The sequence below is a fragment of the Photobacterium sp. WH24 genome (genome assembly GCF_019204055.1).
In the GTDB taxonomy this organism is placed as follows: Bacteria; Pseudomonadota; Gammaproteobacteria; order Enterobacterales; family Vibrionaceae; genus Photobacterium; species Photobacterium arenosum.
Map to the genome: position 1 here is coordinate 1 of NZ_JAGSOZ010000012.1, position 57,671 is coordinate 57,671.

Genomic DNA, 57,671 nt, shown 5'->3' on the forward strand with positions numbered 1-57,671 from the left:
GGAACCCAAACCCCTTCGGGGTGATTTTTAATTTTGGCGGGTGAAGTGCTGACGTGCTGCGCTTGTCTACTCAATCTGAACCCAAAAAGGTATTTTTGAGTCCAGATTCGAGTTGGATTTAAATATGAAGTAAAAATCATAATTGCTCTTGAAAATGCTGATATTGCCTCCATTTCATATGAGTGAGAGAAGTCTTTAATAGTTAAAGGCTTATATAACAAGGGAAGCAAAATGACTTTGATTGTTGGACCAGGTGAAAAAGTAGGTCGAGATGGTGGATCATTCCAAGAATGTAGCACTACAGGAGTTACAACATATGGTAGATATTGCACTATAAGAGATAACGAGCAAGCTCCGCCAACGAGTACTACTGGAAGAAAGTGGAAACAAATATACAGAACTCCAGATAATACTGAATAAGAATATGAGCCACTCTGAGAGTGGCTTTTTAGTGCGCATTATCCGACATTATGTTACGGGCTCTCATGGCAAAACGATTCTCGCACGACGTCATCACGGCCGAGGGCCGGATTTCACATCTACTCGCCCACTTTTTGCTGCTTCGAGGTCGCCAGTGCTAGCGCAATGATACTGACGACAGACCTCTCAACATAATGACGTGCCACATAATGCGTACTTAATATGATAAACCAAATCTAAAATGTCTCTTTCCTGCAAAGTTAAAGTGAGCTGGTTCAAATCGACGGCTCCCACCGACAAATGCTGCCTCTTGATGTTTATCGACGATACCACCTGGACGACTGGTGAAGAAACTGAGTCGACTTTCGATTATATGGCCGCTACGTGTGATAAGCCATCTGCCTTTTACAGCGGCCGCCATGCGTTTTTTCATGTTGGTAAGTGCGATGCCCACACTGAGCGTTTGACCCAATTTGGCCGGGTGCTGAAGGATCTTAATATCGAGCTGATCTGCACCAGCAGTTCGCAACAAAGGCCGCATTGAGTGTGCGAATAAAAATGTTACAGGATCACTAAATAAAGGGAATGTGTCTCAAAGTATCAATACTATTAAGAAGCCAGCTAGCTCTCCCGACGTCATCGTCATTTCAACTGCTGCTTTGCCAAGCTGGCACATTATACCAAGGACATACACTGGCCGGTGCGTGAACCTTCCGACGAACTGGATGATATTTTACCTGGTAGGAACTGCGCAGAGACTCGTTCTGCAGATAGCCTTATCTCTTTCATATTTATAATGATTTGAAATACAGCTAGAGCACAGAATGACAACGTCATCAATGGTTAATATCGACATTTAACCTGAGTAGCTTGTCAAATTTGTTCTCTAAACTGTATATTATTTTGTGTTGTTTCTTGGTAATTGATAGCAAAAAAACAAGTTATAGTGCATTAAGGTTATGTTCTTGAACTCTTTACTGGTATGTCAGTACATTCTTATCTAAGATCAATGAGAGCAAAAACACATAATAATTAATTGGATGCCAGAACATGAAAAGTATTCTTATCATTGAAGACAACAGAGTGATGGCACAAATTTTAGCTCAGCTGTTAAGAAACAGCATACAGCCCCAAACATTGCTTCATGCCAGTTCCGTTAGCCAGGCTGAGGCCATATTCATGAAATCTCAACTCTTAGGCCATACATTGGATTGTGTCTTTTTAGACTTAAACCTCAACCACCCTTTGGATGGCCTTTCGTTGCTGGGCCAAATAAAGCAGGATCACCCAGACTTGCCTGTTATTGTTGTGACGGCAGAAAATGAAATGGAAACGGTGAAAAAAGTTATCTCACATAAGCCTGATGGCTATATTGTAAAACCCCTTTCGATGCAAAAGCTCAATCAATGCTTGGCTAAGATATCAAATCTTCAGTTAGATATTGAAAAGTAACTAAGGTCTGAATTATATTTTTTTACACTTAAACAAGTTATGGTGCATTAGAGAAGCAATAATAGCCTGCTCTTGGCAGGCCTGAATCTAGGCTTGTCTCCGGCCTGATTTCTTGTTGTTAGAAGAAAACGGAAACACGTTGTGGATCTTTTGCTTCACTTTTGCTGGAACATCTTTCGAGAAAACCAGCTTTGTCGTAAACCTATTCTTATAAACCTTGATTTGCCCAGTAAATGGCTCCCGATGGGCAATATCTTTACACCCATGTAAGAATCCACTGGGGACATTCCCTTTCGTCTGTTTCAACTCACCTTGCTCAAATTTTAACATCATTACTGGGCGATCCTTAAAAACCAGGATCAACACAGCAACTGCCAGCAAAAGAACATATTCCATCGTCTTATTCCTCAAACAAACAGCGCATGATATTAGGTATAGCGAATCAGTCGAGTTGAAGCAATTTACTTAAGTCTTGTTTTATGTCCTGTACCTTTTTATTGGCTTCCAGGGACTTGGTGCTTTCACTCAACAAATACTCGATAGTGTCAGATAAGGTACAGTCCAACTCTTTCGACTTATCGGCCAGCTTCTCCCAGACACGATAATCCAGATCAATAGATTTTTTGCGTGTATGGACCTGCTCAGCATTGAAGTGGCGTTTTCGCTTCGCACGTATCGCCTGCTTCATTTTATTTTCAAGATCGGGAGACATGTGATGACCAATCCAATCCAGCACTTTGGTTGGTTCGTGCTCTATCTCAAGTAATGATGCCACGGCGGCCTCGGCCTCACTGGTATCAATATGACGCGTAACGGCTTCCCCTTCCTTGTACTTCTTTACCAGGTAGCCCCACTTCCAGCCAGCCTCAAGGTTTTCTAATTGCTGATATTTCATAATCGACGCTTATTTGGGTATGTAAAGTCTACAATTAATAGAGAGTGACAGTGTAACTAGATCGATAGTGAAGCACAATAGCACATTGATTTAGAAGCATGTCTCCCTCTTTGAAGGAACGCCTTTTGGCTGATTCTCATCCGAATCGCAGGATAATCCATGCCTGTTCTATTATGCGGACAACGATTCCTTTATACTGCTGTCTTTTTCACAGTAACGGAAATTATATCAAGCCTATGCAAGAAGAATCCTGGCGTACCATGCTCCCAGATTACACTCAGTATGAGTCAATTCTGGACCAGTATGCACAACTCCCCCCTGCACCGACAGGCATTTTACAAGATCGCCTGAGCGATGCCGTACGCCGATTCACAGCAGTTGATATCCAGCCCAGATTATTAAGAATTACTGCACCTGATAACAAGGTTTACCGCGACTATATCATTGATCTGCTGATGCATTGGGATTCAGCAGGTAAAAGCCCGTCAGATGAGTCTCCTATTGTAATAGCCGGTGACAATGTCACAGACATCAACCTGTTTGGAGCCGTGTATCCACCTTTAGAAGATGGCAAATTAACGAAACCTCAGGTTAAGCATGGTCTGCTTCACCAAGCCAACAACGGTTATTTAGTATTGTCTGTCGCCAGTATTCTTGCCAACCCAAGCTTATGGCCAAGGCTCAAAGCGGTACTGATGAATGGCGAACTGGAGTGGCAACCCGTTACTCAGAAGAAATTTTACCCATTGCCACCTGCTGAAGCACTGAATGTAAAATTAGTCGTGGTTGGTGACAGATTCTTAATGGCAGAACTGGAAAATGCTGAGCCCGACATCGCTTCTGGCTTTAGCATGTATGGTGAGTTTGAGCAGGATATGCGCCTTACTCAAGAGAGTCTGCCAAAATATTTAGCCTATCTGAAGTCTCTGATTGAAAAAGCTGGGGTACCAGACATGGCGGACAACGACGCATTGAAACTCTTGATGCGTACCGGTGCTCGCCATGAAGAAGATCAAAACCGTTTACCTCTTTGCCCTATCTGGCATCTAAGCCTGCTATGTGAGGCAGCAATAGAATCCCAGAGCAAACCGATTACAGCCGAACACTTGCAGCAGTCACTGAAAGCCAGAGAATACCGCAGTTCATATTTGCCAGAGAGAGCCATCGAGGATATCCATCACGGCCAGGTTATTATTAACTGCCATGGCAAAGAAATCGGTCAGGTTAATGGTTTAACTGTTGTCGAAATGCCTGGCCACCCTGTCGCTTACGGCGAGCCAGCCCGAATTTCCTGCGTGGTTCACTTTGGTGATGGCGACATTTCAGATGTTGAACGCAAGGCTGAACTGGCAGGTAATATTCATGCTAAAGGCATGATGATCATGCAGGCCTTTGTCAGTACCGCCCTTGACCTTGACCAGCCGCTGCCGTACTCGGCATCTATCGTTTTTGAACAGTCATACAGCGAAGTGGATGGCGACAGCGCGTCTTTAGCAGAACTATGTGCTTTGGTGTCAGCCCTTTCTCAGCAGCCCATCAATCAGCAAATCGCCGTTACAGGGGCTGTCGATCAATTTGGCCGTGTACAAGCAGTCGGTGGTATAAACGAAAAAATCGAGGGATTCTACAAGGTTTGCGCCTATCGGGGCCTAACCGGCCACCAAGGTGTCATCTTGCCGAAAACAAACCTGAGTAACCTGTGTCTTTGTGACGAAGTCCTGAATGCAATTAAAGACGGTAAATTTCATATCTGGGCCGTAAATAGCGTGGATGATGCGCTACCTTTACTGACAGGTAAATCTTTCCGTCGAGACGAAAGTAATCAAGAAAGCGATGAAGATACACTCTTAGACGTCATCGCTATACGTATAGCGCACTTCCATAGCGGTCATAATGACGAAGGCTCAGGTTGGTTTACCAAAATGAAAAACTGGTTGGTCCACCACTGATCCGAGTTGTTAGGCGTACAGGTGTAAGCTAAATTGCCCCAATAATTTCAAAGAGAAAATAGCATCCAATGAAGAAATGCAATTCTTACAACCGTGACGATCTCCTCGCTTCCAGCCAAGGCCAATTATTTGGTCCTGGCCGTCCTCAATTACCAGCACCTAACATGCTGATGATGGATCGTATTGCTGAAATCACTGATGAAGGTGGTGAGTTTAATAAAGGCTTCATCATTGCTGAGCTGGATATCAAACCTGATCTTTGGTTTTTTGACTGCCACTTCCCTGGCGATCCCGTCATGCCTGGCTGCCTGGGTCTGGATGCAATGTGGCAACTTGTTGGCTTCTTCCTTGGCTGGATTGGCGGTGAAGGTAAAGGCCGTGCTCTGGGCGTGGGTGAAGTGAAATTCACGGGTCAAATCCTGCCTACAGCTAAAAAAGTCACCTATGAGATCCAAATGAAGCGTGTTATCAACCGTAAGCTGATTATGGGTGTTGCTGACGGCCGAGTGTTGGTTGACGGCAAGGAAATCTATGTTGCTAAAGATCTGAAAGTTGGCTTGTTTCAAGACACGTCGAATTTCTAATTCAAGTTTAGCGCTATAGCAATATCAAAAAGGTCGCACACGCGGCCTTTTTTGCGTGTTTGCAGCAGATAAAGTAAAGCCCCTCTCCAAAGGGGCTCTGTATGGTTAGGGATATGAGGGTGAAGGTTTTATTTTGCGCGGCCAGATTGCAATTCTTCTCTCGCGTCTCGCCAGCCACCTAGCCAGTTCATACGGGCGTCCACAGTTTGATATGGACATGCGTCACTGGAACGACCATTAATGCCAGCTTGATAGCCTCGAGATTGGGCGCGTTCCATACGATCCCGCTTTTGTCTCTTCATAGTTCGATCCTCATCCTTATTCATATTAATCATTACCGTTACATAATGATGGAGTTTTTGTGACTCCACCTTAAGGATTGGATATTTAACTGAAGAGATCAACCTTCATAAAAAATCAGGCTCACAACTTGTGAGCCTGATTAAAAATCGAACAATTTTGACAAATTACTTTCGGCGACGTAAGCCCAGCAGCACCATAAGTGACAGTGTCACTATACCAATGGAGCCCCCTTTGCGGCTTACACTACTTTCATCATCGCCTCTTGGCTGCACTTGAGCATCAACGCGAGGAATCAGCTTAACAGCAACTAAACGCTCATCCCCATCACACTCCGCATTCTTGCTGAGCGACTTATACCCCGCATCACACTTCAGTGCTGTCGCAGAAATAACACCCGCATCATTAATGCCTGTAGCCTGAGCGATACGGAACTGGTTTGCGGATCCACTAATGTTGTCATCATTGGTCAGGTCATCCAGCATCCAGGTTGACTTCGCTGGCAGTGCATCAGTGACAGCGTCACTACCTGCCAGATAGGTGAAAGCACGCTGACGACGTTGCCGGCCGTTAACCTGGTTGACCGTTTCTGCATCAACCCAACCGACAATCTGATCACTATTGTTGATCGCACTTGGGTAACCATTGGCACCGGCAAAGAAAATACTGCTTACGGATGAGTCCAGCCATTTGAATGAATTCGACGTCGCGTCATACAAATACATCATCTCAGCATAAGAGCGCTCTGTCGACTTGGCTCGCTTAGCAACCCCAATCACTGTATTTTGGTCATTGATATCCGTCGCTATGGTATAGCGGTAAATACGGTCATTACCCTGTTCAATATTCAGGTTCGGAATGTAAGAAATCGTCCAGCTCTCAGCGGTTGGAGTGCCAGTCACACCCTCTTTCAGCTTAAAGATAGCTGCGCGCACCGCATAATAATCGTTGTCCACTGAGTCGGTGGTGTATCCCACCATCACTGGCTTACCGTCAACCAGAGAAACCGCCCGGGCTGATGCCTGGAAAGAACGGTTGTTGTCATCTGGGTCTAACGCTGGTCGATCCGATGCACGGGCTGCAACTAACTGAGCTTCTGAAGTGGCTGAACCATCAACATTCCAGAATGCCGCCTCATTGGCGAAGACAGTAAACTGACAGGCCCATGAATTAAATATCGTGCCTGGCGTCGCGCCATTGGTGACACAGTTATTCAGGTCGCCACGGTTGATCGGCACGTCATCAGGCAGCTTGATATTGTCATTAAGGTTTGAAGGGGCAAACGCCGCGCTACCAACCACCAGCAGATTACCAGCAGGATACTCAACAGCATCCCAGGCTAATGTCTGACCCATGTTTTTAACCAGGTCATTGCCGGCTACCGGCAGTAATGAAACCTTACTGGCGCCAAGATTCACAAAGCCGCGCTTGTTGAACTGGCGGGCATAATGGTTGTTATTGGCAAAATAAGCCGAGCTGGTCACACCCAACGCATAGCCACCCAACGTTGAGGTACCGACAGCACTGACCGCACCATTGGCGGAAACATGATCGCCGCCATCCACCAGCGTACCGAGTGACGGTGTCACGCTTGAATCATAACCTGCCACATCATTGGCAAACGTAGTGGCACGCTCAAAAGCGTCTGCACCGTTATCTAGGATTGGCAACGTGTTAGCATAATAATTGTTCTGCCAGGCAAACTGCTCTCTGCGCAGGCCGCCATAACCTGAACCATCTTCCGGGTTGTCCGAATTATAGCCAACACCAAAAAACCGCGTTTCAGCCCAGGTATCACAGGTATTGAATCCATATGCAGAGCTGCAGTGTCTTTCCAGTGACCACTCATCATTGATCTGCTGGAAATTATCCAGCTGATATGGAATCTCATCGCGGATATCAATACCGTCACTGCCAAAGCGGCTTTCACCGAAAACTTTATAACTGGTTGATGAACAGCTGGTTTCAAAGCAGTTTTCAGTGCCTGTTGACGGACTGATCCCCTGCCCATAAAACTGCACCTGGCTGGCCAAATCACTGTTATTTTTATCGTAATACTGCAGTGCTGATACACCACTGGCATCACCGCTCACTTCAACAACGTCGTAAACCGCCGCTTGTGCCTGCGTGACGCTGGCAACAACAATTGCCAGCGCTGAAAACTTGAACATCTTCTGTCGCATTAGGATTCCTTCTGCATTGCTTCTAGTTCTTCCCAACGTTCAAAGGCGACTTCCAGTGCCTGCTCTGCCTCTGCCAGGCGTGACAGGGTCACTTGAGTGTCATCAGTTGAGCTTTGGAAAAATGCAGGATCATTGATTTTTTCCTGCAACTGGGCAATCTCATTTTCCAAATCTTCCAAACGAGACGGCAATTCTTCAAGTTCTTTCAGAAGTTTATAAGACAACTTCTTACCCAGCTTATCCCGGCTCCCTTGCTGCCGCTGTTGGCTTTCATCTTTTTTATTCTCGGCGGCTTGCTCTTCTGCCTGTGCTTTTGCACGTTGCGCAGCAGAGTTTGCTCGCTGGGCTTGTGCATCATGGTAGCCACCCACGTATTCATTGACGACACCCTGACCTTCAAAAATCCAGCTTGTGGTCACAGTATTATCAACAAACTGACGATCGTGGCTCACTAAGAGCAAAGTGCCCTGATAATTGGCAAGAATATCTTCCAAAAGTTCCAGAGTTTCGATATCCAAATCGTTTGTTGGTTCATCAAGAACCAATAAATTATTGGGTTTCAGGAATAACTTGGCCAACAACAAGCGGTTCTTCTCACCGCCAGACAGCGCCTTCACCGGCGTGCGCGCTCTTTTGGGGTGGAACAAAAAGTCCTGCAGATAACCTAACGCATGGCGGCTGCGGCCGTTGACCGTGACTTCCTGTTTACCTTCTGCCAGGTTATCCAGCACGGTTTTTTCGGGATCAAGTATTTCGCGGTACTGATCAAAGTAAGCCACTTCCAGCTTGGTACCACAGTGAAAATGCCCTTCCGTCGCCTGTAGCTGGCCCAGCATGAGCTTGAGCAAAGTACTCTTACCGCAGCCGTTTGGCCCAATCAGGGCGATACGGTCACCGCGCATGACGTTAAAGCTGAAATCATTAATGATAGGCTTGTCGTCGTAACGGTAGCTGATATTCTCAGCTTCAAAGACAACCTTGCCTGAACGACGGGCATCCTGGAGCTGCATATCCGCTTTACCCATCACTTCCCGGCGCTCGCTGCGCTCGGCACGAAGCTGCTTCAGCGCTCTTACTCGCCCTTCATTACGGGTACGTCTCGCTTTAATGCCCTGACGTATCCAGGTTTCTTCCTGCGCAAGTTTTTTATCAAACTCAGCGTTCTGCTCGCTTTCGATCCGCAATAACTCTTCCTTCGCGTCGAGATACTTATCGTAATCGCCAGGGAATGAGTTCAGCTTGCCTCGATCCAAATCGACAATACGTGTCGACATTGAACGAATAAAAGCCCGGTCGTGAGAAATGAAGATGATAGAGCCACGGAAATCTTTTAAGAAACCTTCCAGCCATTCAATCGTAGCGACATCCAGGTGGTTGGTTGGTTCATCGAGCAAGAGAATATCAGGCTCACTCACCAGAGCACGTGCCAGTGCGGCTTTACGCTGCCAGCCGCCAGACAGATCCGCCAGTAAAGTGCCGGCATCTAACTCGAGGTGTTCTAATACAGAGCTGATTTTGTTATCAAACTGCCAGGCATTAGCATGATCCAGTTTTTCCTGTATCTTAGCTAATTGTGCAAAGTGTATTTCACTTGCATCCGTGGTGATTTTATCGAGTAAGTGGTGATATTCGCGAAGCAAACCACCCACTTCTGATAAACCTTCTGCAACAAAATCAAAGACAGTGCCTTCGGCATTGCGAGGTGGATCTTGTTCCAGCCGTGAAACCTTTAATTCACTCATACGCTGAATACTGCCATCATCCAGCAGTACCTCACCGGCGATGACTTTCATTAACGTGGATTTGCCTGCACCATTACGGCCAACCAAACAAACACGTTCATTAGGTTGCAGCAGAAATTCGGCATGATCCAATAATGGATGATCACCATAAGCAAGCTGCGCGTTACTGATTTTAATTAATGCCATGACTCTTTAACCAAAGTGCCAGCTCAGCGGCATCGAAAGGCCAGCCAAGCTCAGAAACAGATTCATTGTCGTAAAAAGATACGACCGGTATTGTGACGCCGTAACGGGAAAACAGGTTGTCGTCAAAAGCAATATCAACGACATCTACCTGCTCTGAAACTCCAGCCTCCGTAAGCAGTGCATACGCCTGCTCACAGAGGTGGCATCCCTCCGTACTGTAGAGGATGATAGACAAGTAACAATCCTTAGTTTATCGACTTCAGCGACTCAAACATCGCCTTCCTTATGGGTAATAATCCAGCAGTTATGAATTTGCTTATTACGGGCAAAATCCATCGGCAGTGTTTCAGTAGATATGTTCTTCGCCACCAGCCCCAAATCTGCTAATGCCGCTTCATCCATCTTGAAGTGGCGTTTATTGTTTGAAAACACAATCTCTCCCCCCTTGCGCAGCATTCGCTTCAGGTTCTCCATCAGCATGATGTGGTCACGCTGCACATCAAAACTCTGTTTCATGCGCTTAGAGTTAGAGAAAGTTGGCGGATCAATGAAGATCAAATCAAAGGTGTCATCCACTTCCTGCAGCCATTGCAGGCAGTCCGCCTGAACATACTCATGCTGACGGCCGACCTGACCATTCAAGGCCATATTTTCCTGTGCCCAACGCAGATAGGTATTTGACATATCAACCGTTGTGGTGGATTTAGCGCCACCACAAGCAGCATGCACCGTTGCCGAGCCTGTGTAAGCAAACAGATTGAGGAAATCTTTGCCTTTTGACATCTCGCCAAGACGACGTCGGGTAATTTTATGATCCAGAAACAGCCCGGTGTCGAGATAATCAAACAGGTTAACCTGCAGCTTTACACCGTATTCGTTGACCGTCATATAACGCGATGCATTAGACAACTTCTGATACTGGCTTTTACCTTTCTGGCGCTCTCGCACCTTCAACACCACTTTATCGCTGTCAACCCCGGTCACCTGAATCGTGGCACGCATAATATCCATCAATCGACGGCGGGCTGTTTCCTCAGGTACTGATTTAGGTGCTGCGTACTCCTGAATCACCACATAGTCGGCATACTTGTCGATCGCGGCATTGTAGTCAGGCAAATCGGCATCGTAGACCCGATAGCAATCCAACTCTTCTTTCTTTGCCCATTTATCTAATTTCGACAGGTTTTTCTTCAGGCGATTCGCAAAATCCGGTGCAACCAGCGTTTCTTCAAGTTGTCCTTCTTTAGCACCCTCTACCTGCTTAACACCACCAGCAGTGATCTGATATGTCTTGAGCACACAATCTAATGCGCCGTTACGCAGCTTAAACTGCTTATCGGCCCGCATACGCATACAGCTCAGCAATTCATTCGACGATGAGAAGATCGACGCCACTGAACCGGCAAAGGCCAGCTTGAGACGATTTCCTAATTCGGTGTAAAGCGCAATCAGCTCAGGTGTGGTACCCAAGCGCTCACCATAAGGGGGGTTACACAAAATCACACCGGTCTCGAATTCGTTAGGACGAACCAATTGGGTGGCATCACCGTATTCGAAATCAATCAGCTCACTCACACCGGCGCGGCCTGCGTTGTCTCTGGCCACACTCAGAATACGCCTGTCCATTTCGCGGCCAAAGAAAGGTGTTGTGACGTTAGCCACACCCCGACGGGCTTTCACAGAGGCTTCGGCATGAATCTCTTGCCAGGCATCCTGGTCAAAATCATTTAAGACTTCAAAACCCCAACGCTTACGCTTTAATCCCGGCGCAATTTCCGCTGCAATCATGGCAGCTTCAATCAATAATGTGCCTGAGCCACACATTGGATCTAACAACGGCTTCTCTGGCGTCCAGCCACTTTTCATCACCAAAGCCGCAGCATGCGTCTCACGCAATGGTGCTTTACCCGCTTCAGTACGATACCCGCGCTGGTGAAGGCCACTCCCCGCCATATCCAAACCCACAATGGCTTTATCGTTCGACAAACGCACGTGGATGCGTAAATCAGGTCGTTCACGGTCAATTGTCGGACGAGGCTGATTTCCCTTGGTAAACCGGTCAACAATGGCATCCTTAACTTTCATCGCGCCATACTGGCTGTTACGGATTTCACGGTTAGTACCGTTGAAGTCGACCACAATACGGGTACGGGAACTGAAATACTGCTCCCAGCTGATCGCTGTCGCGCCGAGATACAGATCCAGATCATTCCTGACGTTGAATTCGCTTAATACCTGGACGATACGTGATGCAACACGAGTCCATAAACAGCAACGATAAGCCGTATTCTGATCAGCGGAAAAGCGAACGCCGGCATGCACAACTTTTACTTGTGCAGCACCTAATTGAGTCAGTTCATCGGCCAGAATATTTTCCAGACCACGGGAAGTAATAGCGAGATATTGATTCATGGGTTTCTTTTCAAACAAATGTTGCCCGCGATTATACCTGAATTCACAGATATGCGCCTGTATCAGCTATGCCGGCCAGTCATTTTTTCTGCACTGTTCGAGTATAAATCAACCTAACCATCGCAGTTTGCCACTTCACAGACGGTTTATCTTTGCAATCCGCCACACGCCAAGATAGCAAAACAGATAAACGCATACTTTTCAGAGCATCTCACCCAGGCAGATAGTTTCCCACAGGAAACGAACCTAGCCTAACTCCTTGAATACAATTCATAATACGGATTTAGCAAGCACTTACCTCTACGCCCGAAAATCGTTTCCTCACGGAAACAGTAAAATAAAACCCATTAAAATCAACGACTTAACTATAATCAGTAATCAGGGTGACAGCGTGATTACTGAAGATACAGCGGCCAAACACAAGCAATGTTTGTAAGCATTCGCTATCTCCACACCTATGTATATACAATAATCTCTCGCTGCACTGTTCGCTCCAGATGCAACTCTTTCCTGTTGGGAAACTTAATATGATGCGCTTGTTCGGGTTTGTAATGGACTTTCACAAATGAGGAAAACAGGGAAATATCCACCCAGATAAACGATAATTTACCGGAAAATAGTGGTGTTTTTTTGTCCAAAAAAAAGACAAGTAACTATAAAAAAGTCCCTATTTTTACTGATTTTTTGCATCAAGATGACGTTATGTCGCTCAATACCCGTATAGATATTCATCAGATGCTGCACTGATGACTATTATCCCCACGGCAGCGGATGTATCTGGAGCCGCTAAAAAGACAAAAAGGCGATAGCTGATAGCTGATAGCTGATAGCAAAGCATGACGCCCTCTGTTGAGAACAGGGGCTGAGAAAACACCCTGATTTAGCCAAAGGCCTGTTCAAGGTGCAAGAAGCGGCATGAGATAAAATACGTGTGTTTAGATAAGAAGAGAGTGTGGGAATTGGCGCAGAGAATCGAGCCGTGACACAGACAGCTAAATCCGGTCACGTAAAGCAGCTGATTAACCAGGCACTATATGACAAGTGGCTGATAGCTTATTGGGGATATATAGAAATGTGCTTTTAAAGCCTATTGCTGTAAATCGTTGTTAAATATACTTTTCCAGGCCAACGATTAGCCTACCAGCGCCAGGCCAAGCTCTGTGTCTAAATGGACGGCCTGCATTCTGTCGTTCATTACTTTGATAATGCCGCAGAATTCCATTTCTTTCCCTGACGTCAGAACATGAGATTCCACATCCGCCAGCATGCACAGGCTCGCACAGCCGCTGTTTTCAATAACCAGGTAACGGGCAGAGCCGAAATCGGTATCCAGCCCGATGATCTCGCCGTTATGAGGCGTATACCCCCCCTCTTGCTGAGAAAAAAACCAGCTTTTAGGCATCATGGGTTTATGAAAACGACTGGCAGCGACAGCATTTAAGGCCAGCTCGACCTTACGCGGAGCAGACAAATCCAGCGCAGAAATATTTTCGAGGTATGTTTGATAGGTACTTGCATCGTCAACCGTGAACTCACATCGGTTAAAGGCGCAAGCAATAAGATGTTTACTCGGAATTGAAACGCGGAAAACCATCTCTTCGCCCAGGTCGAGCATTAAAGAGTCATTCTTCTGGTCGTAATACCACGTCCATGAATTATTTGGTTTTAACACGATAGGCTCCAATGTCAGTGTCTTAACTGTGATCAAAGCAAGCAAATTAAGTACGTAAAAGGAATTGTACTAAGTAAGTGGTAAAATAAAAGGGGAAAAAATTTGTAAGATCATAGTGTTAAGCTATGTAATTTTGACAAAATACCGCTTTTTACCGATGTTGGAACAAAAAAACGCCCACATAAAGTGGGCGTTGTTTGTATGACGGCAGATTTACAAACGCTAACGTTTAGTGACAGCGTCACTCATTATCGTAAATCACAATTGAGTACGATATCTTTAACCAGCTTAGGACCATGATAGATAAAGCCTGAATATACCTGGACCAAACTGGCACCGGCTAGCAGCTTCTCTCTTGCAGCAATGGCTGAATCAATGCCACCTACCCCAATAATAGGGATTTGCCCTTTTAGCTCATGATTAAGCATGCGGATGACTTCCGTGCTTCTGTGCTGCAGCGGACGCCCACTCAAGCCGCCAGCCTCATCACAATGCGGCATTCCCTGTACCAGGGTACGATCCAGGGTCGTATTCGTCCCTATCACACCGTCTATCTCATTTCGGATCAATGAATCGGCAATCTGGATCAGCTCGTGATCTTCGAGATCAGGCGCGATCTTCAGCGTAAGCGGCACGTATCGGCCAAACTTCTCAGCCAGCGATGTTTGTCTGCTCTTCAATTGCGTCAGCAAATCATCCAATGCCTCACCGTATTGAAGATTACGCAGTCCAGGCGTATTCGGTGATGAGATATTCACAACGATATAGCCAGCATGCTCGTAGACTTTATCCATACAAATCAGATAGTCGTCTACCCCTTTCTCCAACGGTGTATCTTTGTTTTTACCGATGTTGATACCGATAATTCCGTCAAACGTGGCTTTCTTTACATTTTCTACCAGTTGGTCAACGCCTTTATTGTTGAAACCGAACCGGTTGATAATACCTTCTGCAGGTTTTACCCGAAAAAGTCTGGGTTTGTCATTTCCCGGCTGAGGTTTAGGCGTCACAGTACCGACTTCAACAAATCCGAAGCCCATTGCGCCAAAGGCATCAATACATTCGCCATTTTTATCCAGGCCAGCGGCCAGACCAACAGGGTTTTTAAACTTGAGTCCCATGACTTCAACAGGACGATCAGGGAGGTTTTGGCGGTAAAAAATATCGAGAGGTGTACCGGTGAAGCGAGAAAAGTTCTTGATAGCCAAATCATGCGCTTTTTCAGGATCAAGCTGAAACATGGCCGAACGCGCGAGGCGGTAAATCATTATACCTCCTTAAAAAAAAGCCCCGTATAAACGGGGCTAGATTATTCACTGATTTGGTTTGCAATTCAAATTTAATAGCACCAATTCACGCATTGCAACGGAGAATTTTGCAAATTCATGGGCTGTACCCACCTTGAATTCAGCAAGTACGCTTTCCCAGCGTTGAATGGCGGAGTGATGATGCTCAATCCACATCTCAATCAGCGTTTCAGGTTTTTCACTGCCCTTGCCTGCTCCGATAACTGCAGATGTGAGCTGACGTTGCTGCCAATCCAGATCTTCACGGAAAGAAGCACGAGCCAGTGCCTGCCAATGGTTTTCAACCGGCTGATTATGAACCTGTTGCAGGAACCAGTGCAGTGATAACTGTGCGCCAAGTACAAAGTAGACACGAGCAATAAAGCCAACATCTTTGTTCAGCTCTTTCGCACTCTGCGCAATATCCATGGCAGAGTACAAGCTGCTCAGGCGGGCAATATTGTGCGCAAGCTGTGCCGGGACGCCTTCGTTGATCATGCTGTTCGCCTGATCATCATGCTCCTGCACCTCTTCAGCCACCAGGTATTGCTCCAGGTTATCACGCAGGTTGTTCAGCGTTGGCTGATAGAATGCAATTTGCTCTTCAATGCCCATCTTACGATCGCGGTTACGCAAGAACCAGCGAGTGATGCGACGCAGCATACGACGGCAACGATACATCATTTCGTACTGGATATGCGCAGGCACTTTATTGTCCAGCTCGCGGATTTGCTCGAAGAACTGCTCAAAGCCAAACACATCACGGCCAACAGAGTAAGCAGACGAAATTTCCGCCACTGCCGAACCCGTCTCTTCCTGCAAACGGGTAACAAAGTTACAACCCATCTCGTTAGACATCTGGTTAGCCAGCGATGTGGCAATCAACTCTCCTTTCAGAGGGTGATTTTCCATCTGAGTACGATACTTTTCCTGCAGTGCTTTCGGGAAGTATGCCGGCAGCAGGCGGTTATGATAAGGATCTTCAGTGATCTCTTCAGTAACCAGCTCTTCTTTCAGTACCATCTTGCCGTAAGCAACCAATACAGCCAGCTCCGGACGCGTCAGACCAATGCCGTCTTTCTCGCGCTCTGCCAGTGTATCGTCATCTGGAAGATACTCCAAACCACGGTCCAGCTTGCCTTCTTTTTCCAGATGATGAATGAAGCGGATCTGCTCTTTCAGCAGCTGTACGCTTTGATGCTGAGTCACAGAAATAGACTCACTTTGGGTGTACGCATCGTCCAGTACGATATCGCCTACTTCATCTTCCATCTGCTCAAGCAGAAGGTTGCGTTGCTTGTATGTCAGATCACCCGCCGCAACCAGACCATTGAGCAGGATCTTAATGTTAACTTCGTTATCAGAGCAATCTACACCGCCCACGTTGTCAATGAAGTCTGTGTTAACCCGTCCGCCATTGATCGCAAACTCAACACGACCCAGCTGAGTCATACCCAGGTTACCACCTTCACCAACGATCTTGGCGCGCAACTCACCGCCATTAACACGCAGGCCATCGTTAGCACGGTCGCCAACATCGGCATGTGTTTCACTGGCAGCCTTGACATAAGTACCGATACCGCCGTTCCACAACAGATCCACTTCCATTGTCAGGATCAGTTTGATCACTTCATTTGGCGTCAGGCTTTGTTTACGCGTACCTAAGAGTTTCTGAATTTGTGGTGACAGCTTAATAGACTTGCTGCGACGCGAGAATATACCGCCCCCTTCAGAGATCAGGCTGGCATCGTAATCTTCCCAGCTTGAACGAGGAAGATTGAACAGACGGTTACGCTCTTCCCAGCTTGAGGCTGAATCCGGGTTTGGATCCAGGAAGATGTGCATGTGGTTAAAGGCTGCAACCAAGCGCGTATGTTTAGACAGCAACATACCATTACCGAATACGTCGCCAGCCATGTCACCAACACCAGCACAGGTGAAATCTGTTGTCTGGCAGTCAATACCCAGCTCACGGAAATGACGCTTAACAGATTCCCAGCCACCTTTGGCAGTGATACCCATTTTCTTGTGGTCGTAGCCGTTAGAACCACCAGAAGCAAATGCGTCACCCAGCCAGAAGTTATAATCTGCTGATACCGAGTTAGCCAGATCAGAGAATGTCGCGGTGCCTTTATCGGCAGCAACAACCAGATATGGGTCGTCCTCATCATGACGAACAACATTGCTCGGATAAATAACCTCGCCTTCAATGATGTTATCAGTCACATCCAACAGTGCGCGAATGAAGCGCTTGTAACAACGCTGACCTTCAGCCAGGATTTCCTCACGGGTTGTCATTTGCGGCTGACGCTTACAAACGAATCCGCCTTTTGCACCTACAGGTACGATAACTGTGTTCTTAACCTGCTGTGCTTTAACCAGACCGAGGATCTCGGTACGGAAATCTTCCTGACGGTCTGACCAACGCAAGCCACCACGGGCCACCTTGCCACCACGCAGGTGAACACCTTCAATATCTGGCGCGTAAACAAAGATCTCAAAGAAAGGTACAGGTGCCGGAATTTCCGAAATTTCAGACGGACGCAGTTTCAGCGACAGCCATGGCTTAGGCTGGCCTTGTTCATCAGTCTGATAGTAGTTAGTACGCTGGGTAGCCAGAATCATTTCCATATAACGACGGATAATACGGTCGTCATCCAGACTTTCGACTTCTTCCAGCTTTTCATTCATCTTAGTGATCAGTGCTTCTTCAGCTTTTGCACTGAACTTTCTCGCCGGATCAAAACGCAAGGCGAACAGATCAACCAGATCACGCGCCAAATCAGCATGGTTGGCCAGCGTATCTTCAATATATTGCTGGCTGAATGGAAAACCAACCTGACGCATATAACGGGCATAGCTGCGGACAATAGTGATTTCCCGGCCAGTCAGCTCTGCACAGAACAGAAGACGGTTAAAGCCGTCACTTTCCAGTTCACTGCGCCAGATAGCAGCAAACGCTTCCTGGAAACGATCTCGTGCATCGCTCAGATCAATCTCGTTGCAACCATTGACCAGCATCGCAAAGTCGAGGATCCAAAATACTGTTCCGTTCGCCGTAACGATCTCGTATGGCGACTCTCCGATCACACGTAAGCCAAGGTTTTCCAGCATAGGCATCACATCTGACAGATGGATGGGCTCATCACGATGGTAAAGTTTCAGCTTCACAAAACGGGAATCTGTTGCCACTTCCTGCGGACGGTAGAACAACATACCCAGCTTGTTGTCTTCGCTCAGGCTTTCCAGCAGCTCAATATCTGCAACCGCAGAGCCTGGCAGCATTTGTTCTTTATAAGAACGCGGGAAGGCGCGCGCATAGTTTTTCGCCAGAGGGGTTCCCTGATTCTCACCAAAATTTGAGATCAGTGAATCAATTAAACGATCTTCCCAGGAAGCCGCTGCTTCTACCAGATTACGTTCGATCGCTTTTACATCTACATCAAAGTTGTTGTTATCTACACGCACAATATAATGAGTTCTCGCTAGTGGGCTCTCTGAGAAGAAAGTGGTGAAATCCACGTTCAGTTTAGAGCCAAAATACTCTTGGAAAATTTTCTGAGTCTTGACACGCAATTCGGTGTTATAACGCTCGCGGGTGACATAAACCATGCAAGAGAAGAAGCGACCGAAAGGATCACGGCGAACAAACAGACGCAGAAGATCACGATCCTGCATTCTGACAACACCGCTGGCCACATCCTGCATTTCTTTTTCACTGGCCTGAATCAGCTCATCTCGCGGATACGTTTCCAGAATGTTATTCATCGCCTTCCACGAGTGTGAATCTTCTGAATAACCACTGCTTTGAAGAATGCGTACCACTTTATTGCGGATCAACGGAATATTCATCGCTGTCTGATGATAAGCCGTTGCAGCATACAGGCCGGTGAAGCGGTGCTCGCCTATGACATTGCCGTCTTTATCCAGACGTTTAATACCGATGTAATCAATGTACGCTGGGCGGTGAATCGCTGACTTGCCGTTGCTCTTGGTCAGAATCAGCAGATTTGGCTTTCTGGCTTCTACACGTGCTGATTCTGGCAAATCAGACAGCATCAGTGTACGTGCTTTACCCGGCTTGCTCAGCAAACCCAAACCTTTCTCGTCACAGGGACGCAGTTCAAAATCACCTTCAACAGGTACCAGATCGTACTGGTGATAACCCATAAAGGTAAAATTATGGCGTGTCACCCACTCCAGAAACTCAATCGCTTCTTCACGGTGGCTTTTATCTACCGGCAATTTCGCTGATTTAAGTTCTTCTGCAATCTCCAGCATTTTGCTCTGCATTGCCTGCCAGTCATTCACGACCAGCACAATATCTTGCAATACTTGCTCAAGCTCGGTTCTCAAAGCATCCATTTCTTCCTTACTGGATAACCGATCGACTTCAATGTGGAATAAAGTTTGCAGATCTCCGGATTCTCCACATGCTTCAATGATCACCCCTTGATCATCGCGCTTGAAGAAATACGGGCCATTGAACATCAAATGACTGGTGATACCCAGACGGTTTAATGTCATACGGACTGAGTCGACCAGAAATGGATGATCCGGCATCACAATCTCCACTACCGTGTGGGTTGACTGCCAGCCATATCGACTCAATGTCGGGTTATAAACACGAACAGAAATTTGGTCAGGTTTGTTTTGCACTAGATGGTGCCAGAGGCTCAGTACTGCACCATACAAATCAGATTCATTCCGTTGAAGCAGATCATCATCTGCCAGTTGTCCTAACAATCGTTGAGCAAACACTTCGACTAATGACTGCTGAGGGGATTCTATCTTGTCCTGGATTAAGCCATACACTTTTTCAAGCAGTACCGGCACTATTGTGTCAGGTGCGGTCATAGCAGATGCTCCATCGTTATTACTTTTATCAATCTAGTATAGGGTTTTATAACGACGCCCCGAGTTCAGCGCTAAAAAACTTCTCTCTGGCGAGGTATTGTTGACTCGAAAGCTATTGTAGGGGGTTTTGTTGCCAAATGGTTACGTTAATTACTCTGGTTTTTGAAGAAAAAATCGAATATGTGACTAAGGTAGATGTTTTGACTGGTGGCCTGTCAGCAGACAAAAATTCCAATGCGATAACTTGCTACTACACACACTTTTTGGTCTAACCATCTAAAAATATAAACTTTTTTCTATCTGTGAAACTAATCAACATCTCAGGCAACTGATTATGAGATACTTTTTTCGCAACAGATAAAAAAACCAGTTTCGCATAATTATGTAGGATATTTGTTAATATCCGACTAAAGACAGGTTTTAAGCGATTTTCTCCAACTTTTCAAAACGGTTTTCTGCATTCACCACAACCCGAAAGCGCCCTTTTATACCTAACTGGCTGAGGAAAGGACGAAGTCTGACGGCTGGGAGCTGCAGCCGGAGGCCCTCATCGGTGTGAACCAGCACTGAGCTGGCAGCACCTGAGTAATGCTGCAGGTAGGTGTGATAGGGAATGTTGACTGAAAAGGTGTATCTCTTCATGCAAACAAGCCTGTTGGTCGAATAAAAAAGAAAGGCTCCCGGAGGAGCCTTCTGATTAAAACAGACTTGCTTTATTGTTCAAGTGCTTTTTCCACTTTCTCAAACAAATCTCTCGCCAGATTGTCCAAACCGGCCAACTTCTCCAGTTCGGCACGCATCAATGCCTGGCGTTCCTCATCATACAGACGGTACTTGAGGAAAGGCTCAATCAGGCGTGAAGCCAGCTGCGGGTTCGACGTATTCAGGGCGGTCAGTATCTCAGTCAGGAAACGATAACCACTACCGTCTTTTGCGTGGAATCGAACCGGGTTGTTGGCGCAAAAGCTCGCTACCAGACTGCGTGTACGGTTCGGGTTCTTCAGGCTAAACGCTGGGTGTTGCATAGTGTCACGCACATTATCCATAGCGTTTTCCGCTGGATTCTTACCCTGAAGAATAAACCATTTGTCCATAACCAGTCCGTCATGGCTCCACTTGTCGCTGAAATCTGCCATCTGCAATTCGCGGCAGGCCAGCTGTGCTTCATTAGCCGCTGACATGGCAGCCATAGTGTCTGTCATGTTATCGGCCGTTTCATACTGAGCTGACACCAGTTTTTCACCCTGCTCTGTCAATGCCAGATAAGCGAGGCAGCGATTACGTAACGCACGTTTGGCTATCGCACCATGTTCAATACTGTAGCTGGCTTGCTTCAGTGAGTGATAAATGGCAGTCAGCTCATCTTCCAGCTCTGTCGCCAGAAGCTTTTCGAGCTGTCCGAGCACAGCATGTATTGCATCAACATCGACAATGTCATACCAGCCAGCCACTTCATTCTCGCTGGGCAGAGTCAGCATTTCAGCAATAAAGGCAGGATCGAGTTTTTCGTCCAGTAACGCCCCGCGGAATGCATCAACCACGTTTTCAGGGAAAACCACTGTGCCCCCCGTTTGTACCGCGGCCACATTACTTCGAATGTATTTGGCAAGTAACATCTGACCGGCATCCCAGCGCGCAAATTCATTGCGTGCATGAGTCATCAGGAATACTAACTCCTGGTCACTGTAATCGTACTCCAGGACAACCGGCGCCGAGAATTCACGTAACATGGAAATCACAGGCTGCTCATTCACCCGATCAAATTCAAAAGTCTGCTCAAGCTCTGTGACATCCAGTACATGATGCACTTTTTCTCCGTTACGCTGTAACTCAATAACCTGACCTTTACTGTCGTAGAGTTCAATATCAAACGGAATATGCAGGGGCTGTTTCTCTTTTTGCCCGGCTGTAGGTGCCGTATGTTGTTTTACCGTGACAAGGTAACGTTTGGTGCCGGCATCATATTCGGTGCTGACTTTTACAATCGGTGTGCCCGACTGGCTATACCATAAACGGAACTGACTCAGGTCAACACCCGAAGCCTCTTCCATCGCCAACACAAAGTCGTCACATGTCGCTGCTGTGCCGTCATGACGTTCAACATACAGTTTCATACCCGCCTGAAAACCTGCTTCGCCCAGCAGCGTGTGCATCATCCGAATCACTTCACTGCCCTTCTCATAAACTGTCAGGGTATAGAAGTTATTCATCTCAATGACTTTTTCCGGTCGAATCGGGTGCGACATCGGACCGCGGTCCTCAGCAAACTGTGGCCCACGCATAACACGGACGTTGTTGATTCGGTTTACCGGCCGAGAGCCCAGATCCGATGAAAACTCCTGATCCCGGAATACAGTCAAGCCTTCTTTCAGGCTGAGCTGGAACCAGTCCCGGCATGTAATGCGGTTACCGGTCCAATTGTGGAAGTACTCATGACCAATAACTGACTCAATACCCAAATAATCCGTGTCCGTAGCAGTGGCCGGATTTGCCAGCACGTATTTGGAGTTAAAGATATTCAGACCTTTGTTTTCCATCGCCCCCATGTTGAAGAAATCAACGGCAACGACCATATAGATATCCAGGTCATATTCCAGGCCAAACCGCTCTTCATCCCATTTCATAGAGTTAATGAGCGATTGCATGGCATGCTCGGCGCGATCCAGATTGCCCTTATCGACAAATATTTCCAGCGCAACGTCACGACCGCTGACTGTTTTATAATTGTCACGCAGCACATCAAAGTCACCGGCAACCAAGGCAAACAGGTAGCAAGGCTTTGGATACGGATCCTGCCACTGAACCCAATGACGACCATTTTCCAGCTCACCGCTTGCCACTTTATTACCATTACTCAATAAATACGGGAAGCTAGCTTTATCTGCGATCACTTTGGTGGTGAAACGGGCAAGCACATCCGGGCGGTCCTGATAAAACGTAATACGCCGAAAACCTTCCGCCTCGCACTGAGTACAGAAGCCACCACCAGATTTATACAGACCTTCAAGCGCGGTGTTTGCTTCCGGGTTAATCTCCGTTTCAATGGTAAGTTCAAACTCTTCAGGCAATTGACGAATCAGCAGGCCATCTGCCGTTTCTTCATAGTGCTGCCAGGTTTCACCATTGATTTCCAGCCGACGCAGAACCAAATCATCACCGTCTAATTCAAGTGACGTCACACCTGCAGTTTGTTGCTTCACTTTACTGACAGCAACAACGCGGGTCGCCGTGTCTTGCAGATCAAACACCAGATCAATGTCGGTAATCGTAAAATCGGGTGCGGTATAGTCAGCACGATACTTAGCAGTGGGTTGAGCGGCATTCGGTTGATCGGCCATAAAGTCCTTCCTTCATCATCCATATTGGCAGTTACCACAAAACAACGAACAAGATTTGATCTTTTCAATCGATGAAACATTGTTTGCGGAACTGAAAAATTTGCATACCCCAACTTCAGGTTATGATAGCGGGTATGGAGCAGGTAAAGTCAGCGTGAAGCCTATGCCATATACACGCAATTATAGGTAAGACAAGAATTCTTGAAATCGCATCAACTATACTTTATGTGAATACGTATAATTGGTCGCCAATAATCTTTACACTGTGTTAAGGCAAAATGTTAGCAGATAGCACTTGAGGTGAAAATCTTATCTTTATCTATTGTTACCTGCGTCGCGTCGCGTAACAATGACACTGTCGTACAACCTCCTTTACCCCAATACATTGATTTTAGCCTCTTTAACAGGAATGATTCTGCAATATGAACCACACTATGCAACCTTGGATCATTGATTCACTGCTTGATACCGATGCGTACAAACTCCACATGCAGCAAGCGATTTTTCACCTCTACCCAGATGTGAGCGCTGCCGCCGAGTTTCGCTGTCGCAGTGGCGAAGATCTCAGGCCTTACCTGGCTGAAATCAAAAGACAAGTCGCTCACCTGGGTGAGCTGCAGTTTAGCGCAGAAGAAATTGACTACTTAGCCACACTGCCATTCTTTCAGCAAGACTACCTGGACTATTTAAACCAGTTTCGCCTCGATCCCACGCAGGTCATCATAGGTGAAAGTGATGAACAGCTCACTATACGTATCGAAGGAAAATGGCTGGATATCATCTTGTGGGAAGTGCCTTTGCTTGCCATTGTCTGCGAGACTCGATGTCGTCATCGCTATGCTGATGCCTCACCTGAAGCTGCGATTGATCAACTCAATCACAAGCTGTCCCGTTTTCACGCGCTGGCTGCCAATACGGACATCAGCGAATTTTCTTTGGTCGATTTCGGCACCCGGCGTCGCTTTTCTAAAGATGTACATTACGCCGTTGTCGATCATCTGACAGCACACTTCCCTCAGTTCAGCGGTACTTCAAACTACCATCTGGCCCGAACTCGCCAGCTAACCCCTGTTGGTACCCAGGCACACGAGTGGTTCCAGGCTCACCAACAACTGGCCGGAGAACTGGCTGGTTCTCAGCAGTTAGCATTGAACCGCTGGCTTCAGGAATACCCGGACTCCTTAGGTATCGCCTTAACCGACTGTATTAACATGGATGCATTTTTGCGGGATTTCGATCTGCGTCTTTCCAAACGCTTCAGTGGTCTGCGTCATGACAGCGGTGATCCGATCACATGGGGCGAAAAAGCCATTGCGCACTATCAGTCGCTGGGCATCGATCCAAAAAGCAAAACGCTGGTATTTTCCGACAGCCTGACGTTAGAGCGCGCACTGGAGATATATCAGCACTTCTGTCAACGCGTCCAAATCAGTTTTGGTATAGGGACGAATATGACATGCGACTTGCCGGGCGTAGACACCTTAAACATTGTGCTGAAACTCACCGAATGTGAAGGCCGGCCAGTTGCCAAAATTTCAGATGAACCTGGAAAAAGTATCTGTCAGGATGAAGAGTACCTGGGTCAACTCCGTGAAGCCTTCAAGCTGGTCAATGACTGAGTTGAATGCACAGTAATACTGCAGACAAAAAGAGAGGCGAAAGCCTCTCTTTTTATTACAACGTTGCGTTACAAGGTAACATTTTACAGATAGATAAGGTGTTATTGACGCTGCATCACAGCTTCCATGCCAAACTGTTTATTTGTCAGAGTTAACGTATTGTCTCCGCCCAGTTTAAAGTGGCTGTCATGCTGGCCATCTTCGTAAATCAGCACAATCCTGTCATCTTCCAGGTAGTAGATGCCCTTATGCTCTTTACGTGTTCCGTCTTTTCCTATTACCTGAGCGGAGAATAAGAAATCCGGACGTAGCGACAGCTTCAGCTCTGACACTTTGTTATCAACGTCCTTACCGCCTATCGCGGAAGAACGCCATTGACCCGGTAAATTTTCAGGCGCCAGCTTAGTAAAACGCGCACCATCTAAAAGAAACTGGTTATAACTCAACACATATTCATGCTGCTGGGAGGGCTGATTGATGGAGTTCATGGTAAGCGTCGTTTCATCAATATCATAGTTGCCGCCCCACTCGTCGATCAGTCCGTCAGTACGAAGCAGGCGCACTTTAAAATGATAAGACGAACTGAACTTAATATTCATAGCACGGTAGTTGATTCCCTCACTCTCCACCCCTTCCTCGGTAGTGCTGAACCAGTACCAGTCTCCAAGCAGCAGTGGATAATCGAATTCAGTCAGCTCATCGGCTGCTGCAGTGTTGCTCCATGTAAAAACACTGAGAACAAATGACAAAAGAACGGCTCGCAGCATGATAGTACCCCTAAGAAGTATCAGCCCCTTCTATCAAATTAGCCCTCATTGGAATGTCCCGCGCGCGAATATGATACTTGTCATAAGTATTCAACAGCTTGTTTCAACTATGAGACATGGCCAGCCATGAACTTCAGCCTTGTTATTAACACCACTAACGCACTGTTGTAAAAAGAAAAACGGCGCAGAATGCGCCGTTTTTTATATCATCATTAAACCTTAATCACTTCAGCTTTGCTCTTCCCGAACTAAATCAGCCGTGATTGCAACAGCCTCATCCAGATAAGCATCAGGCGCTTCATAATCTTTAGGGACGTCTTTCAATGCAATGAAAGGTTTCTCACCTAACGATTTCTGACGTGCGTTCAAGCGCTCCAAACGCTCTTTCTCATCCAGATCCTGCTCAGAGCGACGCTTGCTTTCGTTCAGAGACAAGGCATTTTTATCTTTCTCAGCGTTGTACTTGGCTATGTCATCGAAAATAAAACCAAACTCCATATCGCTCTTGATACGTTGTTCGTGTTGAACACGTAACGAAGGCAACAGCGGAGAAAAGTCATACAGCTTCTGGTAACCCGCAGGCTTGATACTGTCCCACGGCAGAGCATTATCTTCTACACTTTCACCCGTATCCGCAGGGTCAATGGCAGTAGGGAAACTGATATCCGGTACAACACCCAGATTCTGCGTACTGCCGCCGTTAATGCGGTAGAACTTCTGAATCGTGTACTGAACGTGACCTAGCGGTTTATCGAACAGATCATAGATATGATTCAGAGAACGGTGCTGCTGAACTGTACCCTTACCGAATGACTGTTCACCGATAATAACGGCACGACCGTAATCTTGCATTGCCGCGGCAAAAATCTCAGACGCAGACGCACTGTAACGGTTGATCAGCACAGTTAAGGGGCTATCAAAGTAAACGCGATCATCGGAATCACCATTCACTTTCACACGTCCGTAACTATCGCGAACCTGAACCACCGGGCCACTGTTAATAAACAGGCCGGTTAATGCTGTGGCTTCCGTTAACGCACCGCCGCCGTTATTACGTAAATCAATAACAATACCATCAACCTGTTGCTGGTTTAATTTCGCCAGCTCTTTCTTGGTATCTTCAGAAAGACCAACATAGAAACTCGGGATCTCAAGAACACCAATTTTGCGGCCTTTATAAGTTTCTACTGATGACTTGGCAGCCCTGTCTTCAAGACGGATCTTATCCCGGACGATTGTGACACTGTAGCTTTTGGCATTGACTCCCTCCGGAAGAATCTCCAGGCGAACCTTGCTGCCCTTCGGCCCTTTGATCAGCTGTACCACATCATCCAGTCGCCAGCCCACCACATCGACCATTTCTTTACCGTCCTGAGCGACACCAATAATACGGTCTCCTGCAGACAGTTTTTTAGAATTGGATGCCGGGCCACCAGCAACTAAAGAACGAATAACAGTGAATTCATCATCCACTTGAAGCACAGCACCAATCCCTTCCAGAGACAGGTTCATCTCCGACTGGAACTGCTCAGCGCTGCGAGGAGAGAGATAACTGGTATGAGGGTCAACTTCACGCGCGAATGCATTCATATAAAGCTGAAACACATCTTCGCTGTGACTTTGAGTCAGGCGCTTCAACGCGTTGTTGTAACGTTTACCCAAGGTTTCCTGAATGTCTTTCCACTCTTTGCCTGCCAGCTTAAGATTCAGCTCATCCGATTTGACACGTTCACGCCAAATTTCATTCAGCTCTGCCCTGTCCTTCGGCCATGGCATTTCTGAACGATCAACCACAATATCTTCGTTGACATTGAAAGACATAGGTCTGTCCAACAGAGTCAGCGCATATTGATAACGATCAAACCGACGCTTCAATACCGTATTGAAGATATCGTAAGCTGCTGTTGTTTCGCCTCTTTTTAACTGGTCATCAAGCTGATATTTCCACTGTTCGAACTGTCTGATATCAGATTGAGTGAGGAAGCTTTTGTTGAAGTCCAGCATTTCCAGATAGCGATCGAAAATGTTGGCAGAAAATTGGTCATCAAGTGAGAACTGGCGATAGTGAGATCGGGTAAACCGTGAGGCTACACGCTTACTGGCGGTCGCATGCTGTTTTTCTGGAGACAAAACAGGCAATTCACTTTGTGTATGTGTGGCTTCCAAGGCCTGAGCTGATGCTGCCAGCATGATACCGGCAGCAATCAGTGAGAAACGGAATCGACATTTCATACGTCGAGCATTCTCCTTTATGAACGCAGGTGCTCCGCTTTCACAACCATGGTCAGGCCATTAGTCAGACGGACACGCACATCGTCCTTATTAATTTCTACAATGGTTGCCGGCATGTTGCCATTGCCCATATTGACACTGACATCCTTACCCACTGTCACTTCATCGGAAGACAAAGCGCGTGTTGTTTCTACCGGCTTCTTATCTAGCTTAGACGTTTTTTGCTTAACGTTTCTAGGTCTAGGTGATTTTTCCCTAACTTTCTTTGGCTTAGCATCACCTTCAGCTGCCGCTTTAGCCGCTGCCTGCTCTTTACGACGGGCGCGAACTTTCGCTTTACTTTCTTCCAACGCCTTTTGCGCGTGATCAACATGTTCCTGTTCTAACACACCACACTCATTGCCATCAAGGTCAATACGGCTAGCGCCTGCTTTAACACCATGAAGATAACGCCAAGAAGAAGTGTACTGACGAAGTGCTGCTCGCAGCTGAGTTTTACTGACTTTAGGATCATCACTCAGTCGTTCAGCGAGGTCTTGGAAGATACCAATTTTTAATGGTTTAGCTTCACCTTCAACAGTAAAACAATTCGGGAATTGCTCTGCAATATAGGCAATCACTTCTTTACTGTTCGTTAACTTTTCAGAGTTTTCCATGGACTTTCCTGACAAAGCGAGAGTACCTCGCTGTTAGTGCTTTTAAATAAAACCAATAAGTGCGGGCTATTATAATTACCTGATGTTGAAAAACCACCGAAAGCATGCAATTAGAGCTTAATTTGTAGTTCCTCAATGAATGCAGCCAGCCCGTCTTCATCTTCCTGGTCAAATCTTGACAGGCTTGGGCTATCAATATCCAATACGCCGTACAATTCACCTTTAACTGAAAATGGAATCACGATCTCAGAATTACTGGCAGCATCACAGGCAATGTGCCCCTCAAATTGATGGACGTCACCTACTCGCTGAACTTTGTTTTCTGAGATGGCCGTACCGCAAACACCGCGGCCAACAGGTATACGAACACAGGCTGGTTTACCCTGAAATGGACCCAATACCAACTGGTCATCTTTCAGCAAATAAAAACCGACCCAGTTAATATCCTCTAACTCCATGTTCAGTAACGCACTAATATTAGAAATATTAGCAATTACATCGGGTTCACCGTCAACGATTGCCACAGCCTGTTGGGTTAAACGACGGTAGAATGCAGATTTATTTTCCATGGCTTACTCCATATATAGCCGTTAAAATGGCACCTTTGTATCGTAATAGGAATCGTTATCACTGTGAAAGGCTCAACGAATCAAATGATTAACTGGTCATGGTTGATAAAGCAAGCAAAACATCACAAAAAGAGGCTGATTGCTGCCAATATCATCGCCCTGATTGCTACGCTTATCAGCGTTCCTATCCCACTGCTGATGCCGCTGATGGTAGACGAAATTCTGCTTGATCAGCCTGGTAAGGGAATTGCTTTATTAAACCACTTCCTGCCGTTAGCCTGGCAACAACCGACTGCCTATATCATTCTGGTGCTCCTGATGGTCGTCGTCATGCGTGCTGCCAGCCAAGCTTTGAATATCCTGCAAAGCCGCCAGTTTACCTTAGTCGCCAAAGACGTTACTTATCAGATGCGCAAGCACCTGATTGATAAACTTGGCCGGATAAGCATGCGTCAGTATGAAGAGCGCGGCAGCGGCGGAATCACTTCTCATCTGGTTACGGATGTTGAAACCATAGATAAATTTGTGGGCGACACGTTAAGCCGCTTTCTGATTGGTACGCTGACTGTGCTCGGGACAGCCATCGTGCTGCTGTGGCTGAACTGGGAGCTGGGGCTGTTTATTCTTCTGGTCAACCCCGTTGTGATTTATGCATCACGAAAAATGGGAAACCGAGTTAAGCACTTAAAGCGGAAAGAAAACCAAGCCTTCGAGAAATTTCAGCAGCGACTGGTTGAAACGCTGGATGGTATTTATCAGCTAAGAGCGGCAAACCGTGAACGCGATTTCCTGAAAAACCTGAAAGAGCATGCTGATGGCATCCGTGATAATGCCGATAAATACGCCTGGCAGTCAGAAGCCGCCGGACGGATCTCTTTCCTGCTGTTTTTGATTGGATTCGAACTCTTCCGCGCTGGGGCCATGCTCATGGTGCTGTTCAGCGATTTGACCATTGGCCAGATGTTCGCGGTATTTGGCTATCTGTGGTTTATGCTGGGCCCGGTTCAGGAACTGCTGGGTATTCAATTTGCCTGGTACGGTGCTTCGGCCGCTATGCAGCGTCTGAACCAGCTGATTGCACTGGAAGAAGAGGTTCGTCCTCAGGCCAAAGTGGATCCCTTTTCCGGCCATAAGCAGATTGCCATTGATATCAATCATCTCGACTTTTCCTATGATGAAGACAAGAAAGTCCTGAACGGATTGAATGTTTCATTACCCGCAGGAAAACGCGTGGCATTAGTGGGTGCGTCAGGCGGCGGAAAGTCCACATTGATCCAGTTACTCCTCGGCATCTATCAAAAAGACAGTGGCGATATACTGATCAATGGCCATCCTGTTGAAGACGTCAGCTATGAGGCACTGCGGGAAAAAATGGCCGTTGTGCTGCAACAACCGGTACTGTTCAATGATACTCTTCGTCATAATCTGTCATTGGGCGCTGAGTATAGCGACGAACAACTTTGGCAAGCAATTGAAATTGCACAGCTTTCAGATGTCACACAGCGGCTGAGTGACGGGCTGGACACTCAGATTGGCCGTCAGGGTATTCGCCTTTCAGGAGGACAACGCCAACGGCTCGCTATCGCCCGAATGATTCTGACTAACCCGGATTTCGTCATTCTGGATGAAGCGACATCTGCACTGGATACGGCCACTGAAGCCGCTTTGCATACTGCCTTGAACCACTTTCTGGCAGACCGGACGACCCTTATCGTGGCTCACAGACTCTCTGCGGTGAAACAGGCTGATATCATTTATGTGCTGGAAGACGGTCAGGTAAGCCAGACTGGGACACACGCGGAGCTGGTGAACACGACTGGTCTGTATCAGACCCTGTACGGTACTGCTCAATCCAGCGAGGCTGAACATCACATTAACGATCAGAACCTGACAGTAGCCAGGTTCAGTTCAAAATAATATAGTGATGCCAGTTCAACAAGTTAACGGTTCCAATAGGATGGACATCAATGTCAACGGTAAGACTCTGCCCTAGTTGTGATTTACTATTGACACCTAAAGTAACCGCCAGGGGACAAAGCGCTTTTTGTCCCCGTTGCGAATCACGCATGTACCGTGGCGGCATGCCATCTATACGTGGCGATCTGGCTCTCGCTGTCGCCGGTTTGATATTAATCATACCGGCGCATCTCTATCCTTTAATTACCATTCGCCTGTTCGGTGTCATGATACCGGCTACCATACCCTCAGGCGCACTGACGTTGTCGTCCGATTACCCCGCTGTCGCGCTGTTAATACTGTTCTGCAGCACAGTCGCACCTTTACTGGTTTTCCTATCGGTAGTCGGCGCTCAACTAGGCTTGGCGAAGCGCCAGCTCAGCCTTTTTAAGTACTCGATGTGGTGCATAGAACACCTGAAGCATTGGGCGATGTTTGATGTTTTTCTGGTCAGTTTGGGCATTGCGTGCTTCAAAGTTAAAGACTATGCCGATATCTATGTCGGCCCCGGCCTGTTTTGCCTGGTTATGATGGAAATACTGATGGTCATCATGCTCACGCGCTTCCATGTCAAACGGTATTGGGAAGCCTGGCAACCTGAATCCGATCATAAAAGCCCAGCTTTGAAGTTACACTGTGACAATTGCCATCTGAGCCAGGAAGAAGCCGATAAATGTCAGCGCTGCCATAGCCCAACTCACTACCGTAAACCGTTTTCAATTCAGAAAACATGGGCTTACCTGATCACGGCGACTATTTTCATCATCCCGGCAAACACCTACCCGATATCAATATTTTTAAACAATGGTAAGCGGATTGAAGACACTATTCTCTCTGGCGTCGCGTCACTCATCAATACCGGCATGGAAGGCATAGCCATTCTGATTTTCTTTGCCAGTATCGTTGTGCCCGTTGCCAAAATACTTGGGCTTGCATTTATTCTTCTGTGCATCCACGGTAAAAGAAAGATCAATCACTTACACAGAATGAGGCTTTACCGTATCATTCAATGGATCGGTAAATGGTCAATGATGGACTTGTTCGTCATTGCTTTAATGGTCACGCTCATTGATCGCGGCCAGATTCTGGATTTTACCCCTGGCCCGGGAGCCATTGCCTTTGCGATCGTTGTCGTGCTCACCATGCTGGCAGCAGAAAGCCTGGACTCTCGCCTGATTTGGGATAACTATGACAAACAGTAAACACCCTCCACAGCCGCCTTTTGGCAACCCCGTCGGCCCGCAACAGCCTCAACCGGTGAATGTCAAAAGGGACAGACAGATATCGCCGCTGTGGATTTTACCTGTACTGGCTTTGGGGCTGGCGGCATGGCTGGTCGTTCAGGCTGTCAGCGAAGCTGGCCAGCGCATCATTATCCATTTTGAGGATGCGGCCGGTCTGGTTGCCGGCAGAACCATGATTCGTTATCAGGGCCTGGAAGTTGGCGTCGTCCGGGACGTTAAATTATCTGATGATCTGCAAAGTATCTATGTAACCGCTGATATCTATCCTGAAGCGGTACAGGTTTTACGTAAAGGCACGCGGTTCTGGCTTGTTAAACCCAAAGCCTCGATTACCGGCATCAGTGGCCTTGATGCACTGGTATCGGGTAACTACATTGCGCTGCTCCCAGGAGAGGGAGAACCGGCCCAGGAGTTTGACGCTTTAGACAGTCAACCCTCCGAAACTCCCGCTGGCGAAGGGCTCACCATTCAGCTTCAGGCGCCCGACCTGGGTTCTGTTTCTATCGGCGCGCAGGTCTACTATAAAAAAATCCCTGTTGGCGAAGTCTATAACTACACCCTCAGCAACAGTAAAAAACGGGTGTTGATTGACGTCCTGATCCAACCTCAGTACGCCAACCTGGTGACCAATAAAAGCCGCTTCTGGAATGTTAGCGGTGTCAGTGCCAATATCGGATTTAATGGTGTCGATGTTCAGTTTGAAAGTCTCTCTGCATTAATTGCCGGGGCGATTGCTTTCGACTCCCCGGACGAAGGTCTTCCTATCCAGCCGAACCATTTGTTTCGCCTGTACCCCGATCTGAATACCGCTGGACGCGGCATCGCCATTACCGTTGAATTACCAGATGACAATGACATCAGTGCTGGCGGCGCTCCGATCGTGTATCGCGGCCTGCAGATTGGCCAGATCTCTGATTTGCGTTTAGACCATCAGCGCAAACGTATTATTGCCCATGCAGCGATTGAACCTAGCATGAGTGATTTGCTGACATCCGGCACCAGTCTGTTGTTGGAAGAAGCCAACCTCTCCTTACAGGGTGTGAGTAATCTCGGTAACCTGATAAAGGGCAATTATCTGACGTTAATTCCAGGCGAAGGTGAGCCGGCCCGGCACTTCCAGGCATTCACCCAGGAGCAGCTTGAAGAGAAACGTCCCGGGGCTGCCGTCATTCACCTGTACGCCGATAAGAATGTTGGTATCAGCCGAAATACTCAGGTGACACACCGAGGCATGGCCGTGGGAAGTGTCAAAAAAATCAGCCTGGAAAAAGAAAAAGTCCGCTTTGATATCATAATCAAACCCGAATTCACCTCTCTGGTACGAAGCCAAAGCCGCTTCTTTATTGATGGCGGAATTCAGGCCGACATCAGTGCAGACGGTATCAATGTATCAGTACCACCAGCAGAGCAGTTAATCAGTAACAGTATCGCTTTTACCTCTGAAGGCTCAGGGAAAATGCGTAGCCAATATCCGCTGTTTGAAAGTCAGGCACTCGCGAAACTTGCCAGCAGCCAGCAATCCGGCAGTACCACGGTACAACTTTTTGCCGACGCTCTTCCCTCGGTGAGCGAAGGTAGCCCTGTGCTATACCGTAACCTTCCCGTAGGCAAAGTCAGTGGTTATGCCCTAACGCGTGACGGCGTCACAATAAAATTATCGATTCAGAACAAGTACCGCTATTTAGTGACAGCAGACAGCGTTTTCTGGGATCAATCCGGTGTTGAAATCGAAGCTGGTTTGTCTGGGGTCAATATAAAAGCCAGCCCTGTCACTTCATTACTCAAAGGCGGTATTGCTTTCGATAACATGAACGGCATTCCCAACCGTGTCGGTAAACAATTCAAACTGTTCGGCAGCCTGAAAAGCGCGAAGGAATTTGGTACGCAAATCAGCCTGACGGCAGAGCATGCCAAAGGCATTTCTGTGGGTACTGACATCAAATACCAAGGAGTGACTGTGGGTAAAGTGTTGTCGCTGGTACCAGATTTTAAAACCGGTCTGGTTCAGATTGATGCGCGTCTTTTTCCCCGGTTTGCTGATGCTCTGACAAAAGATAAAACGCACTTTTGGCTGGTCACACCCAAAGTCGAACTCACTGGAGTCAAAAATCTCGACAGTCTTTTAAGCAGCTACATAGAAGTAGAGCCGGGTGAAGGAAACTATCGGCAAACATTCGCGCTTTCGGAACAGGCAAAAGCAGGGTTCGATGGCCTGACCGTTATTCTGGAAAGTGTCAACCGCGCTTCAATACGTTCAGGTACACCCCTGCTGTTCAGAGACATACAAGTGGGCCAGGTCAGTAAAGTCACGTTAGGCGAATTGGCTGACAGAGTAATGATCGAGGCGCACATTGAGCCTGGCTTCCGGCATCTGGTTCGTTCAGATACCGTATTCTGGAACACATCAGGTCTGGATGTCAGTGTCGGTCTGACAGGCGCCAGCATTCAGGCTGGTACTGTAGACAGCCTGATTCGTGGCGGCATTGCACTCGCCACACCCGAAGGCCAGCCCCTTTCAGCGCCAGCTCAAAGCGGAACGCACTTTCTGCTTCACGAAAAGGCCAATCCGGAATGGAAACAGTGGCGGACTGCTATTCCGGCCGAATAACACCCGGCATCGGCCACCGGGCACGTGGGTCGCCGAAAAAGTCTGGTTGTTCCAGCCTGCAAAACAACAAGGCAAGCCATTGGGCTTGCCTTGTTGTTTTATCCTAACGCCAGTTTGTTATAGACTTGCCGCCTGCATCCCAACCGAGATAAAGCAAGTGCATCAGTCCATCTACATTCCAGACGATTTCATTAACCTCATCCGCCAAATTCTGCCAGACAGTCTGGATATGGACAGTTTCCTCGCCAGTTGCCGTACCCCGCTGCGTCGTAGTATCCGGGTCAATACACTGAAAATTTCCGTCGCCGATTTTTTGGCAAAAGTTAGTGATAAAGACTGGATCCTCACGCCGGTTCCCTGGTGTGAAGAAGGATTCTGGATAGAGTACGATGAGTCAGTCACTGAGTCTTTAGGCAATACCGCAGAACACCTGGCAGGACTGTTTTATATACAGGAAGCCAGCTCCATGCTGCCAGTCACCGCTTTACTCACAAACAACGAGCAAATCGGCTGTGTGCTGGATATGGCCGCCGCCCCCGGTTCAAAAACAACGCAAATCGCGGCCTCAATGCAACATAAAGGCGCACTGGTTGCTAACGAACTGTCAGCCAGCCGCATCAAGGTATTACACGCCAACCTGCAGCGTTGCGGTGTGTCTAATGCCGCAATTACACATTTCGATGGGCAGATATTCGGTAGCTGGACCCCTGAAGCATTTGACAGCATTCTTCTGGATGCCCCCTGTTCAGGCGAAGGTGCAATACGTAAAGACGAAGACGCCATGGCAAACTGGAGCCTGAAGCACGTTCAGGATATTGCAGACATTCAGCGCGGCCTTATTGTCAGTGCTTTTCAGGCGCTGAAACCCGGCGGTGTGATGGTGTATTCCACCTGCACGCTTAATCATACTGAAAATCAAGAGGTGTGCTTATTTCTCAAAGAAACCTTTGGCGATGCAGTGCAATTTGAATCCCTTGCAGGTTTATTTAACGGTGCAGAGCAAACCTGTACCGAGGAAGGCTTTTTACACGTCTTCCCGCAGGTTTATGATAGTGAGGGATTTTTTGTCGCCCGCATTCGTAAACTTGCGGCTGTTGAAAGCGAGCCGGCTAAAAAACGAAAAGCCATTTTTCCCTTCTCTCTGGCCTCGCGTAAAGACAGTGAGCAAATCCACCAGCAGCTGTACACAGATCTCAGCCTGACACTACCGCCAGAGCGGGAGGTTTGGCTTCGGGATCAGGAAGTCTGGTTGTTCCCTGCCCGCCTTCGTCCGCTATTAGAAAACATCCGTTTCCAGCGTATTGGCATTAAACTGGCAGAAAAGCACAAAAAAGGGTACCGCTGGCAGCATGAAGCAGTCATGACACTGGCCACAGGCAAAGAGCCAAGCTGTGTTTCTCTAACTACCGATGAGGCCAATGAGTGGATCATGGGCAGAGACATACGCCCGCAAGACCTCACTGACAAAGGTGAAGTTATTGTTACCTATCAGGATTATCCTCTGGGATTAGGAAAATGGGTTGGGAATCGCATCAAAAATGGCCTGCCAAGGGAATTGGTGAGAGATACAGGTTTATCTGGAAAAATACTTTGAATTTGGAGCAGACGGTTATTGGTATCGATGATGGCAGTAGCCTTGACTGTCTCAGGGCTAAAACTGGCAAAAAATGCTGCTTGAACTAAGCTTGATATTGTAATTGATCTCCATTTATAAACCAGTTAGCGCAAGGCTCTCACGAGCCATTCCCCTAAGCCCGAAACAGGAGTCGTTTCGGGCTATTTTTTACCCTTTTTTAATCCCTTCTGCCCTCAGACCACCCGAATTTTTCCGGGCCGAATCTAGCTTCATTCAAAATACTCGAACAACTTACACAAGTTTTTCAGCTTTTAGTGCTGCAGCCCGGCATTTATAGTTAGCCCAAGTTCATTAAAGAATCACTATAGAAGGGACAGCATTATGTCTAAAGTTCTTGTTCTGAAATCCAGCATCCTTGGCGGTTACTCTCAATCAAACGCCCTGATTGATCATCTTGTCAACGTTAAAGCAGATAGCATCTCCACCATCATTGAACGTGACCTGGTTGCTCATCCGCTCCCTGTTCTAGACGGCGAGCTGGCAGGTGGGTTACGTGGCGGTGACAACCTGACCCAACGTCAGAAAGAAACGATTGCACTGTCTGATCAGCTGATCAACGAAATCAAAACCAGTGACACTATTATCATTGGCGCACCTATGTATAACTTCAGCATTCCGACTCAACTGAAAAACTGGTTTGACCTGATTGCCCGTGCAGGTGTGACTTTCTCTTACACTGAAAATGGGCCTGTTGGTCTGCTGACAGGTAAAAAAGTGATTGTTGTTTCTTCTCGTGGCGGCATGCATAAAGGTAACGCCACTGACACTATGGTTCCTTACCTGACCACTATCCTTGGCTTTGTCGGCATGACAGAGGTTGAGTTTGTTTATGCAGAAGCATTAAACATGGGTGATGAATTGGCCGATAAAGGCCGTGGGGAAGCGAAAGCACAGATTGAAGATCTGGCAATCTAACAGCGCCTCACCTCTGCCGACATGTCATACGAAAAAAGCCGCTTACGCGGCTTTTTTATTATCAGATACAAACGGTTATTGTTACTTATCCGCTTATTTAGCCGGGCGGTTCGCCAGCTCAGTACGCTTATGTTCTTTCAATTGCTTACTGGCTTCACGACGCTCTTTTGATAGCTCAGCAGTGATGATGATGTGATCATCAACGCGGTCTTCATAATCCGCTTTCATGTTTTCAATAATGCTGACAATCTCTTCATGTGTCATATTCGGCTGAATGTAATCAATCAGGTTTTCCAGCAACTCAACGCGCTTGCGGTTGTCTCTGATCTTGCGGTCATTATCAAGAATTTCACGCTTAAGTTTATTTTTACGCCTTGCAAGACGCACCAATTCCAGGATATTACTCATGTTTTGTCCTTACTTTGAAACTAGAAAACCGACATTACTTGGGTTATAACAGAAACTTGTCTTTCTTCACAAGTAAGATCACTCTTAATTCACTACACCCTGCATTTCATTGATCTTGCTCAGCGCCTCAAAAATCAAGTTCAATTTTTAACCGATTAATTATACTGTTGATTTTCATTATTCTGATGACAGATGCTTTTCATTAATGCGACAAGCAATGAAAAACAAATATGCACACTGTTTCTTGTTATGTGACTCACAATATACTGCGGAATTATTTGCTTTTGGAATACAAGAGCCTACTCTTTCTTAATACCAGTATTGATTTAGCTTAATACGATTGTGTGCAGCACTTCTCGTCAGGACTCTTTCGGATGACTGTGGATGTAGAGTTAGCAATTCTTTGGTGTTTCGTTAAGCCTTATTGGTTAGCTACGTAAAGAGTAAGAGATTCAGGAGACAACATGTCCAAAGCAACAGGTACCGTTAAGTGGTTTAACGAGGAAAAGGGTTTCGGTTTTATCACTCAGGATAACGGTGGTGCCGACGTATTTGTTCACTTCCGCGCAATTGCCGGTGATGGATTCAAAACGCTGCAAGAAGGTCAAAAAGTACAGTACGAGGTTGAGCAAGGTCAAAAAGGCTTGCAAGCAGCTAACGTAGAAAGACTATAAGCTAACATCACATTAGCGTAAAAGGGGCTGCGAAGCCCTTTTTTTGTCGCTGAAATCCGACCAGTTCCTCTTTCTCCTTTCAGGTAAAACCCTGAATCCATTTCACAATTCCTCACATTTGCAGTTATCTTCACAGTTTTTCAGGATTTTTTGGGTATGACTCACTATTTGCTTGCCGTCTGCTTTGCATTGTGGCCTAATAACTCTGCCTATAATGCAACGCTATTTATGCAACAAAGTGAAAAGTATACTTCGATACACCCGCTTCACCTAAGCGCCGTTGTCCTGAAGAGCTACATCCTTGTCCATAAGTAATCCATTATGTTGGCATGAAGCACGCCCAAGGGCGTATTTATTCCTATATTTTCAGGAGACATCCTATGTCTAAAGCAACTGGTACTGTTAAGTGGTTTAACGACGAGAAAGGCTTCGGTTTCATCACTCAAGACAACGGCGGTGCAGACGTATTCGTACACTTCCGTGCTATCACTGGTGAAGGCTTCAAATCTCTGGCTGAAGGTCAGAAAGTGAAGTTCGATATCGAGCAAGGCCAAAAAGGTCCTCAAGCTGCTAACGTTGAGCGCGCATAAGCCCTCTTCAAGCACATGAACACGAAAAAGAGCGCCTGAGGGCGCTCTTTTTATTTCCTCTGAATCATCCTCTGCCCCCAAAAAAACGCTTCCCGATGTTTTCACCTCAATGAAAAGCTTTGCTCTTCACCATTGAAGAAAAAACTCACAGCGTCTGACCAAATTGCCTCCCACTCAGTTAACCCCCACATAAGATGCATAACCTGTCTCCTTAGCTCATACACCCTAGTTCACACTTTTCAACTTTAACCGCCATAAGCATTCAAGTGCACTATAGTGAACACAGCTATGTATAAAAAAGCAGGCAATGGTTCCCCGGGTTCAGCCGTCTCCTTATTGCCTTCCGCTTTTTAAATGACAGATGTAAGGAATGAGGATCGATAAATGACAACCATTGCTAAACTCAATTACCGCAGAAAAATGGCAGGCTTACCCCTGATCCGTTTTAACCTGTTACGTCTGAATCCTGAAGACATGAACGATTTACGAGACGCCTATGCCGCAATGTATGAAATTTCAGACATTGCAGTTGGCGATCGCCGTGGCTATTTTTCGCTGGCCCGTGGTCACGGTTATGATCAGGATCTTTGCCACGATGATAACCGGGTATTTCTTACCTGGCACCGCTCATATATCTACTCATTCGAAAAGGCTCTGAATACGGCCTTACAGTGGAAACGTAAAGATAAAGAACTTGAACTCACATTGCCTTATTGGGACTGGACACAGTTCAGTCAATCGACTCATGCGGCAAACGGCCTGCCAAAAGTACTCAATGACAGTCAGTATAAGAATGCAGAAGGCGTCCAGCTGGATAATCCCCTCAACCGTGCAAAAAGCCTGTATCGCATAACGTCACAGGGCCTGGAAGGTGATGAACAATACACACAACGCTTCCCCAGCGCTTTTAAAAGCATCATCAGTCAGCTGAAAAACGATATTGACCGTTATATGGACAACCCCAACTTTATGCGCTTCCAGGAAGATTTCGATTTTGGTGCGCATGGTGCTGTGCATGTGTATGTCGGTGGTGCAGGTAACTCCCCCTTACCACAAGGATCCGGTGACATGAGCTCAGTCATTTCTGCGGCCTATGATCCCCTTTTCTGGCTTCACCATTCCATGGTCGACAAAGTCTGGTTTGACTGGCAAACACTGCACCCTGATGCAAATATTCCGACATTCGTTCAACAGAAAGTTGTCTATGACGGACGCATCGGGCGTGATCTGATTGACGCAGAGAATTCGCTAAAGTACATCTATTCTGACAATTCAGTGGAATCCGCCATCGCAGCCACAGGTACCACCAACACCCTGCCAGCCAAATCACTCTCAGCAGCAGCAAGCCTGGCTAAAGAGCTATCAATGGGACTGGTAGAAGGCGGCTTTGTCCGGGCGCAACTTGATTTCCTTCGTTTACATCCACCCAAAGAGAGTTATGAGATTCGCGCTTATATCAATAATCCCGCCTGCAATGCTTCAACCGGTTATGACGATGAAAGTTACTCTGGACGCCTCGTCCTGTTTGGTCATGGTACTTGTCACGGAGCATCAGGGCATTGTAATCCGACAATGGCCGTGCGGGACGATTACGATATTCGTACGAAGCATCCATTGCGCTACGGGCACACACGTTATTCGATTGATCTCACTCGCGGATTACGGCGCTTTATTGGCCGGAAGAAATCCGTCGATGATGTGAAAATCTACCTGCTTGTTATTGATGCAAAAGGCAAAGCCGTTCCACCGGAAACCCTCAAATATGATGGTTGCTCCCTGCGCACTTTTGCGAAGAAATAGCGATTGCCCTGTGGTATCTGCCTCTTGCAGCCACAGGGTTTAACTATAATCAAATTGCCATGAAAATTACCGTTCCCCCTACCGCTGCAAGAAACGGCATTCTCCGTGTCTGGCTTCAACGGATCCCTGTCGACAGCCAGATCATTTATGCCTTTCGAAAAAGCCCGAACGCCGCTGATGAGCACCCTATCAGCCAGGCCCATGTTTACGGTCGCGGCGAAGGTTCATCCGCCTCTGAGAAGGTCATGCTGCAATTCCCTGTCGGCCCGGGTGGCAAGCCCTTTCAGGCTGGTGAAGTGCTAATCCTTAAAAGGCGCAATACAGCGGCTGACGCCTACGAAGACGTTCAACTCGATGTCATTGAGGTTACATAACAACCCAAGATCCATTCAGAGCAACAGTCCTTATGCCTAACCGCTGTCGGTATGCGCTTGTTCGTCATCTTAAAATAATCTGTTCTTTCAAAGGTACAGCACGTCATCCATACCAAAATCCCCCGCAGCCAGTGCAATTCTTTGGTAGAATGACCTCAGAAAACACGTTTATGCCAGTAAAGGTAAGAATGAGTAATAACGATAACCAGCCAACCTTGTTTTGGCTGGACTATGAGACATTCGGTGCAAATCCTTCGGTTGATCGACCTTGCCAGTTTGCCGGGGTGAGAACCGACATGGATTTCAATGTGATTGGTGAGCCATTGGTGATTTACTGCCAGCCGCCCAGCGATTACCTGCCGTCACCCGAAGCCTGCCTGATCACAGGTATTACACCGCAAGAAGCGATGGAAAAAGGCTTACCGGAGCATGAATTTATTGCGCGCATTCATGCCGAGCTCTCAAAACCCAATACCTGCGTCATCGGCTATAACAATGTGCGCTTCGATGACGAGGTCACTCGGTATACTCTGTACCGTAATTTTTACGATCCCTATGCCTGGAGCTGGCAAAGCGGCAATTCGCGCTGGGATATGCTTGATATCATGCGTACTTGCTATGCGTTACGCCCAGATGGTCTGAACTGGCCAACAAACGAAGACGGATTCCCGAGCTTTAAGCTTGAGCATTTATCTGTTGAAAACGGAATCGAACACAGCAACGCGCACGACGCAATGGCCGATGTGTACGCCACAATTGAGCTGGCCAGGAAAGTCAAAGCCAGCCAACCCAAACTCTTTAACTACCTGTTTAACTTACGTCATAAACGTAAATTACAGGAACTGATCGACATCGCTGAGATGACGCCCTTGGTGCATGTTTCAGGTATGTTTGGTTCTGAGTGCGGGAATACCAGCTGGATCGTCCCCATGGCCTGGCATCCGGATAACAAGAATGCGGTCATTTGTGTCAATCTGGCAATGGATCCTGCCCCGCTGTTCGATCTGGATGCTGACAGTTTGCGCGAGCGGCTGTACACCAAACGTGCTGATCTCAACCCCGGCGAGCTACCTGTTCCGCTCAAGCTGGTTCATATTAATAAGTGCCCTGTGCTGGCACCGGCAAAAACACTGACGGCCGAAGATGCTGAGCGACTAGGGATCGATCGGACTCAATGTCTGGCTAACCTGAGCGCACTGAAAGATAAGCCTCAGATCCGTGAAAAACTGCTGGCCGTGTTTGGTCAGGACAGAGAATTTGAGCCAAACGATGATGTTGATACACAACTGTATAACGGCTTTTTTTCTGCTGCGGACAAATCGGCGATGGATATCATTCGTGAGTCCGCGCCTGAGGAGCTGGGCAAACTCGAACTGAATGTGGATGACAAACGCATCAAACCATTGCTGCTTCGCTACCGCGCCCGTAATTTCCCGTTAACGCTAAGCCATCAGGAACAGCAGCAGTGGAAGTATCATTGTCAGGATTACTTCGAAACCAAACTGCCGGCTTACATGCAAAATCTCGAATCTATCGCGATGGAGCACCAAAGCGATGAGAGAAAAATGAAAATCCTGAAGGCCGTGTACGATTACGTAGGCAAGCTGGTGTAATTACACAGCCAGGATGCCAGAAAGACAAATCGTTACAGAGCGCTGATCTTGCTCAGTAATTTCGCAACCCTGACCTGCTGAGCAGTCAGGGTTTCTTTTTTCAGACACTTTTCCTGCCCTGGTAGTTTGAACTTCAACGCAAGGCCAATAACAATTAATAAGTACCCGCTTTGTGCCATGCGTCATGGAGGCGCTTGGCAACATAAGCCACCATCAAGCCAATGATGTTTTACTGCCAGATGCCATAGGGACAGCATGCCGACAGTAAATTGGAAAAGTGACTATTATGGCAACTGAGTCTCTCACCCGGTGTTATCGATTTGCCAGGGTGGATTTTGAACCCGATCTGCGGCTGCTTGTCTGGCCTGATAAATCAGAGACAGCCCTGACGCTGCATGAGTCACGCCTGCTTGAAGCTCTGTGCTACTTTGCCGGAGAGGTGATCAGCCATAAATCATTGTCTGATAAAACATTTCTTCCGCAGGATTCCATGTCTCACATACAAAAAATCGACCTGGCTTCGATATTCAACTCGCTTCGCCGCAAGCTGACTGTTAACGGTGTAATGGCTATTCCTATCGAAGTGCTCCCCCATTTTGGCTTTCGTGTCCCTCTGCCGAAAGAGACCTGTCGCCATATCCATCGCTTCAAACAACCCGAGACGCTGCCGTCGCCACAGCCAGCAATCACAACGATTAAAACCAGACGACCGCATAGCTCGGCAACAGAGCACATAGTAAAACACAGCCTGATGCATAAACTGTCTGTGTTGCTGCTTGCTGCCGCCGGCATTGCAATCGTCATCGTTTCAAACCTGTGAACAAGCAGTCCAGGATAAATACAGCCGCAAAGAAATGTGGTGTAGATCTCATCTATTTTGTATCATTGCGACACCATTTATCATCATCCTGACGTCTATGAGCTACCTGCGTTCATTTGCAATCATCGCCATTTTTCTGATGGTCGGTAAAGGATTTCAGTCTCTTACTCAGATCCCCATCCCCGGCAGCATTCTCGGCATGTTATTTCTCTTCACAGCTCTGTCTACGGGCCTGTTGCCGCCCAACTGGGCTAAACCCGGCTGTCATCTGTTTATTCGCCATATGGCTATTTTGTTTGTGCCGGTGGGTGTCGGACTGGTGAATTACCTGGATCTGCTCAGAGCCAATGCGTTGCCTGTTCTGGTAAGCACCATAGGCAGCAGTTTGGTGGTTCTGTTATTTGTTGGCTGGTATGTACAGCGCAAGGAGTCTGACTGATGTGGTTAGCCGTAACGCTGATTGTTTTTATTCTTGCCCGTAAATTATCCAAGCGCTTCCAGCACCCCATTCTTAATCCGTTACTTCTCTGTCTGGTGGTGATCATTCCTTTGCTTTTGGTGCTTAATGTGCCTTATGACGTCTATTTCGATGATAATAAATGGATTCATTTCCTTCTGGAGCCCGCTGTTGTTGCCCTTGCTTTCCCTCTTTATGAGCAATTGCCGCAAATCCGCAGCCGCTGGAAAGTCATAGTCACAGCCACCCTGTTTGGCAGCATACTCTCAATGATTACCGGGACAGCGATTGCTCTTGCTCTTGGCGCTGATTTACAGCTTACTGCAAGCATTCTGCCTAAATCCGTGACCACCCCCATCGCTATGGCGGTTGCTGAACAAATTGGTGGTGTGCCGTCGCTGGCCGCTGTCATGGTTCTGATCGCCGGCATCTTTGGTGCTGTATTAGGTTATCCGTTGTTTAAACTCATCAACATCACCCATCCCATGGCCAAAGGATTAAGCATGGGGACTGTGGCACACGCGTTAGGAACGGCTAAAGCGGCTGAGGAAAATTACAAAGATGGCGCGTTCAGCTCACTGGCCTTAGTACTTTGTGGCGTCATTACCGCCATACTCGCCCCGATAATCTATCCGTTGCTGTTGTCTGTCTTTCACTGACAACCGATCCACCTGCCACTTCTTAAGCGGTTTAGCTGTGCAACGCCCTTGCAACACCCACACAGCCAGGCCGCTTTACTGAGTATTGAAATACAGACACTTACCTCATCAATCATGTGAAACCACTCACCAATTTGTAAATAGAGTGAAATAAACAACCTTTAATAGTGATCTTTGTCACTATATTTATTCGTTTACGCACTACAATGCGTAAGTGAATACATTAAGGAGAATCAGTATGCGCACCGAAGTAATGGACGCTTTAGAGCACCTGCCACACACATTGTCACAGGCGCTTAAGCCTATCATTACCGCTCCGGGTTTTGATGCCACACTGAGCAAAGAAGAATTTGAACAGTTAATGAAAGACAGTCATCTGACGGATGCAGAACTCCGTATTCAGTTACTGAAAGTGGCTGCGGCCTACTCGATTGCTTCTCTCTCAAACTTCCATGTGGGTGCCATTGCCCGCGGAAACTCAGGTCGTCTGTATTTCGGTGCGAACATGGAATTCAGCGCCACCTCTATGTCACAAACGGTTCACGCAGAGCAATCTGCAATCAGCCATGCCTGGTTGAAAGGCGAAACGGGCATTACCGACATTACCGTCAACTACTCCCCCTGCGGGCATTGCCGGCAGTTCATGAATGAACTGACGACGGCACAAAGCATCGTGGTACAGTTGCCAGAGCGTTCACCCAAAGCACTGCAGGAATATCTGCCAGAGTCCTTTGGCCCGTCTGATCTGGGTATCACCGAGCTCTTATTATCAGACAGCTCACATGAGCTGAAGCTCGAAACCGATGATGTGCTGCTGCAAGCAGCCTGTAAGGCGGCAGATAAATCACATGCGCCATACAGTAAAAACTATGCGGGAGTTGCGCTGAAAACGAAAGATGGCCGACTGTTCTCAGGCATGTATGCAGAGAATGCGGCATTTAACCCGAGCCTGCCACCACTCCAGGTGGCACTGATTAACATGAATATGGCGAGCTATTCGCTGTCAGATATTGTTGAAGCCGCTTTGGTTGAACAGAAAGACTCAGCGATCAGCTTGCTGGCTGATACTCAAAATACGCTGGAAACCTTCAATCCTGATATGCCACTTTCTTACGCCGCTATCTGATAACAAATTAAGAATTCCTTGCCGCCGACAAAGCTCCCTGTTTTGTCGGCTTTTTTTATCAATTAACAATTTCTTCTATGCACTCATCAGAGTATGATTCCAGATTATTTTTTCTGAAAGACACCTTATGACTCATCGACACAACCCTATTCAGGGCGCTTGCTGGATGCTGACAGCCGGAATGGCGTTTGCCGTGGTTAACAGCATGGCACAATACCTGAGTGTGACCTTCCATTTGCCATCTACCACTGTCGGTTTGATTCAATACTTTATTGCTCTCCTGGTCATGCTTCCCTGGCTGCACAATATCGGTCTTCGTCAGGCTCTGAAAACTCAACACTTTGGTATGCACTGCTTCCGCGTGTTTCTGTCTGTTATCGGTATTCAGTTATGGCTGTGGGCCCTGGCATACCCTGTACCTATCTGGCAAGGCATTGCGCTACTGATGACATCGCCTTTGTTCGCCACCGTAGGCTCGGGTTTGCTGCTGAAAGAAAAGGTCGGCTTTGTACGCTGGATGGCAACCCTGGCCGGCTTTGCAGGTGCGATGATCATTCTTGAGCCGTGGGCCGACAATTTCAACCTAGCCTCATTGCTGCCCATTGGCGCGGCTTTCTTCTGGGCGAGCTATTCTCTGATGGTGAAGAAGATGTCGCACCACGACTCCCCGACGACTATGGTTGTCTACCTGCTGGTGCTGATCACGCCATTTAACCTTTTTCTTGCTGCACCTGATTTCACCCTGCCTGTTGGCCAGCACACCTGGGTTCTTCTGATAGGTGCCGGATTATTTACCGCACTGGCTAACTGGGCCATAGCTAAAGCCTATGCCATTGCTGACGCTTCTTTCGTACAGCCTTTCGATCATGCCAAACTGCCATTGAACGTGCTTGCCGGGTTTATCGTCTTCGGATGGGTACCACCTGGACGGCTTTGGCTGGGGGCTGCCATTATTATCGCCTCAGTCGCTTTCATTACGCAGTGGGAACGAAGAAAACCGATGTTACAGGCGGCTACTATCAATGAAGCAGCTTAACTAAAAGATACCCAAACGACTTGAAGTTGCAGGTAAGCGGCAAGTAAGTGAAGCCCCATGGGCATAGATAACTAAGTGATTGGGGTATGGGAACGCAGCCAACACCAATGCGGCATCAAGCAGGACGGGGGCAACAGACACAAAAAAGCTGGCAATTAGCCAGCTTTTTCGATTCATTGTGCTTTTTTGGGATTCATTCAGCTATTTACATTCATTCTGAATCAGAAACGCACTCTTACACCCATAGCCGCTTCCAGTTCGACATCAACATCTTCCACCATATACAGCGTCGGTCCAACTTCACCATACAGCTCAAACTGATTAATAGGCACTTCCAGGCCAATACCGGAACGGATACCCAATTTGTCATAATGGTTATCAACATACTGTGCGCCGACAAAGGTATACCCCATGTTAAGCTGCGGATTTCTGGTCAACGTACCCAGGTTGAAGGTTTTATCGACCGCAAAACCAAATTCGTCTAACCCCAGCGAAAAACGCAGGTCATTGTGTTTATACTGCACACCACTCATTGGCGAACCAAGAAAAATACCTGCCGATTGCGACGCCAAAGCCGACGTAGACAAACCGCACAACAAAATACCAATCAACGACTTCTTCATGTTACTGTCCGTTTTCCCTGAATTGCGCTCTAACGACCTTAGATTATACTGATAGAGCTCTCTTTAAGCTTGTCACTCTACTGTAACTGCAATATCGCGGCAATACGAACCTACAACCATACAAATGACAATTATTTGACATACCAAGTGTCAAATAATTACAGAAAAACGCATTGTCATTCGGTAGAAATCATTGTTCTCAAAACATAATGCAAAATACCTCCAGCCTTGAGATACGCCATTTCCGTTCGGGTATCAACCCGGGCTTTTACGCCATATTGTGACTCTTGTCCCTGTTCGTTGGTGATTTCCAGTGTCAGCGTTGCCCCCGGCGACAAGCTATCAATGCCTTTCAGCTGTATTTTTTCCTTGCCGGTTAACGACAATGAAGCCAGTAAACCTTCAGGAAGCTCAACAGGAATCACCCCCATACCCACCAGATTTGAACGGTGAATTCGCTCAAAACTTTCAGCCAGTACCGCTTTTACACCCAGTAAGTTGGTCCCTTTTGCAGCCCAGTCCCTGCTGGATCCGGTGCCGTATTCTTTCCCGGCAAAAATCACCAGAGGTATGCTCTGATCCTGATACTTCATCGCAGCATCATAAATTGATACCTCTTCCCCTGTCGGCTGATAAATAGTGTACCCGCCTTCTTTCCCCTTGAGCATCAGGTTCTTAATACGAATGTTGGCAAAGGTGCCGCGCATCATGACTTCATGATTGCCGCGCCGTGAACCGTAGGAATTAAAATCTGCCGGTTCAATACCCTGCTCCTGCAAATAGTGCCCTGCCGGGCTGTCTGGCTTTATGTTACCCGCCGGTGAGATATGGTCGGTCGTTATTGAGTCACCAAATAATGCCAGAATGGCTGCATTTTCAATATCTTTCAGTGGTTTTAGCGGCTGTGTTATCTCGTCAAAATAGGGCGGAAGGCGAACGTAAGTAGAATCTGGCCGCCACTGGTACGTATTGCCTTTATTGATGGTGATCTGCTGCCAGATATCGTCACCGGTAAAAATGTCCGCATATTCCTGCTCAAACAGGCTGTTCTTCACTTCCTTCATCGCCTGCGTGATGTCTTCCTGGGAAGGCCAGACATCTTTCAGATACACAGGCTGACCATTGCTGTCCTGACCCAGCGGCTCTTTGGTCAGGTCAATGCTTGTCGTACCGGCCAATGCAAAGGCAACCACCAGAGGCGGAGACGCCAGCCAGTTAGCTTTCACCAGCGGATGCACGCGACCTTCAAAGTTTCGGTTGCCCGACAGCACCGAGGAAACAGTAAGGTTGGCGTCATTGATGGCTTTTTCGATTGGGGCAAGTAGCGGTCCGGAATTTCCGATACATGTCGTACAGCCATACCCCACTAAATTGAATCCAAGCTTGTTCAGATAGTCTTGCAGACCCGATGCCTCAAAATACCGGGTCACCACTTTCGAGCCTGGCGCAAGGGAGCTTTTAACCCAGGGCTTAGTCTGCAGACCTTTTTCCACCGCATTTTTAGCCAGTAAACCCGCGGCTAACATGACGCTGGGGTTAGAGGTATTGGTGCAAGATGTGATGGCGGCAATCACGACATCACCGTGAGTCAGTGAGAAGCTCTTGCCTTTGGTATCCTCGCCATAATCGCCTAAATCGACCTGGATTTGCTGTTCTGGTTGCAGGCCGCTCAATGCCAGCAAGTCTTCCGTCGCGGTTTTGATATCAGGCAACGGGACTCTGTCCTGCGGGCGCTTGGGGCCAGCCAGGCTCGGGACAACCTGATCCAGTGCCAATGCCAGGGTATCTGTATAAAGTGGTTCAGGCTGGCTGGAATCCCGCCACATGGCGTTGGCTTTGGCATAGGCTTCAACGCGGGCAATCAGAGACTCACTGCGCCCCGAAAGGCGCATATAGCGCAGTGTTTCCTGATCAATCGGAAAGAATCCGCAGGTAGCACCGTATTCTGGTGCCATATTGGCAATTGTCGCCCGATCAGCCAAAGGCAATGCATCTAAACCAGGGCCGTAGAATTCCACGAATTTACCGACTACCCCTTTTTTTCGCAGCATCTCAGTGACAGTTAATACAAGGTCTGTTGCCGTCACACCCGGATGCAATTTACCGCTGAGATGAAAACCAATCACTTCCGGGATTAACATAGAGATTGGCTGACCAAGCATAGCGGCTTCAGCCTCAATGCCGCCAACCCCCCAGCCAAGTACACCCAAGGCATTGATCATAGTGGTATGTGAGTCGGTTCCGACCAGGGTGTCCGGATACAAAACGCCACTGTCCTGCCACACCGATTGTCCAAGGTATTCAAGATTAACCTGGTGGCATATTCCTGTTCCCGGCGGGACGACACGAAAATTGGTAAAAGCTTGCTGGCCCCAGCGCAAAAACTGATAGCGTTCAATGTTACGCTGCATTTCAAGTTCAACGTTTCGGGCAAAAGCCTGCTCAGAAGCGTAAACATCCACCATCACAGAGTGATCAATCACCAGATCAACGGCCGACTGAGGATTGATGCTGTCGGGGTTTTTACCGGCCCGGGTCATGGCATCCCGCATTGCAGCCAGGTCCACCACAGCCGGCACACCGGTAAAATCTTGCATCAGCACCCGGGCTGGACGGTATTGAATCTCTTTGTCTGAACGGCGGGTTTGAAGCCAGTCAATCACGGATTGGATATCGGACTCAGTGACAGTGTCACCATCTTCAAACCTGAGCAGGTTCTCCAGTAACACTTTCAGCGAAAAAGGTAAGCGGTCAACCTCTCCCAAATGACGCAGTGCGGTCAGGTCAAAATAATCAAAGCGCTGACCGCCTGTATCCAAGGTTTTTTTACTGTGAAAACTGTCCTTTGAGATTTGTGCCTTCATGACTCACCTCCGTCTTGGTCATTTTGACTATAGACGGGATCAAGCTAATGATAAAAATAGACAATAATCAGAACAGACAAGTGTGACTGACCACACAGTCACACTGCAAACTTTATTCAGGCTGGGGTTTGGATGAACCAGACTTCTTCGGCAAAACGGCTTAAACCCTGCTGACGACGCGGGTGTGATTCATCGGCGTCCTGACGCCCGATATGAGTCACTGCGCAGCCCGCGAAAAGTGAATGCACTTCTTCTGCACTGACGCTAAACGGTGGCCCGGCCATTTCATCCTGGCTGTAATCCAGCGTCACCAGCATGATCTTTCCGCCAGGCTTCACCAAAGATAACAGGCGCTGCACATAGCTTTGCCGCATACTCTCCGGCATCGCAATCAACGCAGCACGGTCGTACACAGCGTCTACGGGCTGAACCGGCGCAGTAAAATAATCACCGCAATAAATACGGACCTCATCAAACTCATACAGAGTATGCCCGTTACCTAATGATGTCACAGTCGGTAAGTACAAATGCTCGGCAAAATAAGCACGGACAGCGATTTCACTTAACTCAACACCCGTTACCTGATGGTGCTTTTCTGCCAGCCAGGTCAAATCCAGAGATTTACCGCACATAGGCACAAGCACAGTATCTTCGCGTTGCAGCCCTAATTTCGGCCAGTAATAAGGTAATACCGGGTTAGTGTCGTTTAAATGAAATCCGATTCGGTTCTCTGCCCAGCGGCTATGCCAAAATTCTGCATCCATCAACTGCTCTCTCTGTACTGACTGACTTCAGGGCGGTATCAGACCACATTTCTGTATTGAGATCCAGCCAGCCCTGCCAGCGCTTTAGCATCTGCAGAAACGAAAAAAGGATGCCAGAGCATCCTTTTTCTTACCTTCGACAAAACAAAGGCCTGCGGTCAATTCTCAATTTCTTTATGCGAGCTTAGTGACAAGGTAACGCACCGGTATCAAGCACCAGCATCAACCTATGCGGAATAACTTGATTGAATCACGACGCACGGTAACCCCACGGAAGGTCACAGGTTCCAGTAACGTCATCAGTTGCTTAGACACAAAAAACTTACCGCCGTAACTACGATCGCCACCACGATTTACCCAATCTGCAAATTCATCTGCCAGGTTGAACATTGAGTTTCCTACAAGTAAAACCAGGACTTTCGCAACTTCGCTGTCGTTGTGTTTATTGAATTCTGCGTCACGAACCTTCTTGCGGTATTCTTCGACAATTCTCTCAAGGCAATCAAATCTGCTCATATACACCACCACATAAAAAAGAGGTGCGGATACTACTGATGAATAGTGTTTAAATCAAGCCATCAGAGCATGATTTTGGCTATTGCTAACACAAATCGATGCTATCTGAGCACGTTAACGAAATTTCAGTTAATAGAAGCGAGTAAACACCTAAGTTTCTATAACCATTGCTTTACTTTTATGTGATTTCATTTACCAGCCAATGATTATCGATAGTAATCCACCACTTGCACAGAAACAGGTATATTTTGAGGTGCTATCTCAAGTGTGAACTGATGCCGTCCCACCATTTTTAGCGTCCCGCCAGACTCTCCTGTCACACTCACTCCTTCAATTTTCGTAAAAGGTTGCTCTGTGCCATAAAACATATTCACCGACAGAGTCACTTTCTGGTTGCTTTCGAGCCCGAAGCTGCATATTCCTGACGAACAGTACACATCCAGCGATTGTTCTTGTTGTTCAATGCGGTCAACACCTTTTACCGGTGTCGCTGATACAGACAGCGCTTCACTACAACCCGTCAAAAACAGCCAGCCCGGCATCAGCACTATCAAGCATTTTGCCCAGCCACTCAGGCAGATTCTCTTTCCCATAGTTCACTCCATCGACATTTTCTGATCTGTGTAGTGGAAAGAGTACTGTATAAGACACTGCCCATACATACTGTATAAATACACAGTCAATGATATTCACATCACAAATCTGTTTAACATTCACCTGAATACAGACAATTAAATATCAACATAAAAAAATGTTAAATCAAGAGTTTATACTTTTGTTTCTAGTATCAGATAAAGCCAGACGTCTCCGATTATTGTGAATCAGACTCAAAAAACACTTGCATCCCTTTACGTTCAAAACTACTGTATAGACATACAGCATGTATAAATACACAATAACATCGACTCTAGCAGAGGATGGAACTCTCATGACAGCACAATTAGACAGCATCCAATCAGTGACCGCTTCTCAGGTGTACAAATCCACTTTTCTGTCTCATTCATCTTCCCTGAGTTCCAGCCAGGTTCAGTATCCTATCGAAGTCAGTTTCTGCGATCATGAACAAGCTCAGCTCGCCTATCTGCTCAGACTGCTAAAACAGGCCAGTGAGCAAAACCGCTGGATTATGTTTATCGGGGCAGATGCACTGCTGGATCGCCAACTGCTCAGCAATGCCGGAGTCGATATCAGTAAAGTGCTGGTGTTAAAAGAGAAGAACAAACAATCCACTCAGGCGCTGATGGCTAAAGCGTTACACATGGGAAATTGTAGTGCGGTAATTGCCAGCGGGAATGTGCAAGAGTATTGCAACAAAACCATCCATGATGCTGCTATTCATGGTAACTCGATGGCGTTTATCATCAACCGGACTCAGCGAGCCAATACTCTGCTGCATTGAAAAGCGACGGAAACGATTGCTTTCGACTGAAATGAAAAATGCCAGGAATCGAATACATTCAACTGGCATTTTTCTACGCTTGTTTATCCATTACCTATGGCGTTATTTGGGCGCAGACATGAGCGCAGTCCGGATTCAGGGCACCATTAAACGAATGTGCAATTGTTCGCCATTATTGCCAACTTCCTGAATCTCGCACTCTGCTTTTTCTGTAATCAGATCCAGCTGATCCTGATCCAATGAATATGGCAGGCGGATGTCCAACTCAGAAATCTGCTCCATACGGGCCAGCCGCAACAATCTCACCAGATTGTTCACATCGCTGGTATGGGTAGACAATACTTTCAGCGCCTGGTTACGTAAGCGCTCGGTCTTGCTGGCACCAGAACCAGACGATCTGCCCCAGGAAAATTCCAGGGCTGGCAGCACCACTTTAAACGCATCCCACAAGGTTGGTCTGTGATGACACAACACAGACAGAAATGAGGTGTAATCAAACACAATCTCTTTCGCTTGTTGGGCTTCAACTGAAGATTTCATAACTTTCCTTCACAAGAATTCAACAGCATTAATGTGCAAGCTAAAGTAAATTGGACGAATGCTTTATTTAGCGAGACACTATAAAGGCTTCGCCAATCACTTACTTTTTTATCTCTTCATTTTTTTGCGCATGATCGTGTTTTTTCTTGCTTCGCATCAATTAAAAAATATCGGAAAAACATTTAATTAACATCATGTGAACGCATTTCATACAAGTCTTCATGCTTTGTAATTTTTCAGTTTTTGCTAATTCACTGCATTTGTTAACTCAAAAGCAACAAATTAAACACTTTATGTAAACCTTCTGCCAGGTTAATACTCCACTTAATCCATATTGGTTCATGATTCAAATAAAGCAATTACTAAGCCAACACTGGCAATACGTGAACCAGCCTTTTGTCAGAATGTAAAATAATTCAATAAATACAGATGCTTAAGATAAAGTTAGGAATAATACACTAATGAGAGACGATAAGAGGAGAGTTGAGATGTGTAATAAAATCGGGCACTTGCACCAATCTGCCTCATATTCAGGCATAAATTCAACAAACGAATTAAGTGCAACGACACGAATAAAGCCAGAGTGTTCTGCTCAATATTATAAAAATAATGGCAAAATAACCTGGCTTCTTGACTAATTAATGATGAGAAACAGATTTAAGGACGCTCGCCTTCCGCCAATCTGCGATTAATATCAACAATAACATCAGGCAAGTCAGCAACTGTATCTATTTGATAATGTGCATTACAACCATTAAAGGCTTTCCGTGCTTTTTCTCTCGCAACGGCCAGTTCATGCTCAGATGCGGACAAGTATTCTTGTTCAGTCAATCCAGCTTCATTACCCGACAGTAAAAGTGCGACAGTCCACATACCTGCATTATGACCTTCTTCAATGCCCGGTACTGAGTCATCAATTTTGACGCAAGCGGCCACGTTACTTACACCAAGTGCAATCACATTTTGCAGCGCCATGAACGGACCAGGACGACCGCCCGCGGCAAGATCATCGGTGGCGACCACATAATCCGGCGCGAACCCTTTTTCAGCAGCCGCTGGCAGCAATTCGTTCATCACAATTCTGGGGTAGCCCGAACATGAGCCCAGCTTGATACCCTGCTCACGAAGCCGGGCAACGACCTCTATGGTACCCGGAATCAAGTCGGCATGCTCTGCAACTTTTGCCACCTGTAACGGCATAAACGTTTGGTAGATTGTGTCAATGTCTTCTCTGGTCATTGCTCTCCCAAACCGGCTTTCCCAGCGGGCGGCAACATCAGGTAATTCACCCACCGCCTTGATATGATCCCACTTCCCTAGCCCCATAGGTACGCGGGCTTCTGCTAGTGAAATGTCAAAATCGTATTCACGTTTGAATGCTTCAACAAAAATGGTGGTTGGCGCGAAGGATCCGAAGTCTACAACCGTTCCCGCCCAGTCAAAAATTACCGCTTCTACTTGTGTATTCATCTTCAGTTTCTCGTTCATTTCTTGGCCCGTCGCTTCAGGCTCTGACTCAATGGTTAATTAACACGCTTACACACAGATTCAATGGCGTCTTCCAGCCAGTCCAAGGCCAGCGCCAGCTCTTCTCTGGCAATAATCAAAGGCGGGCTGAGTTGTAATACATTCCCCTGAGAAACTTTAAAGCTCAGCCCGCGCTCCAGACAGTGGTACATCACCTGCTCTGCCGCGTTATAGGCCCGCACTTTTGTTTCCCTGTCTTCAACCAGCTCAATGCCCCACAGCAGACCAATACCGCGAATATCGCCTATGATCGGCAAGCGTGCCTTCATGGCCTCCAGCCTCTCTGCCATGTAGACCGCATCGCGGCGAACCTTCTGCAGTAACTGCTGCTGTTCGATTACCCGGATGGTGGCTAACGCTGCCGCGCAGCCTATCGGGCTCTTCTCGTGGGTATAATGACCCAGCGAAATCTGGGTCGCCGAGTTGTACTTGTCTTTGGTCAGCATAGCTGCCATTGGCACAACACCGCCGCCCAGCCCTTTGCCGATACAGAGGATATCCGGTTCAATGCCGAATGCCTGATGCGTGAACCAGTGGCCGCTCCGGCCCATACCGTTGGGGATGTCATCGATAATCAGCAGCACATTGTGGCGATCACAAATCTCCCGGACGCGCTGCCAATAGGCTCGGCTGGGCACCTGAACATCGGTATTACGCACCCCTTCTGCGATGAATGCTCCGATCCCGCCCTCTTTTTCAATCACGTATTCCAGATAATCGGCGTAATGCACATCTGAGCCATCGTCACGCGGGAAAGCGCCCCGATAGCGAACGGGCGGCGGGATACGTTCAACCCCGGCCATGAGCGGCCCCATGCCTTCGCGAAAGCAGGCTTCACCCCCCACAGAGATCGCATCCAGCGATGCACCGTGAAACGCATCCCAGAGTGAAACCACTTTGGGATTGCCTGTGATATAGCGAGCCAGCTTCAGTGCCATGCCCACCACGGATGTGCCTCCCGGCGCGAACAGCACACGGTTCAGCTCACCGCCGGCAATGCGGGTCAGTTCGCGGGCGCAGTCGACGGCTGTCTGGTGCGTGAAGCGCCGGGGGGCGAAAGGCAGTTTGGCTAACTGGGTCTGGATAGCAGCCAATACTTCCGGGTGGCCGTAGCCCAGCTGATGGACATTATTGCCATGAAAATCCATATACCGTTTGCCGGCCACATCGGTCAGATAGATCCCCTCAGCACTTTCCAGGGCATCCAGACAAGGTGTCGACATGGCCTGATGTAAAAAATACTGACTGTCTTCCTCCAGCAGGGTTTGGGTTTGCCTGTCAGAGAGACTCTCTATCCACCGGACACGCGCAGACGATGTATTGGTATCTCCCTCACAAGCCAGCGCACGCTGGCTGAGGTCAGTCTGGCGGGACGTCATGCCTGCTCTCCGGCCGTTTCCGTTTCACTGGCCCAGAACACAGACACGTTAATGGCCTCCAGCAGGCGCTGAATGTCACTCGGATGAACATCACCTATGTTGCCAATACGGAAGCAGTCTGCATCAGAGACTTTGCCCGGGTATATCACGAATCCTTTGCTTTTCAGGCAGTCATAGAAGCGCTTAAAGTCATATAGCGATGATTGCGGAGAATGAAAAGACGTAATAATGGGTGAGTGCAGTGCTGTATCGAGCAGGCTTTCAAAACCCAGCCGTGACATACCTGCCACCAGAGTTTGCTGATTGGTGCGGTACCGCTGAAAGCGCGCTTCAATGCCCCCTTCCTGTTCCAGTTCCGTCAGCGCCTGAGCAAACGCCCGCACTGTATGAGTCGGAGATGTAAACCGCCATTTGCCATGGTTGTTTTCCATACACTGCCACTGATCATACAGGTCCAGCGACACTGAACGCGCACGTCCGTGGCATGTTTCCAGTAATGAACGGCGCGCAATCACAAAACCAAATCCTGGAACTCCCTGAATACACTTGTTCGCTGAGCTGATCAGAAAATCGATGCCCAGTTCCCCAATATCCATAGGGATGCCGCCGAAACTCGACATGGCATCCAGGATCATCACTTTGCCGGCCGTTTTTACTGTTTCGCACACCGCTGGCAACGGATTCAGCATGCCTGTGGTTGTTTCACAGTGCACCATAGCCACATGAGTGATGGCGGGATCGGCAGCCAGCAAACGTTCCAGTTCGTTAACGTCAGGCTGGGTCATTTCACCTAAAGACCAGTTCAGGTGCGGGATATTCAGGCAATTGGCAATCTGTGCAATACGGGCACCGTAAGCACCATTGTTGATCACCAGCAACTTACCCTCTGGGGGAATCACAGAGCCTAAAGTGGCTTCCACAGAGGCGGTACCGCTGCCCTGCATAAGCACGCTGGTGTAGCCGTCGTGCGCGGTGGCCAGAGCGACCAGCTGCTGGCGAATGTGCTGAACCACGCCCACATTGT

47 protein-coding genes (1 of these 47 running past the window's edge) are annotated in these 57,671 nt (G+C 47.5%); 21 read left to right on the plus strand and 26 right to left on the minus strand.

Annotated features, from left to right (window positions below; genetic code table 11):
• Nucleotides 1-733: 733 nt before the first annotated feature.
• The gene (locus KCG43_RS14740) at nucleotides 734-964 is read left to right on the plus strand and encodes a hypothetical protein (RefSeq protein WP_218385855.1); all 231 of its coding nucleotides are present in this window, start codon (nucleotides 734-736) and stop codon (nucleotides 962-964) included.
• A 506-nt stretch (nucleotides 965-1,470) separates the two neighbouring features.
• A complete protein-coding gene (locus tag KCG43_RS14745) occupies nucleotides 1,471-1,872 on the plus strand; it encodes a response regulator (protein WP_218385856.1) in 402 nt (133 codons plus the stop codon).
• Between the two features lie 87 nt (nucleotides 1,873-1,959).
• Here KCG43_RS14745 and KCG43_RS14750 read toward each other — a convergent pair whose 3' ends face one another.
• Together KCG43_RS14750 and matP are read right to left on the minus strand one after the other, a co-directional pair.
• The gene (locus tag KCG43_RS14750; protein WP_192017091.1) at nucleotides 1,960-2,268 is read right to left on the minus strand and encodes a DUF3634 family protein; all 309 of its coding nucleotides are present in this window, start codon (nucleotides 2,266-2,268) and stop codon (nucleotides 1,960-1,962) included.
• A 46-nt stretch (nucleotides 2,269-2,314) separates the two neighbouring features.
• Nucleotides 2,315-2,767 carry a macrodomain Ter protein MatP gene (matP, locus tag KCG43_RS14755; RefSeq protein ID WP_192017090.1) on the minus strand — a complete coding sequence of 151 codons (453 nt, stop codon included), beginning with the start codon at nucleotides 2,765-2,767 and terminating at the stop codon, nucleotides 2,315-2,317.
• A gap of 236 nt (nucleotides 2,768-3,003) precedes the next feature.
• Here matP and KCG43_RS14760 point away from each other — a divergent pair, with 236 nt between their 5' ends.
• Together KCG43_RS14760 and fabA are read left to right on the plus strand one after the other, a co-directional pair.
• Nucleotides 3,004-4,716, plus strand: a complete 1,713-nt coding sequence (locus KCG43_RS14760; RefSeq protein ID WP_218385857.1) for a Lon protease family protein — start codon at nucleotides 3,004-3,006, stop codon at nucleotides 4,714-4,716.
• Nucleotides 4,717-4,784: 68 nt separating this feature from the next.
• Nucleotides 4,785-5,300, plus strand: coding sequence for a bifunctional 3-hydroxydecanoyl-ACP dehydratase/trans-2-decenoyl-ACP isomerase (gene fabA / locus KCG43_RS14765; protein WP_027252208.1), 516 nt, complete (start codon nucleotides 4,785-4,787; stop codon nucleotides 5,298-5,300).
• A gap of 128 nt (nucleotides 5,301-5,428) precedes the next feature.
• On the opposite strand, the gene rmf is transcribed toward fabA, so the two are convergent.
• The 10 genes from rmf to pepN form a co-directional block, all read right to left on the minus strand.
• Nucleotides 5,429-5,602: a ribosome modulation factor gene (rmf, locus tag KCG43_RS14770; RefSeq protein WP_027252207.1), complete on the minus strand. Its 174-nt coding sequence runs from the start codon at nucleotides 5,600-5,602 to the stop codon at nucleotides 5,429-5,431.
• A 165-nt stretch (nucleotides 5,603-5,767) separates the two neighbouring features.
• Nucleotides 5,768-7,783: a DUF3466 family protein gene (locus KCG43_RS14775; RefSeq protein WP_218385858.1), complete on the minus strand. Its 2,016-nt coding sequence runs from the start codon at nucleotides 7,781-7,783 to the stop codon at nucleotides 5,768-5,770.
• Nucleotides 7,783-9,711 carry an ABC transporter ATP-binding protein gene (locus KCG43_RS14780; protein WP_218385859.1) on the minus strand — a complete coding sequence of 643 codons (1,929 nt, stop codon included), beginning with the start codon at nucleotides 9,709-9,711 and terminating at the stop codon, nucleotides 7,783-7,785. The genes KCG43_RS14775 and KCG43_RS14780 overlap by 1 nt, the downstream gene beginning before the upstream one ends.
• Entirely contained in the window at nucleotides 9,698-9,946 is a 249-nt protein-coding gene (locus KCG43_RS14785; protein WP_027252204.1) for a glutaredoxin family protein, read from the minus strand. The genes KCG43_RS14780 and KCG43_RS14785 overlap by 14 nt, the downstream gene beginning before the upstream one ends.
• A 32-nt stretch (nucleotides 9,947-9,978) precedes the next feature.
• Nucleotides 9,979-12,123, minus strand: coding sequence for a bifunctional 23S rRNA (guanine(2069)-N(7))-methyltransferase RlmK/23S rRNA (guanine(2445)-N(2))-methyltransferase RlmL (rlmKL, locus tag KCG43_RS14790; RefSeq protein ID WP_218385861.1), 2,145 nt, complete (start codon nucleotides 12,121-12,123; stop codon nucleotides 9,979-9,981).
• A gap of 1,132 nt (nucleotides 12,124-13,255) precedes the next feature.
• Nucleotides 13,256-13,795 carry a cell division protein ZapC gene (locus tag KCG43_RS14795; RefSeq protein ID WP_192017085.1) on the minus strand — a complete coding sequence of 180 codons (540 nt, stop codon included), beginning with the start codon at nucleotides 13,793-13,795 and terminating at the stop codon, nucleotides 13,256-13,258.
• A gap of 248 nt (nucleotides 13,796-14,043) precedes the next feature.
• Complete coding sequence (gene pyrD, locus KCG43_RS14800; protein ID WP_218385864.1) at nucleotides 14,044-15,063, minus strand: quinone-dependent dihydroorotate dehydrogenase; 1,020 nt, start codon at nucleotides 15,061-15,063, stop codon at nucleotides 14,044-14,046.
• 45 nt (nucleotides 15,064-15,108) lie between these two features.
• The gene (locus KCG43_RS14805) at nucleotides 15,109-19,938 is read right to left on the minus strand and encodes an NAD-glutamate dehydrogenase (RefSeq protein WP_218385866.1); all 4,830 of its coding nucleotides are present in this window, start codon (nucleotides 19,936-19,938) and stop codon (nucleotides 15,109-15,111) included.
• Nucleotides 19,939-20,358: 420 nt separating this feature from the next.
• Nucleotides 20,359-20,580 carry a DUF2835 domain-containing protein gene (locus KCG43_RS14810; protein ID WP_192017082.1) on the minus strand — a complete coding sequence of 74 codons (222 nt, stop codon included), beginning with the start codon at nucleotides 20,578-20,580 and terminating at the stop codon, nucleotides 20,359-20,361.
• A gap of 71 nt (nucleotides 20,581-20,651) precedes the next feature.
• Nucleotides 20,652-23,276, minus strand: a complete 2,625-nt coding sequence (gene pepN, locus KCG43_RS14815) for an aminopeptidase N (protein ID WP_218385868.1) — start codon at nucleotides 23,274-23,276, stop codon at nucleotides 20,652-20,654.
• A 422-nt stretch (nucleotides 23,277-23,698) separates the two neighbouring features.
• Here pepN and pncB point away from each other — a divergent pair, with 422 nt between their 5' ends.
• Nucleotides 23,699-24,895 (plus strand): nicotinate phosphoribosyltransferase, encoded by a 1,197-nt coding sequence (pncB, locus tag KCG43_RS14820; protein WP_218385870.1) that lies wholly within the window; start codon nucleotides 23,699-23,701, stop codon nucleotides 24,893-24,895.
• 101 nt (nucleotides 24,896-24,996) lie between these two features.
• Here pncB and KCG43_RS14825 read toward each other — a convergent pair whose 3' ends face one another.
• The 4 genes from KCG43_RS14825 to KCG43_RS14840 form a co-directional block, all read right to left on the minus strand.
• Complete coding sequence (locus tag KCG43_RS14825; RefSeq protein ID WP_192017079.1) at nucleotides 24,997-25,662, minus strand: lipocalin family protein; 666 nt, start codon at nucleotides 25,660-25,662, stop codon at nucleotides 24,997-24,999.
• A gap of 228 nt (nucleotides 25,663-25,890) precedes the next feature.
• On the minus strand, nucleotides 25,891-27,894 hold the full coding sequence (gene prc, locus KCG43_RS14830) for a carboxy terminal-processing peptidase (protein ID WP_192017078.1): 2,004 nt from the start codon (nucleotides 27,892-27,894) through the stop codon (nucleotides 25,891-25,893).
• A gap of 17 nt (nucleotides 27,895-27,911) precedes the next feature.
• The gene (proQ, locus tag KCG43_RS14835) at nucleotides 27,912-28,550 is read right to left on the minus strand and encodes an RNA chaperone ProQ (RefSeq protein ID WP_192017077.1); all 639 of its coding nucleotides are present in this window, start codon (nucleotides 28,548-28,550) and stop codon (nucleotides 27,912-27,914) included.
• 110 nt (nucleotides 28,551-28,660) lie between these two features.
• Nucleotides 28,661-29,119, minus strand: coding sequence for a GAF domain-containing protein (locus tag KCG43_RS14840; protein ID WP_192017076.1), 459 nt, complete (start codon nucleotides 29,117-29,119; stop codon nucleotides 28,661-28,663).
• Nucleotides 29,120-29,203: 84 nt separating this feature from the next.
• Here KCG43_RS14840 and KCG43_RS14845 point away from each other — a divergent pair, with 84 nt between their 5' ends.
• From KCG43_RS14845 to KCG43_RS14865, 5 genes are all read left to right on the plus strand, one after another.
• Nucleotides 29,204-31,036, plus strand: coding sequence for an ABC transporter ATP-binding protein (locus tag KCG43_RS14845; RefSeq protein WP_218385872.1), 1,833 nt, complete (start codon nucleotides 29,204-29,206; stop codon nucleotides 31,034-31,036).
• A gap of 50 nt (nucleotides 31,037-31,086) precedes the next feature.
• Entirely contained in the window at nucleotides 31,087-32,277 is a 1,191-nt protein-coding gene (locus KCG43_RS14850) for a paraquat-inducible protein A (RefSeq protein WP_192017074.1), read from the plus strand.
• On the plus strand, nucleotides 32,264-34,927 hold the full coding sequence (locus tag KCG43_RS14855; RefSeq protein WP_218385875.1) for an MlaD family protein: 2,664 nt from the start codon (nucleotides 32,264-32,266) through the stop codon (nucleotides 34,925-34,927). Before KCG43_RS14850 ends, KCG43_RS14855 begins: the two co-directional genes overlap by 14 nt.
• 157 nt (nucleotides 34,928-35,084) lie before the next feature.
• Nucleotides 35,085-36,521, plus strand: coding sequence for a 16S rRNA (cytosine(1407)-C(5))-methyltransferase RsmF (rsmF, locus tag KCG43_RS14860; protein ID WP_218385878.1), 1,437 nt, complete (start codon nucleotides 35,085-35,087; stop codon nucleotides 36,519-36,521).
• Between the two features lie 363 nt (nucleotides 36,522-36,884).
• Nucleotides 36,885-37,478 carry an FMN-dependent NADH-azoreductase gene (locus KCG43_RS14865; protein ID WP_218385880.1) on the plus strand — a complete coding sequence of 198 codons (594 nt, stop codon included), beginning with the start codon at nucleotides 36,885-36,887 and terminating at the stop codon, nucleotides 37,476-37,478.
• A gap of 93 nt (nucleotides 37,479-37,571) precedes the next feature.
• Here the strand turns inward: KCG43_RS14865 and KCG43_RS14870 are convergent, their stop codons facing one another.
• Complete coding sequence (locus KCG43_RS14870; RefSeq protein WP_192017070.1) at nucleotides 37,572-37,886, minus strand: DUF496 family protein; 315 nt, start codon at nucleotides 37,884-37,886, stop codon at nucleotides 37,572-37,574.
• 464 nt (nucleotides 37,887-38,350) lie between these two features.
• Here KCG43_RS14870 and KCG43_RS14875 point away from each other — a divergent pair, with 464 nt between their 5' ends.
• The 10 genes from KCG43_RS14875 to KCG43_RS14920 all read left to right on the plus strand — a co-directional run bounded on the left by KCG43_RS14875 (nucleotide 38,351) and on the right by KCG43_RS14920 (nucleotide 47,035).
• Nucleotides 38,351-38,560 carry a cold-shock protein gene (locus KCG43_RS14875; RefSeq protein ID WP_027252187.1) on the plus strand — a complete coding sequence of 70 codons (210 nt, stop codon included), beginning with the start codon at nucleotides 38,351-38,353 and terminating at the stop codon, nucleotides 38,558-38,560.
• 380 nt (nucleotides 38,561-38,940) lie between these two features.
• Complete coding sequence (locus KCG43_RS14880; RefSeq protein WP_027252186.1) at nucleotides 38,941-39,150, plus strand: cold-shock protein; 210 nt, start codon at nucleotides 38,941-38,943, stop codon at nucleotides 39,148-39,150.
• 384 nt (nucleotides 39,151-39,534) lie between these two features.
• On the plus strand, nucleotides 39,535-40,950 hold the full coding sequence (locus tag KCG43_RS14885) for a tyrosinase family protein (RefSeq protein ID WP_218385881.1): 1,416 nt from the start codon (nucleotides 39,535-39,537) through the stop codon (nucleotides 40,948-40,950).
• Between the two features lie 59 nt (nucleotides 40,951-41,009).
• A complete protein-coding gene (locus KCG43_RS14890) occupies nucleotides 41,010-41,324 on the plus strand; it encodes a hypothetical protein (RefSeq protein ID WP_218385882.1) in 315 nt (104 codons plus the stop codon).
• A 188-nt stretch (nucleotides 41,325-41,512) separates the two neighbouring features.
• Nucleotides 41,513-42,937, plus strand: a complete 1,425-nt coding sequence (sbcB, locus tag KCG43_RS14895) for an exodeoxyribonuclease I (protein ID WP_192016653.1) — start codon at nucleotides 41,513-41,515, stop codon at nucleotides 42,935-42,937.
• Nucleotides 42,938-43,223: 286 nt separating this feature from the next.
• Nucleotides 43,224-43,757, plus strand: coding sequence for a hypothetical protein (locus KCG43_RS14900; RefSeq protein ID WP_218385883.1), 534 nt, complete (start codon nucleotides 43,224-43,226; stop codon nucleotides 43,755-43,757).
• A gap of 97 nt (nucleotides 43,758-43,854) precedes the next feature.
• Nucleotides 43,855-44,196: a CidA/LrgA family protein gene (locus tag KCG43_RS14905; RefSeq protein WP_218385885.1), complete on the plus strand. Its 342-nt coding sequence runs from the start codon at nucleotides 43,855-43,857 to the stop codon at nucleotides 44,194-44,196.
• On the plus strand, nucleotides 44,196-44,873 hold the full coding sequence (locus KCG43_RS14910) for a CidB/LrgB family autolysis modulator (protein ID WP_218385887.1): 678 nt from the start codon (nucleotides 44,196-44,198) through the stop codon (nucleotides 44,871-44,873). The genes KCG43_RS14905 and KCG43_RS14910 overlap by 1 nt, the downstream gene beginning before the upstream one ends.
• Before the next feature lie 238 nt (nucleotides 44,874-45,111).
• A complete protein-coding gene (cdd, locus tag KCG43_RS14915; protein ID WP_218385889.1) occupies nucleotides 45,112-45,999 on the plus strand; it encodes a cytidine deaminase in 888 nt (295 codons plus the stop codon).
• A 127-nt stretch (nucleotides 46,000-46,126) separates the two neighbouring features.
• A complete protein-coding gene (locus KCG43_RS14920; protein ID WP_192016657.1) occupies nucleotides 46,127-47,035 on the plus strand; it encodes a DMT family transporter in 909 nt (302 codons plus the stop codon).
• Nucleotides 47,036-47,256: 221 nt separating this feature from the next.
• Here the strand turns inward: KCG43_RS14920 and KCG43_RS14925 are convergent, their stop codons facing one another.
• The 5 genes from KCG43_RS14925 to KCG43_RS14945 form a co-directional block, all read right to left on the minus strand.
• Nucleotides 47,257-47,658 carry a hypothetical protein gene (locus KCG43_RS14925; RefSeq protein ID WP_218385891.1) on the minus strand — a complete coding sequence of 134 codons (402 nt, stop codon included), beginning with the start codon at nucleotides 47,656-47,658 and terminating at the stop codon, nucleotides 47,257-47,259.
• Nucleotides 47,659-47,834: 176 nt separating this feature from the next.
• Nucleotides 47,835-50,522 (minus strand): aconitate hydratase AcnA, encoded by a 2,688-nt coding sequence (gene acnA / locus KCG43_RS14930; protein ID WP_218385892.1) that lies wholly within the window; start codon nucleotides 50,520-50,522, stop codon nucleotides 47,835-47,837.
• Between the two features lie 116 nt (nucleotides 50,523-50,638).
• Nucleotides 50,639-51,286: a thiopurine S-methyltransferase gene (locus tag KCG43_RS14935; protein WP_218385893.1), complete on the minus strand. Its 648-nt coding sequence runs from the start codon at nucleotides 51,284-51,286 to the stop codon at nucleotides 50,639-50,641.
• A gap of 222 nt (nucleotides 51,287-51,508) precedes the next feature.
• Nucleotides 51,509-51,802 carry a hypothetical protein gene (locus KCG43_RS14940; RefSeq protein WP_027252174.1) on the minus strand — a complete coding sequence of 98 codons (294 nt, stop codon included), beginning with the start codon at nucleotides 51,800-51,802 and terminating at the stop codon, nucleotides 51,509-51,511.
• Between the two features lie 206 nt (nucleotides 51,803-52,008).
• The gene (locus KCG43_RS14945) at nucleotides 52,009-52,395 is read right to left on the minus strand and encodes a spore gernimation protein (RefSeq protein ID WP_192016661.1); all 387 of its coding nucleotides are present in this window, start codon (nucleotides 52,393-52,395) and stop codon (nucleotides 52,009-52,011) included.
• 335 nt (nucleotides 52,396-52,730) lie between these two features.
• Between KCG43_RS14945 and KCG43_RS14950 the strand changes: the two genes are divergently transcribed.
• Nucleotides 52,731-53,201, plus strand: coding sequence for a SulA-like leucine-rich domain-containing protein (locus tag KCG43_RS14950; protein WP_192016662.1), 471 nt, complete (start codon nucleotides 52,731-52,733; stop codon nucleotides 53,199-53,201).
• Between the two features lie 135 nt (nucleotides 53,202-53,336).
• Here the strand turns inward: KCG43_RS14950 and KCG43_RS14955 are convergent, their stop codons facing one another.
• From KCG43_RS14955 to phnW, 4 genes are all read right to left on the minus strand, one after another.
• Nucleotides 53,337-53,741: a hypothetical protein gene (locus tag KCG43_RS14955; RefSeq protein WP_192016663.1), complete on the minus strand. Its 405-nt coding sequence runs from the start codon at nucleotides 53,739-53,741 to the stop codon at nucleotides 53,337-53,339.
• Nucleotides 53,742-54,398: 657 nt separating this feature from the next.
• On the minus strand, nucleotides 54,399-55,211 hold the full coding sequence (gene phnX / locus KCG43_RS14960; RefSeq protein WP_218386007.1) for a phosphonoacetaldehyde hydrolase: 813 nt from the start codon (nucleotides 55,209-55,211) through the stop codon (nucleotides 54,399-54,401).
• Between the two features lie 53 nt (nucleotides 55,212-55,264).
• Nucleotides 55,265-56,647, minus strand: coding sequence for an aspartate aminotransferase family protein (locus KCG43_RS14965; protein ID WP_218385894.1), 1,383 nt, complete (start codon nucleotides 56,645-56,647; stop codon nucleotides 55,265-55,267).
• Nucleotides 56,644-57,671, minus strand: the 3' portion of a protein-coding gene (gene phnW / locus KCG43_RS14970) for a 2-aminoethylphosphonate--pyruvate transaminase (protein ID WP_218385895.1). 109 nt of this gene lie beyond the right edge of the window; the window shows 1,028 of its 1,137 coding nt (coding positions 110-1,137); its start codon lies off the right edge, out of view; its stop codon occupies nucleotides 56,644-56,646. Before phnW ends, KCG43_RS14965 begins: the two co-directional genes overlap by 4 nt.

Excerpts from the sequence above, each read along its gene's own strand:
- sbcB (WP_192016653.1), top strand. The coding sequence starts at position 41,513 with ATGAGTAATAACGATAACCAGCCAACCTTGTTTTGGCTGGACTATGAG.
- KCG43_RS14855 (WP_218385875.1), top strand. The coding sequence starts at position 32,264 with ATGACAAACAGTAAACACCCTCCACAGCCGCCTTTTGGCAACCCCGTC.
- cdd (WP_218385889.1), top strand. The coding sequence starts at position 45,112 with ATGCGCACCGAAGTAATGGACGCTTTAGAGCACCTGCCACACACATTG.
- KCG43_RS14900 (WP_218385883.1), top strand. The coding sequence starts at position 43,224 with ATGGCAACTGAGTCTCTCACCCGGTGTTATCGATTTGCCAGGGTGGAT.
- KCG43_RS14885 (WP_218385881.1), top strand. The coding sequence starts at position 39,535 with ATGACAACCATTGCTAAACTCAATTACCGCAGAAAAATGGCAGGCTTA.
- KCG43_RS14890 (WP_218385882.1), top strand. The coding sequence starts at position 41,010 with ATGAAAATTACCGTTCCCCCTACCGCTGCAAGAAACGGCATTCTCCGT.
- KCG43_RS14940 (WP_027252174.1), bottom strand. The coding sequence starts at position 51,802 with ATGAGCAGATTTGATTGCCTTGAGAGAATTGTCGAAGAATACCGCAAG.
- KCG43_RS14910 (WP_218385887.1), top strand. The coding sequence starts at position 44,196 with ATGTGGTTAGCCGTAACGCTGATTGTTTTTATTCTTGCCCGTAAATTA.
- KCG43_RS14825 (WP_192017079.1), bottom strand. The coding sequence starts at position 25,662 with ATGCTGCGAGCCGTTCTTTTGTCATTTGTTCTCAGTGTTTTTACATGG.
- matP (WP_192017090.1), bottom strand. The coding sequence starts at position 2,767 with ATGAAATATCAGCAATTAGAAAACCTTGAGGCTGGCTGGAAGTGGGGC.
- KCG43_RS14850 (WP_192017074.1), top strand. The coding sequence starts at position 31,087 with ATGTCAACGGTAAGACTCTGCCCTAGTTGTGATTTACTATTGACACCT.
- rlmKL (WP_218385861.1), bottom strand. The coding sequence starts at position 12,123 with ATGAATCAATATCTCGCTATTACTTCCCGTGGTCTGGAAAATATTCTG.
- prc (WP_192017078.1), bottom strand. The coding sequence starts at position 27,894 with ATGAAATGTCGATTCCGTTTCTCACTGATTGCTGCCGGTATCATGCTG.
- KCG43_RS14745 (WP_218385856.1), top strand. The coding sequence starts at position 1,471 with ATGAAAAGTATTCTTATCATTGAAGACAACAGAGTGATGGCACAAATT.
- KCG43_RS14805 (WP_218385866.1), bottom strand. The coding sequence starts at position 19,938 with ATGACCGCACCTGACACAATAGTGCCGGTACTGCTTGAAAAAGTGTAT.
- pyrD (WP_218385864.1), bottom strand. The coding sequence starts at position 15,063 with ATGATTTACCGCCTCGCGCGTTCGGCCATGTTTCAGCTTGATCCTGAA.
- KCG43_RS14880 (WP_027252186.1), top strand. The coding sequence starts at position 38,941 with ATGTCTAAAGCAACTGGTACTGTTAAGTGGTTTAACGACGAGAAAGGC.
- KCG43_RS14740 (WP_218385855.1), top strand. The coding sequence starts at position 734 with ATGTTTATCGACGATACCACCTGGACGACTGGTGAAGAAACTGAGTCG.
- KCG43_RS14945 (WP_192016661.1), bottom strand. The coding sequence starts at position 52,395 with ATGGGAAAGAGAATCTGCCTGAGTGGCTGGGCAAAATGCTTGATAGTG.
- KCG43_RS14810 (WP_192017082.1), bottom strand. The coding sequence starts at position 20,580 with ATGAAGAGATACACCTTTTCAGTCAACATTCCCTATCACACCTACCTG.
- proQ (WP_192017077.1), bottom strand. The coding sequence starts at position 28,550 with ATGGAAAACTCTGAAAAGTTAACGAACAGTAAAGAAGTGATTGCCTAT.
- pepN (WP_218385868.1), bottom strand. The coding sequence starts at position 23,276 with ATGGCCGATCAACCGAATGCCGCTCAACCCACTGCTAAGTATCGTGCT.
- fabA (WP_027252208.1), top strand. The coding sequence starts at position 4,785 with ATGAAGAAATGCAATTCTTACAACCGTGACGATCTCCTCGCTTCCAGC.
- KCG43_RS14955 (WP_192016663.1), bottom strand. The coding sequence starts at position 53,741 with ATGAAATCTTCAGTTGAAGCCCAACAAGCGAAAGAGATTGTGTTTGAT.
- KCG43_RS14840 (WP_192017076.1), bottom strand. The coding sequence starts at position 29,119 with ATGGAAAATAAATCTGCATTCTACCGTCGTTTAACCCAACAGGCTGTG.
- rmf (WP_027252207.1), bottom strand. The coding sequence starts at position 5,602 with ATGAAGAGACAAAAGCGGGATCGTATGGAACGCGCCCAATCTCGAGGC.
- pncB (WP_218385870.1), top strand. The coding sequence starts at position 23,699 with ATGAACCACACTATGCAACCTTGGATCATTGATTCACTGCTTGATACC.
- KCG43_RS14775 (WP_218385858.1), bottom strand. The coding sequence starts at position 7,783 with ATGCGACAGAAGATGTTCAAGTTTTCAGCGCTGGCAATTGTTGTTGCC.
- KCG43_RS14780 (WP_218385859.1), bottom strand. The coding sequence starts at position 9,711 with ATGGCATTAATTAAAATCAGTAACGCGCAGCTTGCTTATGGTGATCAT.
- KCG43_RS14845 (WP_218385872.1), top strand. The coding sequence starts at position 29,204 with ATGATTAACTGGTCATGGTTGATAAAGCAAGCAAAACATCACAAAAAG.
- KCG43_RS14865 (WP_218385880.1), top strand. The coding sequence starts at position 36,885 with ATGTCTAAAGTTCTTGTTCTGAAATCCAGCATCCTTGGCGGTTACTCT.
- phnX (WP_218386007.1), bottom strand. The coding sequence starts at position 55,211 with ATGAATACACAAGTAGAAGCGGTAATTTTTGACTGGGCGGGAACGGTT.
- KCG43_RS14935 (WP_218385893.1), bottom strand. The coding sequence starts at position 51,286 with ATGGATGCAGAATTTTGGCATAGCCGCTGGGCAGAGAACCGAATCGGA.
- KCG43_RS14760 (WP_218385857.1), top strand. The coding sequence starts at position 3,004 with ATGCAAGAAGAATCCTGGCGTACCATGCTCCCAGATTACACTCAGTAT.
- KCG43_RS14920 (WP_192016657.1), top strand. The coding sequence starts at position 46,127 with ATGACTCATCGACACAACCCTATTCAGGGCGCTTGCTGGATGCTGACA.
- KCG43_RS14905 (WP_218385885.1), top strand. The coding sequence starts at position 43,855 with ATGAGCTACCTGCGTTCATTTGCAATCATCGCCATTTTTCTGATGGTC.
- KCG43_RS14925 (WP_218385891.1), bottom strand. The coding sequence starts at position 47,658 with ATGAAGAAGTCGTTGATTGGTATTTTGTTGTGCGGTTTGTCTACGTCG.
- acnA (WP_218385892.1), bottom strand. The coding sequence starts at position 50,522 with ATGAAGGCACAAATCTCAAAGGACAGTTTTCACAGTAAAAAAACCTTG.
- KCG43_RS14875 (WP_027252187.1), top strand. The coding sequence starts at position 38,351 with ATGTCCAAAGCAACAGGTACCGTTAAGTGGTTTAACGAGGAAAAGGGT.
- KCG43_RS14950 (WP_192016662.1), top strand. The coding sequence starts at position 52,731 with ATGACAGCACAATTAGACAGCATCCAATCAGTGACCGCTTCTCAGGTG.
- KCG43_RS14750 (WP_192017091.1), bottom strand. The coding sequence starts at position 2,268 with ATGGAATATGTTCTTTTGCTGGCAGTTGCTGTGTTGATCCTGGTTTTT.
- KCG43_RS14870 (WP_192017070.1), bottom strand. The coding sequence starts at position 37,886 with ATGAGTAATATCCTGGAATTGGTGCGTCTTGCAAGGCGTAAAAATAAA.
- KCG43_RS14965 (WP_218385894.1), bottom strand. The coding sequence starts at position 56,647 with ATGACGTCCCGCCAGACTGACCTCAGCCAGCGTGCGCTGGCTTGTGAG.